We start from the raw sequence: 55930 nt of genomic DNA on the forward strand, positions 1-55930 counted from the left end.
CGACCACGTCGTTGTAGATGTAGACGGCGCCGCCTTGGGCGCTGGTCATGAAGTCGGTGGTGCCGTTGAACGAGCCGGTGATGAAGCCGGCCAGCGCCAGGTGTTGCGGCGCCAGCAGGTATTCGCTGATCTGGCCGTCGCCGTTGCCGTTGCCGGTGGCGCCGGGCGCGTGGGTAGTGCCTTGCACGTCGTCGCCGGGCAGGGCGCGGAATTTGTCCTGGTAGGCGTTGACGGCGGCTTGCAGCGAGGTGGTCTGCTGGATGATGTTCTTGACGCGGGCGCTGTCGATCAGGCCCTGGCCCTTGAGCACGCCGCCAAGCAGCAGGCCGATGATGACCAGTACGATGGCGATTTCCACCAGGGTAAAGCCGTGTTGGCGCGCGGTGTGTCGGGGCATGGGATTCCTTTCGTTCTTGTGGTTCACAGTATAGCAAGCGCTAGGGCTTGTGCGTGGCGTTCAGTTGTTCCAGGCGGGCGGCGAGGAAGGCGAGTTGGTTGGGGTCGGTGATCTGGCCGCTGTGCAGCAGGCCGCCGATGAGGGCGCGGGCGGCATCGCCTTCGTTCATGTCTTCGAGGATGAAGATTTCCATCTGCCTGGCCCACGCCGGGACGCTGGCGGCGGTGGCGTGCAGGCGGATGGCCTCGGCGTAGCGGCGCGCCAGCGGCAGGTCGTGCAGGCGGTGCTTGGCCACCAGCGCGGCGTGGGCCAGCCACGGCCAGCGGCGGTTCGGGTCCTCGCTGAAGCGCTGGTAGACGAAGTCCAGCATCAGCCGGGCGCGCGCCGGGTCGGTGACGGCGCCGTAGACTTCGCTGGCGGCCAGCAGCGGATACTGGCTGCGCGGGTCGAGGTCGAGCACGCGTTGCAGCCAGTCGCGCAGTTTGACGTAATCGAGGTCGCGCCAGGCGATGCTGACGCCGGCCTGTTCGTCGAAACCCTGTACGTACAGCATGGTCGCCTTCGACAGCGCGACCGGATCGCCCATCGCGGCCAGCTGCAAGGTCGCCGGCGAAGGGGCCGGCGGCAAATCTTGCGCCCGCGCGCGCGCCGGTGGACGGCCGGCTTGCCACAGCAGCTGCACGCTCAACGCGGTCAGCACAGCCAGCAGCACAGCGCGCGGCGCCGGGCGCCGGGCCGCGGCGGCGGTGCCGCGCGGCTCTTGCGGCGGTGGTGAAGCGGAAGAAGCGAGGGCGCGGAACACGGCTGGCCTCAGATGTTTTTGCGATGCAGGTCGAACAGCGCGGCCGCCGACAGCAGGGCGACGTAGATGGCCGTCTGCGCGGCGATTGCGCCCAGCTCCGCGCCAGTGCCGCTGTGGTACACCAGCCAGTCGCTGCGCGTGAACTGGTCGAGATGCGGCAGCAGCAGCGCCAGGCCGTCGATGCCGGCATTGAGCGCCTGCTGGCTGCCGCTTTGCACCGTGGCCGCGCCGTGTCCCAGCAACTGCAAGGCGCCGATCACGCGCGCCAGCAGGTAAAACGACAACGCCGCCGCCAGCGCCGGCAGCACCTGGCTCAGGGTCAGCATGCACAACACCCCGAACGCCGCCATAATCCAGCACTCGCACAACAGCGAAAATCCCCATAACGCCGCTTGCGCCGGCGGCGCGAAGAACAGTCCCAGGCCGCCAAACAACACGGCCGGCAGCAGCGCCAGCGCCGCGAAGCCGGCCAGCTTGCCGGACAAGTACACCGCGCGCGGCATCGGCAGCGCCATCAATAGTTCCAGCCCCTTGTCATTGGCCTCGCGCGCCATGCTGGTGATGACGAAGGTCGCCACCAGAAACACCGCCGCCAGGCGCAATACCGCCGCCAGCAAGGCCGCCTGCAACTGCCGGCTCTCGGTCAGCGCCAGCTCGTTGAGAAAGCCGCTGACTGCCACCGCGCCGGCCATCATGATGAGCACGAGCCACAGCAGCCGGTTGCGCAGGGCTTCCAGCAGCGTGTAGCGGGCGATGGTGAGGGCGGGACGCATCATGGCAACCGCTGCGCGCCAACCATGCGGTTATACAGAATGTTCGGCGATACCCACACCACCATGTCGTCGAACGTGCCGCCCGGTGCGCGCGTATCGTCGCTGGCGTCGCGCGCGACCAGCGCGTTGCCGCCGCTTTGCAGGTTGGCTTTCTCGTCGATGTTGCCAATGCCGACATCGGCGATGACGGTATTCTGGTCGCTGGTGGCGCCGTAACCGTTGCGGCCAAAGGAGATGATCGCCGCCGGAATATCATTCACGCCGGTGGCTGCGACCAGCTGGCCGTTGACGTCGCGGGTGGCGATGGTGATGTCGCGCGGCGTGGCCAGCGTGAACAACACGCCGGCGTTGGTGAACGCCGGCGTCACCGTATAGCCCATCAAGCGGTTCCAGCCATCCAGCTTGCCGACGCCCAGCGTGGCCCATGGCAGATAGCCGTAACGCCGGTTGCATACCGCGCCGTTGCGGTCTTCCAGCCCGTTGCTGGACGAGATGGCGGGGCAGGGCAGATAGCCGTTGTGCAGCGCGAAGCCAATCAGCGCCTCGCGCGCTTCGTCCATCACGCGCCGGGTGTCGGACACGCGACGCTGTTCGAGCTGCGACGCCAGCGGCGCGACCAGGCCGCCGATCATCAAGCCGACGATGAGCAGCACGATGGAGACTTCGACCAGCGTGAAGCCGGATCGGCGGCTGGGAAGGCGCTTATGGTTCATTGATGTCCTTGACCCGGCCTTCATTCAGGTCGTAGCGCTGGCCGGGTTTCAGCGTGACGCGCTTGCCGGACGGCAGCGTAACCGTCAGGTTGGGCGTCGCCGCGCCTTTGCGCTGCGACAGGTTCCCTTGCGCGCCGTATTGCGGCTCGCCGTTCAGCCACACCGTCGTATCGCGGCTGCCGCTGCGACGCAGCACGCCGCTCATCACCAGCGACGGTGGTGGCGGTGGCGGCGCCGAAGTGGCGGCCGCCTCCTGCCCGGCGGGATCGGCTGGCATGCCGGGCGGCGGCTGCATGCCGTCCGGGTTTTGCGCCGGCGCGGCGGCCGCGCCACGATTGGCTTCCATCGCCGCGCGTTCGGCCGGCGTGGCGAACAGGCGGCCCAGCGCAACCTGGGCCTGCGCCGGCGCGGCGGCGAGCATCAACAACGCGGCGGCCAGCAAGGAAGCCGCGGTTAGGGACGGGCGGCGCATCATGGCGTACCTTTCGGCGACATGGCCGCGGCAAGCGGCGGCGCGCTGCCGGAACCGCCCGGCGTTACGGTTGGCGCGGCGCCCAGCGTGATCCAGTCCAGCGTGCAGTCGGCGCCGAGCGTGGAGGCGCCGGGTGTTTCGACGGCTACGCCGAGGCGGCGGATCGCGCAGTCCTGCACCGCAAAGTAGCCGCGCTCGCGCAGGCTCTGGAAGAAGTTGAACAAATCCAGTTCATGCAGCAGTTCCATGTGCAGGCGCATGCGGCTGCCGTGCAGTTGAAAGTCGCCCAGGTCCAGCGGCGCATCGAGCTGCACCACCTGCTGCGGCTCGATCTCGTAACTCAATGGCGGCAGCTTTAGTTGATCCTGCGTCTGGCGGATGGCGTCCAGCCATTCCAGGCGGCGCTCCTCGCCGACCAGGCCGCGCTGGCGCAGTTCGACGAAGCGCTGCTGGAAGTTGCGGATATCGCGCTTTTCGCTGTCCGCCTGCGCATAGCGCGAAGCGGCGGCATCGCGCGCGCGCTGGGCATTTTCCAGGCGCGCGTCAGCTTCCCGCAATGTTAGTTCGCTTAACAGCACGCCGGTCAGCGACACCGTTACCGCCGCAATCAGCGTCAGCACGGCGGTGCGTATCAGGCCGAATTCATTGATCCAGTAAGGCAGCGCGATGGTGCGCGCGGCTTTCTTTTTGTTGGTGACGGGATTGGTACTCATGGCTTCCACACCAGGTTCAGGGTGAACTTCGCGCGCGCCGGCTCGGCGGCGGCCTGCGCGCCCGCCTTGCCGGACAGCTTGACCGAGGAGCGCGTGTCCACCGGCGGCTTTTCCACTTCCACCGTCAGGCGCGGATGCTGCGCCAGTGCGCGGGCGAATTCGTTCATGCTGTCGACCGCGTTGCGATAGTCATCCTGCTCGGCCATGATTTCGGCTTCCAGCACCAGAATTTGCGGCGCGCGGTGCGGAATGCCGGCCACCAGCGACGAAATCGGCGTGGCCTGGGCGGCATCCGTGCCCGGCGCCGGCGCGGCGGCCGGCACGCTCACTTTCCAGTCCAGTTGCAGCAGGCGGATTTGCGGCGAGGTTTCCAGCGCCGCACTCACCAGGGTCGCCATGCCGAGCGGCGTGGCCGACTGGGTGGCCAGCATGCGCTCGACGTTGACCGCCGCCCGCATGTTGGCGGTGCTGGTCACGCGCGGCGGCAGTTCCGCCATCGCGGCGCGGTAACGCTGATCCAGTTGCGCCGCTTCGATGTTGAGCCGGGCGCTGTCGCTGTCGGCCTGGTGCTGCTGCCACAGGTTGATGCCGGTCCAGATGGCGCATAAGCTCACCATGGCCATGCTGGAGACATACAGCGCGACCCGGGCGCGCCACAAGCGGTAATAACGCTGCCATGCGCCCAGCGTGTAATGGCTGGGCTGCTTGCGCCGGGCCAGCAGCGCGAGCAGCATCGGCTCCGCCAGATGCGCGGCCGATTCGGCCACTTTGCCGCCGGCGGTTTTCAGCCCGGCGCGCTGCGCCAGCGATTCCAGCGTCACGAAATGGAATTCGGTTTCCGCGCCGTCCTCGCATTGGGCGTCCAGCGCGGCGCTGTCGGCGGACGGCGTCACCACCGTGGCGTGCAGCACGTTCCCGCGCGCCATCAGGCGCTGGCTGGTGAGGAACTGCTGCGTCTTCGCCGTTTCCACGCCGATGTCGATCGGGTGGCCGTCGCGGTCAATGGCCGGCGTCAGGCGCGAGAATTTTAGCTGGCCGTGCTGGAAATAACTCTGGCGCCAGCCTGCCGATTGCTGCGTCACCAGCAGCGCATGCTCATCGCGCAGCGCCAGCATGCGTGCCAGTTCGCCGCTGAGCAGCGTGGTGGAATACAGGCCGGCCAGCGGGATTTGCATCTGTTCCAGCGCCTCCACCCACGGCTGCACCGACGCTGGATTGGTCAGCGCCGACAGCAGCACGATATCGTCGCGGCGGCCGGCGGCGTCGCGGCCTTGCAGTTCGTGGTGGCGGAACGGGGTTTCGCGGTACTGCTGCAACAGGCGGCGCTGCAACAGCGCGCGGCCGGCCCGGCCGCCGACGTGCGGCACGCTGGCGCGATGGAAGTCTTCCTCGATCAGGTCGGCCAGCAAATATACGGGCGAGGCGCGGTGATGGTCTTCAATGTAGTCCATGAAGTCATCGATGCCGCCACGGTTGTTGACGAAACAAACGCCGCCCGACAGCCGGCCGCCGGTCCATTCGTAGGCGCACAACTGCTCGCTGGTGAGGTAGAAGAGGTGGGTGGTGAACATGTCAGGTCCTGATCTTGCTGATCGTGTCGTAGATCGGCCCCATCACCGACAGCATGATCCAGCCCACCATCACACCCAGGACCACGGTGATGGCCGGTTCGATCATGGCCTGCACCTTCTCGATCATCTCCCTCACTTCGCGGTTGTAGAAGTAGCTGACGTTATGCAGCGCGCCATCCAGCGCGCCGGTCGATTCGCCCACCTTCAGCATGCGGATCACCAGCGGCGGGAAGATGCCGGTGTTCTGGAACGCGGTGGTGATGCCCTGGCCCTCGGAAATCTGCTGCGCCGCGCGGCGCAGTCCCGCCGCCACCACGCGGTTGCCGACAATGCCCTCGGACAGGCGTATGCATTCGAGGATGGTGATGCCCGAACCATACATCATGGCGAAGAAGGTGGCGAAGCGGGCCAGGATGATCTTGTGCAGCACCGGCCCCACCAGCCACACGCGCAGCTTGAAGGCGTCCGCCGCGTAGCGCGCCTGTTCGCTGCGCGCCAGCCGCGCGCGCAGCACGAAGAAGCTGGCCACCGGCACCGCCAGCATCACGTACCAGTAATCGATGAAGATGTTGGAGACGAAGATCAGCGCCCTGGTGTGCACCGGCAGCGTGTTGCCCATGTTTTTGACGAAGGACGTCAGCTGCGGCACCAGGTAGATCATCAGGAAGAACATGACGCCGGTGACGAACAGGCCGACGGCGGCCGGGTACATGACGATTTTCTTGGTCTGCGACGCCAGCTCGTCCTGCCACTTCAGCGTTTCGGACAGGTTCTTGAAGACCTCCGCCAGCTTGCCGCTTTGCTCGCCGGCGGTAATCAGGCTGGTAAAGGTCAGGTCGAACACTTCCGGATACTCGGCCAGCGCTGCGGACAACTGCTTGCCGCCTTCGATATTCTCAATCAGGCCGGTGATCATTTCGCGGAAGCGTGGATGGTCGATGCTGTCGCGCAGATCGTTCAGGCCTTCCAGTATCGGCACGCCGGCGCCGGTCATCTGCTCCATGTGGAAGCAGAAGTTGATCAGGTCCTTGCGGGTGATGACGCGCTTGATGGCGATGACCCTGGCGCGCGAGACGCGGCAGTCGATCAGGTCCAGCCCCATGCGGCCCAGGCGCAGCTCCAGATCCGGTTCGTTGGCGGCGTCCATATTCCCCGGCAAAATGTGGCCGGTGGCGTCCATCGCACGGTAGAAGTATTGCGGCATCAGCCCAGCCTTTCGGTGAGGTCCACCACGCGGCCGACTTCCTCCAGCGTGGTCACGCCTTCGCGCACGCGGCGCAGGCCGTCGTCGATCAGGCTGTGGAAGCCGCCCGCCGCCGCAGCGGTTTTCAGTTCGCGCGTGGAGACGCGGCGCGCCACCAGTTCATCGAGCGCCGGCGTCATTTTCAGCAGCTCGATGATGGCGATGCGGCCCTTGTAGCCCTGGTGCGCGCATTTGGCGCAGCCGACCGCGTGGTACAGCGTCTGCGGCCCGGCCTCGGCGGCAATGCCGAGCAGGCGCCGTTCGATATCGTCCGCCACGTGCGCTGCGCGGCAGCTGGTGCACAGCTTGCGCACCAGGCGTTGCGCGATGATGCCGATGATATTGCCGGCCATGATATCGGCCAGCACGCCGATGTCGAGCAGGCGCGGGATGGCGCCGATGGCGGAGTTGGTGTGCAGCGTCGAGTAGACCTGGTGGCCGGTCATGGCGGCCGAGAAGGCCATTTCGGCGGTTTCCTTGTCGCGGATCTCGCCAACCAGGATCACGTCCGGGTCTTGCCGCATCATCGAGCGGATGCCTTCGGCGAAGCCCATCTTGGCCGATTCGTTGACCGACGTCTGGCGGATCATGTTCATCGGGTATTCGACCGGGTCCTCCAGCGTCATGATGTTGACGCTTTCGGTGTTGATGTGGTTCAGGATCGAATACAGCGTGGTGGTCTTGCCGGAGCCGGTCGGGCCGGTGACGAGGATCACGCCGTCCGGCCGCGCGATCATCAGCTTGAGCAGATGCAGTTCGTTCTCGCCCAGGCCCAGGCCATCGAGCGGCACGATGCCTTTTTGCCGGTCCAGCACGCGCAGCACGACGTTTTCGCCGTGCGTGGTCGGTTGCGCGGACGCGCGGAAGTCGATCTGCCGGCCGGAGAACTTGATCGAGATGCGGCCGTCCTGCGGCGCGCGCGTCTCGGCGATGTTCATGTTGGACATGACCTTGAGCCGCACCGCCATCGCCGGCCAGTACGATTTGTGCAGGCTGCGGATCTGCCGCAGGATGCCGTCGATGCGGTAGCGGATGCGCAGGAACGATTGCTCCGGCTCGAAGTGCAGGTCGGAGGCGCCGTTCTGCACCGCGTCGGCGAGGATGGCGTCGATCAGGCGCACCATCGGCTGGCTGTATTCGTCGGAGGTGGTGCCCAGGCTGGCGTAATTGACTTCGCCGGTTTCGATTTCGTGCAGGATGCCGTCGATCGACAGCTCGAAGCCGTAGTACTGGTCGATGGCGCGCTGGATGTCCGATTCGTTGACCAGCAGCGGCGTAATGGTGATGCCCTTGACCAGCATGGCGCTGATCTGGTCCAGCGCGACGATGTTGCTGGTGTCGGACATGGCCAGGATCAGGTTGTCCGTGGCGCGCTCGTAGACGATCGGGAACACCCGATAGCGCTTGGCCACGTCCTTCGGGATCAGTTTGAGCGCGATGGCGTCCACCACCAGGCTGTTGAGGTCCGCGCTTTGCGTGTTGAGGTTTTCCGACAGCGCTTCGCGCACCGTGGCTTCGGTGACGAAGCCGAGCGTGATGAGCAGTTTGCCCAGCGGTTCGTTGCTGCTTTTTTGCTCGATCAGCGCGATGCGCAGCTGGTCTTCGCTGATGATGCCTTTTTGTATCAGCAGTTTGCCGAGCGGGAGTTTGGGTTGTTCTGCCATGTGTTTCAGTGCGTGGCGACGCTCAGTTCATGCATGCGCACGCGCAGTGCGCTGCGGTCGAAACCGACGGTTTTGTCCTGCGCCAGCGCCAGCGCGCGCTGGTAGTAGCCGAGGGCCAGCTTGCCCTGGTTCAGTCGGTCGAGGCCGATGGCGAGGTTGTAGGCGTATTCCGGGTTGTCCGGCACGGCGCCGAACGCGCGGAAGTAGGCTTGCTGGGCGTCGGGCCAGCGGCCTTGCTGCGCGTACAGGTTGCCGAGGGCGAACAGCACCGGGCCGGCGTCCGGGTTGTTGGCGAGGATGGCTTTGAGGCGCGCCTCGCTTTGGCTGATGTTGCCCTGGCGGAGGCCGATCAGGCCGGCCGTGGCGTCGGCGTCGTTGGGCGATAGTTCGAGCAGGCGCAGGTAGTAGCCGGCGGCCCTGTCTTTCTGGTTCTGGCGGGCGGCAACGTGGGCGGCGCCGAGCAGGGCGTCGCGGTTATTGGCGTCCTGGGCAAGGGCGGCGTCGTATTGCTGCTGGGCGCCGGCGAGGTCGCCGTTGTTAAAAGCGCGGTAGGCGCCGTCCAGCGTGGGCGACACCGGCGCCGGCTGAACGATGCGGGTGACGCGGATGTCGTTGTTGGCGGGCGCGGCCAGGACCGGCATCTGCTCGGCGCGCGGCTGTGCGGCGGCTTGCAGGGCTTGCTGGGCGGCGGCCAGCTCTTGTTCGGTTTTGGCGATGCGGCGTTCCAGTTCCTGTTGCGTGCGGCTGCTGCCGGCGGACGGCGCCATCAGGGCGTCGGCTTCGAGGTCGCTGGCGGCGCCGGCGCTGGCCGCGCCCGCCGGGTCCGCGCTGTTGGGCGCGGGCGAGCCGTTGGCGATGATGATCTGGCCGGATCCGGAGCCGGGCGTGGCGCCGGTGGCGCCGGCAGGCGGCATCGGCACCGGGGGCAGGCCGGCGCCGGCGCCGGGGCCGGTGATGGCGCGCCAATAGTAGATGCCGAAGCCGCCCACGAGCAGGAGCAGGATGGCGAGCAGGACGATCAGGCGCAGGCGTTCGGGATCGAAGCCGGTCGGCCCGGCCGCCGCAGCGGTCCGCGCGCGGGCACGCGCCGCAGCGCCGCCACGGGTGCCGCCATTGCCGCCGCCCTGCGCGCCGTTGCCACTGCCAGCCGCGCGCTTGCCGCCCGCCGCAGCACTGCCGCCCGCCGCTGCGCCGTGGCCGGGGATCGGGGCGGTTCGGTCGGTAGCCGTGCCGTGGCCAGCGTCCGGTGCGTTGCGGTAGGGCGCTGCGCCGTGGCCGACGATTGCGGCGTTGTGGTCGGCAGCTGTGCCGTAGCCTTCGAGCGGCGCGTTGCGGTCGGTAGCGGTACCGTATCCGCCCGTCGGGGTGCTGGCCGCGGCAGCCGCGTTGCCGCCGGCGGCGGTTGCGGCGCGCGTGCTGTGCCCCGAGCCTGCGCTGGCGGCAGGACTTGCCGTGGCGTGCGCGGTGGTCTGCGCTCCGGCCGCGAAGCCGGCAGCGGCCGCGCTTGTGGCGGCGGCCGCGACCGGGCCGGGAGCGACGCCGGCGGACGCGATTTGGGCGGACGGCGCGGCGGAAGCGGAACGCGGGCTCGCGGCTGCCGCGCGCCCGTCGGCTGGCGCCGGGGCGACAACGGGATCGAGCGCCAGGTCCATGGTGAGGCCGGGTTCTTGATGATCGCTAGGCGGTGGCAGCGGGCTAGGAGACGGCCGTGGCACGCCGCTGGCGGCGACCAGCGGCGCCAGCGGCTCCAGGCTCAGTCCCTCCATCGGCTCCAGGCTGAACTCCACCGGCGCGCGCGAAGTGGACGTCGCCGGCAAGGATCCGCCCCCCGCGCGGCACCCGGCGCAGGAACCGGCGCCGGCTCGGGCGTCAGCGCCAGCACCTCGTCGAACGCCTCCGACGGCTTATCGAGCTCCTCTTCGGCAAGCGCGTTTTGTTTTGCGCGCTCGGCCTTCTTGAGCGCCTGCATGAGCAGACTCATAAGCCACCCGCCTTCGGCACCGGATACGGTTCATTATCGGGCTTCTGCCCCGGCAGCATATAGCGATAATCCTTGTAATCGCCGTTGATGCTGGCATCCTTCACCACCACCGGCCGCATGAAAATCACCAGCTCAGTCTTGGTGCTGTTTTCATTGCGATACGAGAACAGATTACCCACCACCGGCAGCGTACTCAGCAGCGGAACGCCATCCTTGGCGTTATCGACCGAATCCTGCATCAAACCGCCCATCACCGCGATCTGGCCGCTATTGACCTTCATGATCGACTCCAGCTCGCGCGCCTGAATCACCGGCACATTGCTGATTACATTGCCCAGCGCGGGATTCGGATCCCGCACGTAATTGACCACGCGCGTAATGGTCGGGCGCACGTTCAGCGTCACCTCGTCGGACTCGGAAATCTGCGGCGTCACGCTCATGACAAAACCAACCGGCACCGTCTCCAGCTTGGACTCGTAAATGGCCGGCGTGCTGATGCCGCCGCTGGAATTGAGCACCGCCGGCGTCACCTTAATCGAGAAGAACACATTGTTATCGACCACCTTCAGCAGCGCTGTCTGATTATTCAGCACGCTGATTTTCGGGCTGGACAGCACCTTCACCTTGCCGAACGACTCCAGCAACTGAATCGTCGCCGCGATATTGCCAAGCCGGCTGGTCGGATTCAGGTAATCGATGACGAACACGCCCGGCGAGGAATTCGGCAGCACGCTGCTCGGCAAGCCGGCGGTGCCAACCTGTTTCTGCGTCATCGTCAGACCGCCACGACCGATCGATTGCCAGTTGATGCCCTGCTGGTACGAATCGCTGAGCTTCACTTCAATAATGGTCGCCTCGATCAGCACCTGGCGCTTGGCCGCGCCGACCACCACATCGAGGAACTGCTGAATCTTTTCGTGCTGGCGCGCCGTCGCGCGCACGGCGATCAGGCCGCCCTCGGGATTGACGATCACCGAGCTGCGCAAATTGGCGGCGCCGGCGTCCTGCAAGGAAGCAAACGTCGGCGCCGGCAAGCCGGTTTGCTGGCCGCCCAGCGGATTGGCCGGGTTGTCGTTGAGATTGGACGCGCGCAGCATATCGCGGATATTCTTCTCCAGGTTGTACCAGAAATTATTATCCGAACGATTGCTGACCGAAGTGGTCGAATTATTGCTGCCGCTGCCTTGCTGCTCGTTGGCGCCGGCCTGGCGCTGCTGCTGTTGCGGCAAGCCGTTGGCGCCAAGCGCCTGCTGCTGGGTATTATTCTGCGACGCCTGCACCACCGGATTCAGGCTGCTGTCGCTGCTGCCGGCGCCGGTGGTGGAAATCTGCGTGGCGATATTCACGCTGCTGCTGGTGCTGCGCGCGATGTTGACGTAGTCGACCTTGTAATTGCGCCACTCCGGCGTATCCGGCAGCACCGTCAGCGTGCTGCCGTTGATTTCATAGCGCATGTCGACCTGGCGCTGGATGCGGGTCAGCAGCTGCGGCAAGGTCTGGTCCAGCGCGTTCAGCGTGACCGTGCCTTCCACGCCCGGATGCACGTCGACATTCATGCCAGCGTCGCGCGCCAGCGCGAACAGCAGCGACTGCACCGGCACCTTGTGCACGGTCACGCTATACGTTTCGACCTTGGCGGCCGGCTTCGGCGGCGGCAGCGCCACGCTTTGCTGCACCGGTTCCGGAATCGCGCCGGCCGGCACTGGCGCCTCGGTCAGGTGGCCTGGAGACTGGGGGATGGTATGGCTGGCGCAAGCGCTCAGCAATACGCTGCAAACCACGGGGACGAGAGGAGTGCTCAGTTTTTTCATCGTGTGTTTCCGGCCCAGGGATGATGCAGGAAGGTATTTTGTTGTGCTTTTGCAATTATGTATAGCATGATCTTATAAATTTGCGCCCGCCGCAAGGATGCTCCAATAAATTCCGGCAATTAGCAGCGCCAGCGCGGCGCTCAGCGCCACAACGCGCCAGCGCCTGCGGCCTTGCAAGCCGCGCCGGCGGCCGAACGGCGACTCGGCGATGGCCTGGCGCGCGTGACGCGCCTCCACCACATCGGCGTCGGCCGCGAACGCGGCCAGCAGCGACTTCTCGGCCAGGATGTTGATGCGGCGGACGATGCCTTCCGACGCCTCCGCGATCAGCCGCGCGGCCGCCGGCGTGAACAGCGCGCCATCCTCATGGCCGGCCGCGCGCAGCCGGTGGGCGAGGAAGTCGCCGGTCAGGGCCGGCGCCATGGCCGGCACCGCGAAGCTGTGGGTTATGCGTTCCTTCAACTGGCGCATGCTCGACAGGTTGAGGTTGTCGTCCAGTTCCGGCTGGCCGAACAGCACGATTTGCAGCAGCTTGCTGCGCGCCGTCTCCAGGTTGCTCAGCAGGCGGATCGCTTCGAGCGTATCCAGCGGCATGGCCTGCGCTTCCTCGACCAGCAGCACCACCTGTCGGCCGGCGCTGTGCCGTGCGATCAGCTCGGCATGCAGCGCGCGCTGCACCTCGTCGGCGCGCAGGCCGTGGGTGGACAGCCCCAGTTCGGCGGCGATGGCATGCTGCACTTCCAGCGGATCGAGGTTGGGATGGACCAGGTAAATCATGTCGATGTGCGGCGGCATGCGGCTTTCCAGCATGCGGCACAGCATGGTCTTGCCGGCGCCGACCTCGCCGGTGACCTTGATGATGCCCTCGCCGTGGCCGATGGCGTACAGCATCGCCTCAAGGATGTCGCCGCGCTCGTTCCCGGCGTAAAAGAAGGCCGGGTTGGGCGTGATATGAAAAGGCGACTCGCGCAGGCCGAAGTGGGCGTGGTACATGGGCGGCTCGTTCAGGCGATGCAAGCCAGGAAGGCTTGCTCCAGCGTTTCAGCGTGATAGTGCGCGCGGCACTCGGCCGGCGTGCCGGTAAAACGGATGCGGCCGTCGTGCAGGATGGCCATGCGGTCGCACAGCTCGTCCACATCGGCCAGCGCATGCGAGGTCAGCAACAGTGTGCTGCCAGCGCGGTGCAGCGCGCGCAGTTGGTCTTTCAGCAGCGCGCGCGCTTTCGGGTCCAGCCCGCTCATCGGCTCGTCCAGCACGTACAGCGGCTTGCGCGCCAGCAGACATGCGGCCAGGCCGAGCTTCTGGGTCATGCCCTTGGAATAGCTGCGCACTGTCTTTTTGAGGGCCGCGGCGTCCAGGTCCAGCGCCGCCAGCATGGCGGTCACGGCCTGCTGATCGTAGCGCAGGCCCTGCAAGGTCAACAGATAGCGGATGAAGTCGGCGCCGGTCAGGTAGTAGGGCGGCGTGAAGCGTTCTGGCAGGAAGCCGAGCGGCGCGCGCGCGACCGGCTGGTGGTGCGGCTGGCCGAAGATGTCGATGCTGCCGCCGTCAAGTGCACAAAAATCGAGCAGGCATTTGATCAGGCTGGTTTTGCCGGCGCCGTTGACGCCGACCAGGCCGAAACACTCGCCGCCATGCAGTTCCAGGTCCACGCCGTGCAGCACGCTGGCCGCGCCATAGCGTTTGGCGACTTGCTGGAAGCGCAGGGCGGGCACGGTCATGGATGGGCGAGGCTGTTGAAACGAACCACACTGTAGCGCATCCGTCCGCAGAAAGCGACACCTTCGCTATCTCTGTGCGCCCATCTGTCATAGAATGGCCGCAAGTTTTAGTGACAACAGACAAGGAGTGCGGGTATGTCCAGGCCAGAAAAGGTGCGGCTGGGGGAGATTCTGGTGCAGCAGAAGCTGCTCTCGGAGGAGCAACTGGGACTGGCGTTGGCCGATCAAAAACGCAGCGGACGCAAGCTGGGCCGCGTGTTTGTCGAAAACGGCTATGTTACTGAGGAACAGATCGCCAGCGCGCTGGCGCGCCAGCTCAACATCCCGTACCTGAACCTGAAGTTCTTCAACATCAACCCGGAAATCGTGCGCCTGCTGCCGGAAACGCAGGCGCGCCGCTTCCGCGCGCTGGTGCTGGAGGACCGGCGCGGCTCGCTGCTGGTCGGCATGTCCGACCCGACCGACCTGTTCGCGTATGACGAGATCGCCCGCATCGTCAGGCAGCCGATCGAGCTGGCGGTGGTCAACGAAACCGAGGTGATGGCGGCAATCGACCGCATCTATCGCCGCACCGAGGACATTTCCGACCTCGCGCGCGAGCTGGAGCAGGACCTCGGCGACGCCTCGGTCGACTTCGGCGCGCTGGCGGCGGCCAGCCCGAATCTGGAAGAGGCGCCGGTGGTCAAGCTGCTGCAATCGGTGTTCGACGACGCGGCGCAGGTGCGCGCCTCCGACATCCACATCGAACCGCAGGAAGGCCGCTTGCAGATCCGCTTCCGCATCGACGGCGTGCTGCACCTGCAAACCGAGGCCGATATCAAGATCGCGCCATCGCTGGCGCTGCGCCTGAAACTGATGTCCGACCTCGATATTTCCGAAAAGCGGCTGCCGCAGGACGGCCGTTTCGCCGTGCGCGTGAAGAACCAGCGCATCGACGTGCGTATTTCCACCATGCCGACCCAGCACGGCGAATCGGTGGTCATGCGCCTGCTGAACCAGGGCGGCACGCAGCTGAAGCTGGATGCGATCGGCATGCCGCGCGGCTTGCTGGAGAAATTCCGCGCCATCATCCAGCGGCCGAACGGGCTGGTGCTGGTGACCGGCCCGACCGGCTCCGGCAAGACCACCACCTTGTATTGCGCGCTGTCGGAACTGAATTCGGTCGAGAAAAAGCTGATCACCGTTGAAGACCCGGTCGAATACCGGCTGGCCGGCATCAACCAGGTGCAGGTCAACGACAAGATCGACCTGAACTTCGCCCGCGTGCTGCGCTCGGCGCTGCGGCAAGACCCGGACATCGTGCTGGTCGGCGAGATGCGCGACCAGGAAACCGCCGCCATCGGCCTGCGCGCCGCGATGACCGGTCACCTGGTGCTGTCGACGCTGCACACCAACGACGCTGTCAGCACGCCGCTGCGCCTGATGGACATGGGCGTGCCGCGCTACATGGTCGGCTCGTCGCTGCAGGCGGTGCTGGCGCAGCGCCTGGTGCGGGTGATTTGCGAAAGCTGCACCACGCCGTACGAGCCGACGCCGACCGAGCGCGAATGGCTCAGCCTGGAATTGAACGACAAGGTCGACAAGGGCCGCTATTTCCACGGCAAGGGCTGCTCGCACTGCAACGGCATGGGCTATCGCGGCCGTACCGGCGTGTACGAGCTGCTGGAAATGACGCGCGCGGTGGTGGATGCTGCCAACCACCCCGATCCGGCCCACTTCCTCAAGGTGGCGGGCCAGCAGATGGCCGGCGAAACGCTGCGCCGCCACGCGGTGATGCTGGTGGTGCAGGGCCGGACGACGATTTCGGAAGCAATGCGCATCAGCAATCAGGTAGAGGACTAAGACCGTGCCTTTCTTCGCCTACAAGGGCCGCAACGCGCGCGGCGAGTTGATGCAGGGCGTGCTGGAGGCGGCCGACAGCGGCGCCGTGGCCGACCAGCTGTTCAACACCGGCGTCACGCCGATCGAGATTGTCGTCACGCGCAAAACGGTGGCGGACGGCGAGACATGGTGGGCCAGGCTGCTGGAAAAGAAGGTCACGTCGATGGACGTGCAACTGTTCAGCCGTCAAATGTATACGCTGCTCAAGTCGGGCGTGCCCATCATGCGCGGGCTGGCGGGCTTGCAGGAATCGGCGGTCAGCAAGTCGTTCGGCAAGGTCATCAAGGACTTGCGCGAATCGCTGGATTCGGGCCGCGAGCTGTCGGCGGCGATGCGGCGGCATCCGGCGGTGTTTACGCCGTTTTATTTATCGATGGTGCGGGTAGGGGAGATGACCGGCCGGCTGGAGGAAGTGTTCCTGCGCCTGTTCGACCATCTGGAATTCGACCGCGACATGCGGGAGCGCGTCAAGGCGGCGATCCGCTATCCGACGTTTGTGGTGGTGGCGATGGTGGTTGCCATGATTGTGGTGAACGTGTTCGTGATACCGGCGTTCGTCGGCGTGTTCGCCAAGTTCAACACCGAACTGCCGCTGATGACGCGGATACTGATCGGCACCTCGAACTTCACCGTGAAATACGGCTCGGCGATCGCGGGCGCGGCCGGTTTCGGCCTGTGGGCGTTTCTGCGCTGGACGCGCACCCCTAAAGGCCAGTATCAATGGGATAAGTTCAAGCTGAAAATCCCGGTGGCCGGCAAGATCGTGCTGAAGGCAACCATGGCCCGCTTCGCGCGCAGTTTCGCGCTGTCCAGCCGCAGCGGCGTGCCGATCGTGCAGGCGCTGTCGGTGGTGTCGCAGACTGTCGATAACGCCTACCTGTCGGCGCGCGTGGAGCAGATGCGCGACGGCGTCGAGCGCGGCGAGAGCATTCTGCGCACGGCGGCCGCCACCAATGTATTCACGCCGGTGGTGCTGCAAATGATCGCGGTGGGCGAGGAAAGCGGTTCCATCGATGATCTGATGGACGAGATCGCGCAGATGTACGAGCGCGAGGTCGATTATGAGCTGAAGACCTTGTCGGCGCAGATCGAGCCGATCCTGATTGTCTTCCTCGGCATCATGGTGCTGATCCTGGCGCTCGGCATCTTCCTGCCGATCTGGGACCTGGGCAAGGCGGCGCTCCACCACTAAATGAACTATCGGGCAACATTTGTGTCTACGAAACAACGCGGGGCAAGCTTGCTTGAGTTCGTCGTTTGTTTCACTGTGGTGGCGATTCTGGGCGGTTTGCTACTGCAGCGCCTATGGCATTATCGGGCGGAAGCGGAGCGGGCGGCTGTTCAGATGGTTATCGCCAATATCCGTTCGGCCTTAGAAATTAAGGTGGCGCAAGCAAATTTGCCGGACGGCAGCTTGGATTTTACGTTTTTAACCGAAGAAAATCCGTTAAATTTACTAAAAGTTAAGCCCGTCAATTACGCCGGCGAGTGGTATCGCCCGAGTGGCGCCGACATCGGCGCGGGCAATTGGTGCTTCGATCGCGCCGACAAGACTTTGTTGTATTTGTTAAATAATGTAAATTCTTTCGAAGATTCCCAAACGAAACTTTTGAAATTCAAGGTAAAATTGACGCGCTTGCCCCATAGCCCCGCCAAGCCGTCAGGCGCACCAGAAACCCTCGGTGTGGCCTTTGAGCAAGTGAAGGACTAGCGCCATCCCGCGCAGATTTTTCGACGATTTGGAGAAAGTAATGAACAAGCAAGCACGCACCGCAATCCCTCAACGCGCCGCCCAAGCCGGCTTCACGCTGATCGAACTGATTGTGGTCATCGTCATCCTCGGCATCCTGGCTGCCACCGCGCTGCCACGTTTCTCGAATCTGGGCGCTGACGCCCGTGCTGCGTCGATGAACGCCGCAGCGGGCGCAGTACGCTCAGCAGCCGCGATGGCGCATGGTCAGGCGCTGGCAAACGGCACTGCGGCTAATCCAAATGCTCCGGTCATCATGGAAGGTGCCAACGTGGACATGGCGTTTGGCTATCCTTCACTGGCAGGTATCGTCGCAGCTTCGGGCTTGGGCAACGATTACGTTGTGGTCAATAGTCCTGGCGGTGGCGCCAATCAGCCTGCTGTTGTGGCTGGTTCGATTGCAATTCAGCCTGCAACCGGCGCATCGGCAACTTGCTTCGTCACCTACACTGCCGCGACCGCAGCAAACGTTCCGGCAACCGTGGTTTCCAACGCAACCGCAGCGAACTGCCCGTAATCCTCGACTGAAAGCGAGTGGGTGATCGTGAATCCCGGCTTTTCGAAGAGACGGCAAGCCGGCTTCACGATGGTGGAGCTGATCACAGTCATTATCTTGATGGGTATATTGGGCGCTATCGGCGCCTCCCGGTTTTTCGATGACACCGCTTTCGAGAACCGGGCCTATGCCGATCAGGCCAAGGCGATCATCCGCTACGCGCAAAAGCTGGCCGTCACCGAGAACAGGTTTATTTTTGTTCGCACCGACGGCAATAGTTTTGCCATCTGCGCCACGCTCGCATGTGGCGGCGGCAGCCTTGTCAACGCGCCCGGCGGCAGCAATAGCGGCAGCCGCGCCACCCGCGCCAACTGCTTGCAAGCTGGTGTTTATCGTGCCGCATGGATGTGCGAAGGCCGTCCGGCCAGCGTCAATGTTAATGGCCTGCCAGGCAACGCTATCTATTTTGACGCGCTCGGTCGCCCCTACAACGGCACCGACGCTATCGGCAATCCGTCCACCTTTGTCGCAGCGCAAGTCATCAGATTCACCAGCGGCGCCAATGCCAGCCAGATCACCATCTGGCCAGAGACCGGTTATGTACAATAAGCGCCGCCAGCGAGGCGTCACCATCATCGAACTGGTGATGTTCATCGTTATCGTCGGTGTGGCGGCGGCCGGCATCCTGCAGGTCATGGACATGACCAGCCGCACCAACACAGACCCCATCCGGCGCAAGCAGGCGATGCTGATCGCGGAAGCGTACATGGAGGAAATCCAGCAGGCGCAGTTCACCGCCTGCGATCCTGCTGACGCTAACGCCTTAGTCACGTTGCGCTCCTCGGATTGCGCCTCACTGCCCGAGCGATATGGCAATGAGCAGAATACGCCAAGGCCTTTCGATAATATCAATGACTATGTGCCAGCCAACTACGTTGAAGGCACGCCGGTGCGCGCTTTCGCCGTGCCCGGTCCAAACGGAACACTGGTCGATACCGACGTCGCCGGCAACCCTCTGGGCGCTGGATTGGGCAGCGTGTCGCTGGCAAATTACGTGACCACGCTTGCACTCAATTCCAGTGTCAATCTGGGCAACATCACCGGCAGTCAGCCGCAGGAAATGACCGTCCTGCAAATCACCATCACAGTCACCTACGGCGCCAACGAATCCGTCGTGCTGCAAGGCTATCGCACGCGCTACGATCCGAGGGCCCTATGATGCGCGCTCCTTGCTCGATGCAGCGCGCTCGTGGCTTCACGCTGGTCGAAGCGGTTGTCGTCATGGTGGTCACGTCCATCCTGGCCGGCACGATGGTGCTGTTTATCCGCCGGCCGGTGCAAAGTTACGTTGATACCGCCGCCCGCGCCGATATGGCCGATGTGAGCGAGATCGCGCTGCGCCGCATGTCACGCGAAATACATGGCGCCGTGCCGAACAGCATTCGTTTGTCTGTGGTGAACGGCGTCTCCCTGCTGGAGTTCATTCCCAGTGTCGCTGGGGGGCGCTATCTCGATAGCAGTGATGGCACCAACCCGGCCAACGCAGCCTGGCCGCCGCTGAGTTTTGATAATGCTGCCCTGAGGCAGTTTTATGTGGTTACACCGATGCCCGTGGCGCCGTATGCCATTGCACCGGGTGACTTCATCATCGTCTACAACCTCGGCAACGGCATGCCCAATTCGGATGCTTACGAGGCCAACGCCGTCAATCGCGCGACAGTGGCGCCGGGGGCGTGAATGGAAAGATCGTCACGCTGGTCGCCAATACCTTTGCCAATGGCGCGACATCCTCTCCCGGTAAGCGTTTCATCGTGGCGCGGCAGCCGGTGACTTTTGCATGCGTCAACAATGCCAACGGCAACGGTACGCTGACCCGGTTCTGGAATTATGGTTTCAGGCCGGCCCAGCCGGATCTGGCGGCGCTGGCTGGTGCGCCTAACGCCCTCATGGCCAGCAATGTATTGAGTTGTAATTTCACCGTTCAGCAACTGGCCGGCCGCAACACTGGCCTGGTTGGATTGGGGATTGCGCTAGCGCGTCCGAATCCGGGCGGTGGCAATGGTCTGGAGACGGCCACGCTGGCGCTACAAATTCAAGTGAATAACACGCCATGACAACATCAACGTTTATGCGCCTGCGGGCGCGCCGTAAATCGGCCGGTGTAGCGATCGTTACCGCGATATTCCTGCTGATTGTTGTCGCAGGGCTGGCGGTTGCTGTGGTGTCGTTGAGCAGTTCGCAGCAGACAGCATCGGCACAGGACGTACAGGCGCAGCGCGCTTATCATGCGGCCAAGGCCGGCATAGAGTGGGCGGTATATACCGGCATGACGACGCGCGACCCGCCAACACCGGCAGCGTCATTGAACTGCACAGCACAGCAGAATCAAGTCACTTCCACTGTGGGACTCAATAACGGAACCTTCCCTGGTGGCTTCACCGTGACAGTGATTGTCAGCTGTGACGCCGACGTCGGCGGGATCGCCCAGGGGGCGCGGACGATCCAACCGCGAACCATGTCTCCATCACCTCCACCGCCTGCAACCAGCCGGTCAACAACGCTTGTCCGAATCCGGCGCCGGGACCGGATTATGTCCAGCGCCAGTTGCGCGCGCAGCTATAAAGCCGCAATGATGTGGAAATGTATGTGTTTTGTGGTGGAAGTTGAATATAATCAAGTATATAGCGCGTAAAACCTCGTGTATTGAGATATGGGTTTTTTTAAAAGAGCTAAAAAATCGGACGGTTGGCTGACGGTCACCTTTTTGCGTGACGGCATTTGCGCCGGCCGGGTGCAGCGCGTGCGCGACGCCAAGGCGATCGTCGAGGTGTCGACGTTTTATCCGTCCGACGCCGGCTTCTCGCCCGAGGCGCTGGAACGCGTGAACAAGGATCTCAAGGCCGGCAACTACCAGTGCGGCACCATGCTCAACGGCGGCGAGTATCAGTTGCTGATGGTCGACGCCCCCAACGTGCCGCAGGACGAGCTGAAAACCGCCGTGCGCTGGCGCTTGAAGGATATGCTTGATTTCCATATCGACGACGCCACCATCGATGTGCTCGATATTCCGGTCGATAGCAGCGCCGCCGCGCGCGGCCATTCGATGTTCGCCATTGCCGCGCGCAACGCGCTGATCCAGTCGCGCCAGGCGCTGTTTGCCGAGGCCAGGCTGGACCTGAACGTCATCGATATTCCCGAAATGGCGCAGCGGAATATTTCCGCGCTGCTGGAAAGCGAGGGCCGCGGCCTGGCCATGCTGTCGTTCGACGCCGACGGCGGCCTGCTGACCATTACTTATAAGGCCGAGCTGTATTTGTCGCGCCGCATCGACGTGACGCTGGCGCAACTGCTGGAGCGCGACTCCGACCGCCAGCAGGCGCAGTTCGACAAGATCACGCTGGAGCTGCAACGCTCGCTCGATCACTTCGACCGCCAGTTCCATTATGTGAATGTGCTGAAGCTGATGCTGGCGCCAACCGGCGCCGAAGGCCTGCACGAACATCTGGCCGCCAACCTGTACATGCCGGTCGAGGCGATGACGCTGGATGATGTATTCGATCTGCGCAAGGCGCCCGAATTGCAGGATGTCGCCCAGCAGCAGCGCTTCTTCCTGACCCTGGGCGCGGCCCTGCGGCATGAGGAGGTGACGCTGTGAGCCAGCAGATTAACCTGTTCAACCCGATCTTCCTCAAGCAGAAGAAGATTTTCACGGCCTTGCCGATGGCGGAGGCGCTCGGTGTGATCGTCGCCGGCGCGCTGCTGTTGAACTGGTATGCGGCCAGCCGCGTCGACGATCTGGAGCAGGCGGCCAGCGATGGCAAGGTGGTGCTGGCCAAGCGCGAGCAGCAGTTGGTCAAGGCCAATGCGCAGTTCAAGGCGCGTGCCAAGGATCCGCTGCTGGAGGCCGACCTGGCCGACGCCGAGGCCGAGATGAAGGCGCTGCGTGACGTGTCGGCGGTGCTGCAAGGCGGCGCGCTGGGCAATACCGATGGTTATGCGGAATATTTCCGCGCCTTTTCGCGGCAGAGCGTCCACGGGCTGTGGCTGACTGGCGTGACGATTAGCGGCGCAGGCGTGGATATCGGTTTGCAGGGCAGGCCTTGCAGGCGACGCTGATTCCTAACTATATCGCCCGCCTTACTGGTGAGCCTGTCATGCGGGGCAAGAGTTTTGCCAGCCTCGATATCGCGCGGCCCGAGGCAATGCCGGCAGCGCCGGCGGCGCTGGTTCCGGTCGCCGCGCCGGCGGCGGGGGCGGCGCTGGCTGCGGCTGCACCGGCGCCAGCCGCGACGCCGGCCATGCCTGCGGTACCGCTGGCGCCGCCCTACGTGGAATTCAGCCTGCAGTCGACGCCAGCGCAGGAGGCCGGCAAATGAAGCAGCAGTGGATCAAGCTCAGCACCAGGCTGGACGCGATGACGCTGCGCGAGCGGGCGATGGTGTTCGCCGCCGTGCTGGCCGCGATTCTGTTCCTGATTTACACGGTGTCGGTGCAGCCGCTGCTGGAGCGCCAGAAAGCCCTTAACCTGCAGATCAAGACGCAACAGAACCAGATCGCCGGCATTGACCTGGAAATCGCCGCCAAGGCGCAGGGCTTCGTCGTCGACCCCGACGCCGAAACGCGCGCGCGCCTGGCCGCCGTGCGCAAAGAGATCGATACCACCAGCGCCGGCCTGATGGCCGTGCAAAAGGCCTGGTAGCGCCGCACAAGATCGCGCCGCTGCTGGAGCATCTGCTGCGCGGCAACGGCAAGCTGAAGCTGATGTCGATGAAGACCTTGCCGGCGGCCGGCCTGAACGAGACTGCACAGCCGGAGCGTGCCGAAACGGCGGCGACCGTGACCAACGCCGCCGCCGGCCTGGTCGGCGCAGGCAAGCCGGCGCCGCGCAAGCCGCGCGAGCTGCTGTACCGTTACGGCGTCGAGATCGTGCTGCAAGGCGGCTACGTCGATATGGTCAATTACATGGCAGCGCTGGAATCGCTGCCGGTGCAGCTGTTCTGGGGCAAGGCGCAGCTGGATGCCCAGCAGTTTCCGAACTCGCGCCTGACGCTGACTTTGTACACGCTGAGCCTCGATCAGAAATGGATGAAGCTATGAACCGCGCACTGTGCGTTTGCCTGTTGATCGCGTGCGGCGTCGCCGGCGCGCAAACGCTGACCGATCCAACCCAGCCGCCGCCGGAGTCGCGCCTGCTGCCGGCCGGCGAGGCGGAGATTGTGGTGTCGCGCGGCCCGGTGCTGCAATCGGTGCTGATCGGCTCGAACGGTCGCCAGGTTGCGGTGATTGACGGCCAGACCGTGCGCAAGGGTGAGAAATTCAAGGGCGCCACGCTGGTGCAAGTCAGCAAGAACCAGGTGGTGCTGCAAAACGGTAAGAACAAGCAGGTCCTGACGCTGTTCCCCGACGCGGCCAAGAAGACCGCACATTAATCGCGAAGAACGCCATGCAAAAATCCTGACCCTCGCTCTCGTGACGACGACGCTGCTGCTCGGCGGCTGCAAGACCGCGTCCACCCGCGATACCTACGACAAGATCAGCAACGAGGTGAATGCGGCCGCCGCCAAGCCCTCGACCGTGACGCAGAACGAAGCCGTCGCCAGCGCCTTGCTGCCGCCTGTGTCGCAGATGAATATGCAGTTGCCGAAGGCGCGCGCGGTGCTGGAAGAGCGCTTCAACGTCTCGTTCAACAATGTGCCGGTGCAGCAGTTCTACAATTCCATCGTGGCGGGCACGCGCTACAACATGCTGATCAATCCTGAAGTGACCGGCAATATTACCGCCAACCTGAAGGACGTGACGCTGTTCGAGGCGCTGGACGCCATCCGCGAACTGTACGGCTACGATTACAAGGTGGAAGGCACGCGCATCTACATCCGTCCGCTGACCATGCAGACCAAGATGTTCAAGGTTAACTACCTGACGGCGGTGCGCAAGGGTGTGTCGAGCCTGCGGGTGTCGTCGACGTCGGTGGCCAACGCCGGTACCAGCAATAGCGGCAACCAGTCCAACAACGGCACTAACAACAGCGGCAATAATAACAACAATAACAATAACAATAACAACAACGACCCGAATAATCCGAACGGCAGCCAGTTGCAGCGCGACTCTGCCAATGTGTCGACCACCTCGGACAGCGACTTCTGGCTGGAACTGAAGACCTCGCTGGAAGCCATTGTCGCCACCGGCAAGGATGGCCGCAGCGTGACCATCAGCCCGCAGTCGGGCGTGATCGTGATCCGCGCCATGCCGGACGAGCTGCGCAATGTGGACGCCTACCTCAAGGCCACGCAGCTGTCGGTGGACCGCCAGGTGATCCTGGAGGCCAAGATTCTGGAGGTTGAGCTGAACAGCAACTTCCAGAGTGGCGTCAACTGGTCGGCCTTCGGTAAATTCGCCTCCGGCGGCAACAACCGCTTCTCGCTCGGGACCTTGCAGCCGGACACCACGCTGCGTCCGCTCGGGTCGGCGCTGAGCAGCACCGGCTCGACCGGCATTACCGCCACGCCGGGCAGCTCGCTGGGAGCGTCGAGCGACGCGGTGGGGGCGCTGTTCGGCTTCGCTTTCCAGACCAGCAATTTCGCCGCGCTGATTTCCTTCCTCGAAGGGCAGGGCACGGTGCACGTGTTGTCCAGCCCGCGCATCGCCACGCTGAACAATCAGAAGGCGCTGTTGAAGATCGGCACCGACGAGTTCTATGTCACCGGCGTCAGCACCACCACCACCACCAACGGCAACGGCAGCGGCGTGACTTCGCCGACCCTGACCTTGCAACCGTTTTTCTCCGGCGTGGTGCTGGACGTGACGCCGCAGATTGACGACGACGGCAACATCATCCTGCACGTGCACCCGTCGGTAAGCCAGGTGTCCACGGTCAACAAGGGCTTGAATCTGGGGTCGCTGGGCAACTTCAACCTGCCGCTGGCGGCGTCGTCGACGTCGGAGATGGACAGCATGGTGCGCGGCCAGAATGGCCAGGTGGTGGCGATCGGCGGCCTGATGCGTCAGGCGACCACCACCGATAATTCCGGCCTGCCGGGCGTGGCCAAGGTGCCGGTCATCGGCGCGCTGTTCGGCAGCAAGAGCGAGGTAGTGCAAAAGCGCGAGCTGGTGGTGCTGATTAAGCCGACCATCGTGGAAACCTCGTCCGACTGGAACCGCGACCTGCTCGATAGCGGCGGCCGCCTGAAGGACCTCGATCCGAACCGCGCCCGGGGGCGCAACTGACCATGTACAGCAAACACTTCGGCCTGCGTGAGGCGCCGTTCAGCATTACGCCGGATACCAGCTATTTCTTCACCAGCCCGCATTCGCAGGAGGCCTTGAATACTTTGCTGGTGGCGGCCAAGAGCGGCGAGGGCCTCATCAAGATTACCGGCGAGGTCGGCACCGGCAAGACGCTGTTGTGCCGCAAGTTCATCGCCACCATCGGGCCGGACTTTGTCACCGCGTATATTCCGAATCCGTATCTGGAGCCGCGCACGCTGATGCTGGCGCTGGCCGATGAGCTGGAAGTGCAGCTGGAGAAGGACGTCGATCAGCATCAGTTGCTGAAGTCGATCACCAACCGGCTGCTGGAGCTGGCGCGCGACGGCAAGCAGGTGCTGTTGCTGCTGGATGAGGCGCAGGCGATTCCCACCGAAAGCCTGGAGGCGCTGCGGCTGCTGACCAACCTGGAAACCGAGAAGCGCAAGCTGTTGCAGATCGTCCTGTTCGGCCAGCCTGAGCTGAACCAGCACTTGCAGGCCAATTCGATCCGCCAGCTGGCGCAGCGCATCACCTTTCATTATCACCTGGGGCCGTTGTCGCGGGATGATATCGAGTATTACGTCGCGCACCGCCTGCGGGTGGCTGGCTATACCGGCAGCCGCCTGTTCAACCGCGCGGCAATTTCGCGGCTGTATCGCGCCAGTGGCGGCATTCCGCGGCTGGTCAACATCATGGCCAACAAGTCGCTGATGCTGTGCTTTGGCGAGGGCAAGCAGCAAGTCACCGGCCGGCATGTGAGCATGGCGGCTCGCGATACGGTATCGGCCGCGCGGCGTTTGCGCTGGCCTTGGATGGCGGCGGGTGTAAGCTTGCTGATCGCCGCTTGCGGCCTGACCTGGGCGCTGAACAAATGAGCCTGATAAATAAAATGCTGCAAGACCTGGATGCGCGTGGCGGCGGCGGGGAGTCTGCTGTGCAGCAGCAGGAAGTCAAGGCTGTGCCGCCGGTGGAGCGGGATCGCCGTCCGTTGATAATTGCCGGCGTCGCGGTAGCGGCGCTGGTGCTGGCCGCAGGTGGCTGGTATGGCTGGCACACGTGGCAGGGGCGTCATGCGCCGCCTGCCGGACCGGCGCCGAAGATTGTGGACAACCGTGCGCCGGACAAGGCGCGCTTGCAGGAACTGGCTGTCGCCGCCAGGCGGACGGGCAACGCCAGCGCCACGCCGGCCGACGTAGCGGCAGCCGGCACGGTGGCCGCTGGCCCCGCAGCCACGTCGCCGGACGCCGCCATGACCGGCACGGCGCAAGCGGCGACGTCCGCGCCGGCGGGGGCTGCGCAGCCCGGCCGCGAGGGCGCGGCCCCAACCACGCCATCAGCCACCCGATCGGGCGCTGCTTCGGCCGGAGCAGCCCCAGCGGGGCGGCCAGCGATCTCCGGCGTTGCGCCAGGCGAGGTGGTGCGGGAGGCGGCGCATGCCTCGGCCAGCGACAAACCGGCGCGTGCCGCCGCGACGGCGCGCAACAGCGGCGGGCGGGCGGAGGCGCCGGCTGCGCGCAAGACCCCTGGCACTGCACCTGACGGCGTTGTGGTGCGCGACCTGACGCCGAAGCAGATCTCGGAAAACAGCTACCGCCGCGCGCTGGCCGCGCTGCAAGAGGGCCGCGTCAGCGCTGCGCTGGCCGATCTGGACAAAGCGGTCGAAGTTGACCCGCGCAACGACGCCGCGCGCCAGACTTACGTCAGCCTGTTACTGGAAGCCCGCCGCACCGACGACGCCATCCGCCAGTTGCGCCTGGCATTGGGCATCGATCCGCGTCAGCCGGGGCTGGCGATGGTGCTGGCCCGACTGCAACTGGAGAAGGGCGGCCCGGCGCTGGAAACGCTACTGAAGTCGCTGCCCTACGCGGGCAACAACGCCGCCTATCTCGGCTTCCTGGCCGGTGTGCTGCAACGCGAACAACGTCATGCCGAAGCCGCCGAGCAATACCGCGCCGCGCTGGCGATGGCGCCGGACAACGCGGTGTGGTGGATGGGGCTGGGGATTTCGCTGCAAGCCGACCAGCATTTGCCGGAAGCGCGCGAGGCGTTCCAGCACGCCCGCGGCGGAAGCGGCCTGACGCCGGAACTGAAGTCCTTCATCGACCGCAAGCTGGACCAGTTGTCGCGGTAATCGCGTTAATCGCGTTTACCGCCAGCAGCATGGCTGGTTACGGCATCAGCTATGCTATCGCGGCGGTGCCGGAGCCGGTCGAATGGACGATGTTGCTGGCGGGCTGTCCTTGATAATGTCGGTTAAACGGCGCCCGAAGCGGGACTGATGGCAAGGCCTCACAGGCTGGCCTGCGCGCCCCAGATCTGCTTCATGCTGAAGCGCGTGGCGGCCTGGTCCTCGCTGAGGCCTGCGCTGATGCCGCCCAGGCCGGTGTTGCAGCAGCGCGGCTCGGCCGGCGTAATCATCGCGCCGCCGGCGTCACGCAGGTAGTGCACCTGCAAGCCGCTGCTACAGCCCTGGCGGCGGCTGACCACGCCGATCTCGCCGCCGTCCAGCCGCACCAGGCAGCCGGGCGGGTAATCGCCGAGCTCGCGCTGGAAGCAAGCGGCCAGTTGCGGATCGACCGGCGCCACGCGGTCCTCGATCAGATTGCGCAGCGCCAGTGCTGGGCAGGATCGATTTACGGTAGTTGCGGGCCGACACCTGCGCGCAATAGCGGTCGGCAAAACTCAGCAGCTTGGCGTTCAGCGTCACCTCGGGACTGGCGATGCCGGCCGGATAGCCGCTGCCCTCGTCGTTCTCGTGGTGCATCAGCACGCAGGATATCCAGTCGTCGTCCTCCACGCCCACGCAGCGCAGCATGTCCGCGCTTTCCTCCGGATGGCGATGGACAATGGCCATCTCTTCCTTGCTCAGCGGCGTGTTCTTGTTCTGAAAAGTTTCGTGATGGCGCAGCATGCCGACGTTCATGGTCAGCGCGGCGGCGGTCACGGTCAGCATGCTGGCGGCGTTCATCTGCATGCTGCGGGCAATCACCACCGTCACCACCGCCGTCTCAATACAGTGCCGCACCGCATAAGTGCCGTTGATCTGGCTGAGGAAAATGCAGGCCAGCGCCACGTCCGGGTTGATCTCGACCGCGCGGATCACGTCGGCGGCGATGTCGCGCACCTCGGCCTCGGCGTTGTGCTCGTTGCGCAGGTTGTGCAACAGGCGTTCCAGCCGGCGGTTGCACAGGTTTAGCTGGTGCAGCGCCGACGGCGCGGCTGCCGCAAACACCGGCGGCGGCAGTTGGTAGGTCTCGGCCATGCTCTGTCCCGATCTTAAACTTTGGCCAGGCGCTCCAGGGCGAGCGCCAGGGTGTCGTCCTTTTTGGCAAAGCAGAAGCGCACGATGCCCGACTCCTTGCCCTGCTGATAAAACGCCGATACCGGAATGACCGCCACCTTGATCTCGGTGGTCAGCCACTCGGCGAACCCGGCTTCCGTCTGAGTAGAGATTTTATCGTAGCGGACGCATTGGAAGTAGGTACCGTCGGCTGGCAACAACTCAAATCGCGTTTTTTTCAGGCCGTCGCGGAACAGGTCGCGCTTGCGCTGGTAAAACGTTGGCAGTTCGAGATACGGTGCCGGATCGGCCATATGGCTGGCGATGCCATGTTGCATCGGCGTGTTGACGCTGAATACATTGTACTGGTGCACCTTGCGGAATTCGGCGGTCAGCGCGGCCGGCGCCGCCACGTAGCCGATCTTCCAGCCAGTGACGTGGTAGGTCTTGCCGAAGCTCGATACCACGAAGGCGCGCTCGGCCAGCTCCGGATAGCGGCTGACCGACTCGTGCCGCTGGCCGTCGTAGACCATGTGTTCGTAGACTTCATCGGAAAGGATCAGCACGTCGGTGCCGCGCACGATGTCGCTCAGTGCCTGCATATCGGCGGCGCGCAGCACGGTGCTGGTGGGGTTGTGCGGCGTGTTGATGATAATCAGCCGCGTCTTGCTGTTGACGGCGGCCGCCACCTTGGCCCACGGCACGGCGTAACCGGCGGCGGTCACTTCCATTTCGACCGCCACCGGCACGCCGCCGGCCAGCGTAATGGCCGGCACGTAGCTGTCATACACCGGCTCGATGACGATGACCTCGTCGCCCGGATGGACGCAGCACAGGATCGCCGTGGTCAGCCCTTGGGTGGCGCCGGCGGTCACGGTGATCTCGCTATCGACGTTGTAGGCGTGGCCGTACAGCGCGCCGATCTTGGCGGCGATGGCCTGGCGCAGCACCGGCGCGCCGTGCATCATCGGGTACTGGTTGAAATCGGCCAGCATGGCCTGGTGGACGGCGTCGATCAGGCCGCGCTCGCAGCCGAAGTCCGGAAAGCCCTGGCCCAGATTGACAGCGCCGGCCTGCGCGGCCAGCTGGGACATGCGGGTGAAAACGGTGGTACCGACCGCCGGCAGGCGCGTCGTCAATGGTGGCGTCATCGGAGGGTGCGTGGTGGTGGACAGATGACCTATTCTAGCGCAATCCACTTTTCCGGCAACATCACCTTGAACATGCCTTCGCGGGCCAGGCGGCGGGCCAGTTTCAGCAGCGCCTTGTCCTTGGTGATCAACACCTCGGCCTGGGCGTCGCGGGCGATTTCGAGGAATTTCTGGTCGGCCTTGTCGCTGCACACCGGCAGCTTGATGCCGGACTCGGGCGGCGCGACCACCTTGATCAGCTGGTCGAAGCGGGCGGCGGCCAGCGGGCGGCTGTCGTCGTCGAGCGGCAGGTGCTTGTAATGCAGCACGATGCGGTACTCGTCGCGGCAGTCCGAGCGCGTCACCGCCTCGATCGCGCCGCTCTCGATGGCGGCCACCAGCCTGGCCCAGCGCGGGTCGTTAAACACGAACAGGTCGAGGCAAACGTTGGTGTCGATAACGACTTTCTTTGGAACAGGTATCATGTAGGCTAGTTACGTAAAAATGTATTTTGGAATCTTATGCTGATAGTGCTTTCCCCGGCAAAAAGTCTCGACCTGGAGACGCCGCCCACCACCAAGCTGCACACCGAACCGTCGTTTCTCGATCACTCCGAACAACTGATCCAGCGCATGCGCGAATTCTCGCCGGCCGAGCTGGGCCAGCTGATGGACTTGTCCGACAATCTCTCCGCGCTCAATGTCGCGCGCTACGCCAGCTGGACCAGGGACACCAGCGAGGCGCGCCAGGCGGTCATGACCTTCAACGGCGACGTCTATGACGGCCTTGACGCGCGCACGCTCAAGCCCAAGCAGCTGGACTACGCGCAGGCGCGCATCCGCATCCTGTCCGGCCTGTACGGCCTGTTGCGGCCGCTGGACCTGATCCATCCGCACCGGCTGGAAATGGGCACCCGCCTCAGTACGCAGCGCGGCAAGAACCTGTACGACTTCTGGGGCGACACCATCGCCAACGCGCTGAACGAGGCGGCGGCCGGGCAGGGCGCCGGCACGCTGGTCAACCTGGCGTCGGAAGAATACTTCAAATCGGTCAAGCCCAAGGCGCTCGGCCTGCCGGTGATCACGCCGCTGTTCGAGGACTGGAAGAACGGCAAATACAAAATCATCTCGTTCTACGCCAAGCGCGCGCGCGGCCTGATGGCGCGCTACGCCGCGGTCCACGGCATCACCGACCCGCAGCAGCTGAAAAACTTCGACGTCGACGGCTACCACTACGTGCCGGACGCATCGAACGACAAAACCTGGCTCTTCCGCCGCAAAATCGCCGAATAAACTCCGGGGTCAGGTCTGACATTCGCACACGAACTCGTGTGCGAATGTCAGACCTGACCCCGGATTTGGCGTGTGGCTTCGCCTGCTGTTACATGGAGGCGTTGGAGCTCCAGAAGCGCCACCATTTGCGCTCCTGCTTCTTGCCTTCGTCCAGGAACTTGGAGTTGGGGTAGTTCAGCTTGAAGACGCGCTCGGTGTCGTTCTTCAGCTCGGTCATGCCCAGCTTGTCGTAGCTGCGGATCATGATGAACAGCGCCTCTTCGATCACCGGCGTGTCGCGGAAGTCGTTCATGATGCCCATCGCGCGGTTGGCAGCGGCCAGGTAGGCGCCACGGCGGTAGTAGTAGCGCGCCACGTGCACTTCATACGACGCCATCGCATTCAGCAGATAACGCATGCGGTCCAGCGAATCCGGCGTATACTTGCTGTTTGGGAACTTGGTCACCAGTTCCTTGAACGCGGCGTATGCCTCGCGCGTGGCTTTCGGGTCGCGCTCGGTGGCATCCTGCTCATAGACGAAGTTCAGGAAGCTGATCTGGTCGTTGAAGTTGATCAGGCCGCGCAGATAGTACATGTAGTCGACGTTGGCGTGATTCGGGTGCAGCTTGATGAAGCGCTCGACGGCCGCCAGCGCCTGTGCCTGGTCCTGCGATTTGTAGTAGGCATAGGCGATGTTCATCTGCGCCTGCTGGGCGTAGGTGCCGAACGGATAGCTCGATTCCAGGCGTTCATACAACTGAATTGCGCGCTCGTAGTGCTGGCCTTCCAGTTCTTCGTTCGCCTCCGAGTATAATTTCGCTGCGCTCCAACCTTTTGTTTCGTCGATCTTTTCAGAGAAAAGGCCGCAACCGGACAAACCAAGCAGAACTACTGTTGCTGCGACTACCGATAATTTTTTTTGCATATCTTTTGCAAGAAACTGTTTAACCAAAGTTTTACGAGGCTAATTATAGCCGATGGGATTACCGTGATATTAAACGCAAAGCCGAATTTGGCCGAATCTTCCTCCGAACATGATGCCGAAACCGACCTGACCGTCACCGACGGCGATTTTGGCGACGACGAGGACGGCCTGGCGCCGATCGAACTGCAGCTGGCGCCGGAACACTGCGGCCAGCGCCTCGATAAAGTCATTTCCGGCCTGGTGCCGCAATTTTCCCGTGGCCGCCTGCAGACCTGGATCACCGACGGCTTCGTCACGGTCGACGGCAAACCGGCCAAAAGCACCAAGGATACCGTCTACGGTGACGAGAAGGTCATCATTCTGCCCCAACCGGAGCCGGAAGACGAGGCTTTTAAGCCGGAACCGATCGAACTTAACATAGTTTTTGAGGACGACCACCTGATTGTGGTCAACAAGCCGGCCGGCCTGGTGGTCCACCCGGGCGCCGGCAACTGGTCCGGCACCCTGCTGAACGGCCTGCTGCACCATTGCCCGCAGCTGGCCGGCGTGCCGCGCGCCGGCATCGTCCACCGCCTCGACAAGGATACCAGCGGCCTGATGGTGGTGGGCAAGACGCTGGCCGCCCAGACCGATCTGGTGCGCCAGCTGGCCGCGCGCACCGTCAAGCGCGAGTATTTCGCAGTCGTGTGGGGCACGCCGCGCATTAGCGGTACTATTGACGCGGCGATGGGCCGCCACCCGCGCGACCGCGTCAAGATGGCGGTGTCGACCGGCATGGGCTCGAAGCCGGCCATCACCCATTATCAGCTGCTGGGCAGCGGCAAGCTGGGCGAGGGCCGTCCGGTCAGCCTGGTGCAGTGCCGCCTGGAAACGGGACGTACGCACCAGATCCGCGTGCACATGCAGTCGATCGGCTTCCCGCTGGTGGGCGACACGGTGTACGGCAAGCAGCACCTGGCCGATTACTTCCCACGCCAGGCGCTGCAGGCGCGCCGCCTGGGGCTGGTGCACCCGGCCACAGGCGAGCAGCGCGAATGGACGGTGCCGCTGGCCCATGATTTTGCCGAACTGCTGACGCGGGCCGGCATCGAGGAACCGGAACAGATTTGATGTCTACCCAATGGTTGTATCCGCACTGGCCGGGTTTGCCAGACAATGTCGGCGTGCTGTCGACCACGCGGCGCGGCGGCGTCAGCCCGGCGCCGTATGACGATGGCATGGGTCAAGGCGGCCTCAACCTGGGCACCCATGTCGGCGACCAGCCGCTTAATGTGGCCGCCAACCGCGCCATTTTGCGCGCCGTGCTGCCGGATGATCCGGTCTGGCTGGCGCAGGTGCACGGCACGGCGGTGGCCAACGTGGCCGGGGTCGGCCCGCAGCAGGTGCCGGAGGCGGACGCCAGCGTGTCGACGGTGGCCGGCAAGGTGTGCGTCATCATGACCGCCGATTGCCTGCCGGTGCTGTTTGCCGACCGGCAGGGCAAGGCCGTCGCTGCCGCCCACGCGGGCTGGCGCGGCCTGGCGTCCGGCGTGCTGGAAAATACGGTGGAGGCGATGCGCGCGGCCGGCGCCGGCGAGCTGACCGCGTGGATGGGACCGGCCATCGGCCAGTACCAGTTCGAGGTCGGGCCCGATGTCAGGCAGGCCTTCCTGAATGGTGCGCTCGACGCCTCCGGCATTCGCCATGTCGAGGCCGCCTTCAGCACGGTCGACGGCAAGCCGGGCAAGTATCTGGCCGATATCTACGGCCTGGCGCGTTACCTGCTGCACCGGGCCGGCGTGCAGCAGGTGCATGGCGGCGAATTCTGCACCGTGTCCAATTCCGGCCGTTTCTATTCCTACCGCCGCGATGGCGTCACCGGCCGGCAGGCCACTTTGATCTGGATCAAATGAACTTATTGCGGGCTGGCCGGGTCTTTTTGCATGGCGGCCCGCGCTTCCTGCTCGGCGGCGCGGCGCCGGGCCTTGCGCTTCCCGGTCCCGGCGATGTACATCACGGTCCCCAGCGGCAGCACACAATAGAACAAAAACGTTACAATTCCCGCAACCACGGAAGTTTCGGTCAGCGCCATCAGGCCGACGACGTAAATCCAAGCAATAGCAACAATCAGCATCGTGTTTAACTCACTACTTTTAGGGAACCACACATGAATTTGCCCGATCCGCACGCTTTCAACGCCTGGATGCAGTCCAATCCGATGGCCGCCATGATGCAGGATGTCGGCGCCCGCATCAAGCCGGAGGCGATGGAGCAGCTGAAGAATGACTACCTGCGGGATTTCGGCGCCTTGTGGCAGGATTTTATCTCCGGCAAAACGCCGCCGGTCAGCGACCGCCGCTTCAGCTCGTCGGCGTGGCAGGGCAATCCGATGTCGGCCTTCAACGCCGCCGCGTATCTGCTCAACGCCAGATTCCTGATGGCCATGGTGGACACCGTGGAAGCGACGCCGCAGCAAAAACAGAAAATCCGCTTCGGCGTGCAGCAGTTGGTGGATGCGATGTCGCCGGCCAACTTCCTGGCCACCAACCCGGAAGCGCAGCAGAAGCTGATCGAAACCAAGGGCGAGAGCCTGACCCGCGGCCTGGCCAATATGCTGGGCGACATGAACAAGGGCCATATTTCGCTGTCGGACGAGTCGGCGTTCGAGGTCGGCCGCAACCTGGCGATCACCGAAGGCACGGTGGTGTACGAAACCCCGCTGTTCCAGCTGATCCAGTACACGCCGAAAACCGCCGCCGTCAGCCAGACGCCGCTGCTGATGGTGCCGCCGTGCATCAATAAGTTCTACATCCTCGACCTGCAGCCGGACAACTCGCTGGTGCGCTACGCGGTGGAGCAGGGCAACACCGTGTTCCTGATCTCGTGGAGCAATCCCGATAAATCGCTGGCGCGCACCACCTGGGACGATTACGTCGAGCAAGGCGTGATCGAGGCGATCCGCGTGGTGCAGGACATCAGCGGCGAAGCCAAGCTCAACATGTTCGGCTTCTGCGTCGGCGGCACCATTGTGGCGACCGCGCTGGCGGTGCTGGCCGCGCGCGGCGAACAGGCCGCCAACAGCCTGACCCTGCTGACCACCTTCCTCGACTTCAACGACACCGGCGTGCTGGACGTGTTTGTCGACGAAACCCAGGTGGCGATCCGCGAGCAGCAGCTCAAGGACGGCGGCCTGATGCCGGGCCGCGACTTGGCCAGCACCTTCTCCAGCCTGCGCCCGAACGACCTGGTGTGGAATTATGTGCAGTCCAACTACCTGAAGGGCAACGACCCGGCCGCCTTCGACCTGCTGTACTGGAATTCGGACAGCACCAATTTGCCGGGGCCGATGTTCTGCTGGTATCTGCGCAATACCTATCTGGAGAACAGGCTCAAGACCGGCGAGCTGGTGGTGGCCGGCGAAACCGTGGACCTGACCAGCATCGAGGCCCCGGCCTTCGTCTATGGCTCGCGCGAGGACCACATCGTGCCATGGCCGTCGGCGTTTGATTCGCTGGCCATCCTCAGCGGGCCGACCCGCTTCGTGCTGGGTGCCTCCGGCCACATCGCCGGCGTGATCAACTCGCCGGCCAAGAACAAGCGCAGCTACTGGACCAACGACAGCGGCCAGTGCCGCCAGCGCCGACGCCTGGTTCCAGGGCGCGGCCGAAACGGCGGGCAGCTGGTGGCCGGAATGGGCAAAGTTCCTTGAACAGCACGGCGGCAAGAAAATCAAGCCGAAGGCCAAGCCGGGCAACGCCAAGTACCAGGCCATCGAGCCGGCGCCGGGCCGCTACGTCAAAGTAAAGGCCGATTAAGTTAGTTGCGTTGCAATAAAAGCTGAATACTTATATCAGATTGTGCAAGTTATTTGGTTTCACCTCTATAATAAGTAAAGTAGGCACGCGGGAAAGGGGACCACCAGTCCGCTTTCTTTCCGATTTTTAAGAGACATGCGCTGCGGCGCAATAAACGGACTTGTGATGAGTAGTGCGAAAAAAATGCTGACCGCCTGATCAAAAAATATCCGAATCGTCGACTGTACGACACGCAGACCAGTTCCTACATCACGTTGACCGACGTGAAACAGCTGGTGCTGGACAACGAGGAGTTCACCGTTGTCGATGCCAAGACCAACGAAGACCTGAGCCGCAGCATCCTGCTGCAAATCATCCTGGAAGAGGAAGCCAGCGGCGCGCCGATGTTCTCCAGCGATGTGCTGGCGCAGATCATCCGCTTCTACGGCCACGCGATGCAGGGCATGATGGGTTCCTACCTGGAAAAGAACGTCCAGGCGTTCACCGATATCCAGCGCAAGTTCACCAGCAGCGCGGTCGGCGGCCAGCCGTTCAGCCCGGAAATGTGGACCCAGTTCATGAACGTGCAGGGCCCGATGATGCAGGGCATGATGAACAACTACATCGACCAGAGCAAGAGCCTGTTCGTGCAGATGCAGGAGCAGATGCAGAACCAGAGCAAGAATTTGTTCGGCAGCTTCCCGTTCGCACCGGTGCCGCCGACCGACAAAAAGTAATTTCGCTACGTCTTCTCGCAGCGCCAGACGGCACAGCACACGCAAGTGGCTGTGCCGTTTTTGTAACTTGATTACAATTCGATTGACACCCGAAATTCTTCGGTAGTACGATTGACAACGTTGCGTGGAACCGCTTCCACTTACCGTTGCGGAAACTGCTTATACCATAAATAAGCGATACGAATAGAATGGGCGCTCGACGCCCACAGGGAGACACACTGTTATGCATCAGGCCACAAAACTGGGCTGCGCCATCGCGCTGGCCTTGTCCGTTGGCGCCGCCGCGCACGCGCAGGCGCCGTTGAAAGCCACCGTCACGCACTGGTGGACCTCGGGCGGGGAGTCGGCCGCCGTCAAGCAGTTTGCCGATGCATACAACCAGGCCGGCGGCCAGTGGGTCGACCAGGCAATCGCCGGCGCCGACCAGGCGCGCGCCACCACCATCAACCGCATCGTCGGCGGCAACGCGCCGGTGGCGGCGCAGTTCAACACCTCGCAGCAGTTCCGCGACTTCGTCGAGCAGGGCTTGCTGAACAATGTCGACGACGTGGCCATCGCCGGCAAGTGGGACCAGATCATGCCGCCGTCGATTCTGCAAGCGATCAAGATCAACGGCCATTTCTACGCCGCGCCGGTGGACATCCACATGCCCGCGTGGTTCTTCTATTCCAAGGCGGCGTATAAGAAGGCCGGCATCACGGCGGAGCCGCAGACCTGGGAGGAGTTCCTGGCGCAGCTGGCCAAACTGAAAGCGGCCGGCGTGGTGCCGCTGGCTTTCGGCGGCCAGGTGTGGCAGGAGAAGATTACCTTCGACGCCATCTTCGCCATGGTCGGCGGCGCCGATTTGTACCTGAAGGTGTACCGCGACCGCGACCAGAAGGCCGTGATGTCGCCGGCCTTCAGGCAGGTGCTGGTCGAATTCAAAAAGCTGAAAGGCTTTGTCGATGCCGGCGCGCCGGGCCGCAACTGGAACGACGCCACCGCCATGGTGGTGCAGGGCAAGGCCGGCGTGCAGATCATGGGCGACTGGGCCAAGGGCGAGTTCTCCGCCGCCAGGCAGGTGGCCGGCAAGGACTATGGCTGCTTCGCCGGCTTCGGCCCGAAGGCGCCTTACATTGTGGCCGGCGATGCCTTCGTGTTCCCGAAAACCAGCGAGGCCAACGCCGTCAAGGCGCAAAAGCTGCTGGCCCGGGTGGTGACGGCGCCGGCCACGCAGGTGGCCTTCGCCGCGCGCAAGGGCGCGATTCCGATCCGCGGCGATGTCGACGAGTCGCAGCTCGATATCTGCGCGCGCCAGGGCCTGGCCATCATGAAGGACAAGTCGCGCCAGCTGCCCAACACCGAGATGCTGGCCTCGCCCGACACCACCGGCGCGCTGCAGGATGTGCTGACCAGCTACTGGAACAAGAACCAGTCCGCCGATGATGCGCAAAAGGCGTTCGCCCGCGCCATCAAGGGCGAGTAAGCGATGGGGAAAAAACGTCAGCGCATTTCCCTTGCCGCCTACATCGCCATGCTGCCGATGGCGCTGACCGTGCTGCTGGCCTACCTGGGCACCATGCTGTGGACCGCGCGCGTTTCGGTCAGCAGCTCGCGCACCTTCCCGGCTAGCGACTTTGTCGGCGCGTCGCAGTACGTCCGCCTGTTTAACAATGAGCGCTGGCTGCTGTCGCTGCAAAACGTGGCGATGTACGGCGTGCTGTTTATCGCCCTGTGCCTGGCGATCGGCTTCCTGCTGGCGGTGTTCATTGACCAGAAAGTGATGGCCGAGGGCGCGCTGCGCACCATCTTCCTGTATCCGTATGCGATGTCCTTTGTCGCCACCGGCCTGGTATGGCAATGGATGCTGAACCCGGAACTGGGCATTCAGGAAGTGCTGCGCAAGCTGGGATGGAGCGAGGCGCGATTCGACTGGATCGTCGATCAGGACATGGCCATCTACACCATCGTGATCGCCACCGTGTGGCAGGCCTCCGGCCTGGTGATGGCGCTGGTGCTGTCCGGCCTGCGCGGCGTGGATGAGGAAATCTGGAAGGCCGCCCGCATCGATGGCATTCCGCGCTGGCGCGTCTACATCAGCATTGTGCTGCCGATGCTGAAGCCATCGCTATCGACGGCGTTCGTGCTGCTGTTCGTGATGGTGGTGAAGGTGTTCGATGCGGTGGTGGCGATGACCCAGGGCGGCCCCGGCACGGCCAGCGAAGTGCCGGCCAAGTTCATCATGGACTATCTGTTTGGCCGCGCCAATATCGGGCTCGCTTCGGCCGCCTCCATCGTGCTGCTGCTGACGGTGCTGGCCATCGTCGCACCGCTGTACTTTGTGCGCAGCCGCCGTGCCGCGTTGGGGGCATGATGGGGCAGCGCAGACTTTCGTGGACGCCAGCGCGCATCGGCGTGTATGGCTTTCTCATCGTGGCGGCGCTGTTCTTCCTGCTGCCGCTGTATGTGATGCTGGTGACGTCGGTGAAGCCGATGGAGGAAATCCGTCTCGGCACGCTGTTCGCGTTACCGCACAAGATGACGCTGGAGCCGTGGGCTCAGGCCTGGTCGTCGGCCTGCACTGGCTTGGAGTGCAACGGCATTCGCGGCGGCTTCTGGAATTCGGTGGCCATTGTTGTGCCGAGCACCGTGCTGTCGATCGCCATCGGCGCGGTCAACGGCTATGCGCTGTCGTTCTGGCGTCCGCGCGGCGCCGGCGTGTTGTTCGCGGTACTGATGATGGGCGCCTTCATCCCCGTGCAGGTGATGATTTATCCGCTGGTGCGCGTGCTGGCGTCAGTGAATTTATTCAGCTCCCTGCCGGGCATTATCATCGTCCACACCATTTTCGGCATGCCGGTGATGACGCTATTGTTCCGCAACTACTATGCGGCGCTGCCGATGGAGCTGTTCAAGGCGGCGCGCATCGACGGCGGCGGTTTCTGGCGCATCTTCCTGCAGTTGATGCTGCCGATGTCGACGCCGGTGATCGTGGTCGCCGCCATCATGCAGGTGACGGGCATCTGGAACGACTTCCTGCTTGGGCTGGTGTTCGCGGGTTCCGAGCATTTGCCGATGACGGTCCAGCTGAATAACATCATCAACACCACCACCGGCGAGCGGCTGTATAACGTCAACATGGCGGCGACGATACTGACATCGATTGTGCCGCTGGCGCTCTACTTTATTTCCGGCCGCTGGTTCGTGCGCGGCATCGCCTCCGGCGCTGTGAAGGGTTAACCATGTCTAACGTAGCAATTCGTAATTTGCAGATCCAGTTGGGCGGCAACACCGTAATTGAATCGCTGAACCTTGATGTAAAAGCAGGGGAGTTTGTGGTGCTGCTCGGCCCCTCGGGCTGCGGCAAGTCGACGCTGCTGCACAGTATCGCCGGGTTGATCGACACCAGCGGCGGCCAGATCGAAATCGGCGGCAAGGACATGACCTGGGCCGATCCCAAGGACCGCGGCATCGCGCTGGTGTTCCAGTCTTATGCGCTGTACCCGACCATGAATGTGGAAGCGAATATGTCGTTCGGCTTGCGCATCAGCGGCACGCCGAAAGCGGAAATCGCCCGCCGCGTGGCGCGCGCTTCGGAGATGCTGCAACTCGGACCGCTGTTGAAGCGCAAGCCGGCCAACCTGTCGGGTGGCCAGCGTCAGCGCGTGGCGATCGGCCGCGCCATCGTGCGCGAGGCGGACGTGATGCTGTTTGACGAGCCGCTGTCCAATCTGGACGCCAAGCTGCGCACCGAGTTGCGGCGCGAGCTGAAACAGCTGCACAAGCAATTGGGCGCCACCATGATCTATGTCACCCACGACCAGGTGGAGGCGATGACGCTGGCGCAGCGCATGGCGGTGATGAAGGGCGGCGTGGTGCAGCAGTTCGATACGCCCGACGTGATCTACAACACGCCCGCCAACCTGTTCGTGGCCACCTTCCTTGGCTCGCCGGGCATGAATCTGTTCAAGGGGAGGTGGAGCAGCGCGACGGCCGCACCATCTTCAGTAATCCGCATCTGTCGGTGGACGTCAGCGGCTACGCGTTTCGGCAGCCGCTGGCCGGCAGGCGCGCCTGCGTGCTGGGTGTGCGGCCGGAGGATGTAGATATCGGCGCGGCCGAAGGCGCGCGGGCATCGGTGTCGCTGGTGGAGGCCATGGGCGCGCATCGCATCGTCTGGCTGGATTTTCATGGCACGCCGGTGGCAGGCGTCGTGCAGGACCAGCGGCATATCGGCCCGGAAGCTACTTTCGCCATTCGCGCCGGCCGCGTGTCCCTGTTCGACGCGGCAAGCGAGCAGCGTCTTTAACCGCTAGCGATGACGCAGTTGCTCCGTTGTACCTTGCCCGTCGCGATGCTCATTGCGCGCCACGCGGCGCGGCGGTTTCGAAAGCGATGGGTGCAGGTGGCAGATAAAGCGTGAACAGCGCGCCGCCACCGCGTTGATTGGCCACTTCTATCCGGCCCCCATGCGCCTGCATGATGGCCTGCGATAGCGCCAGCCCCAGGCCAAAGCCTTCAACCTCGCCGGCGCGCATGCGCGCACCGCGGAAGAAGCGATCAAATACGTAGGGTAGTTCCGCCTTGTCCAGCCCCGGCCCCTGATCTGCGATGCTGAGAACAGCCTGGCCATTCTCTGTATTTACCCTTAGCGTGACCCGGCTGTTTTGCGGCGAAAACTTGATGGCGTTGTCCAGCAGGTTGCGCAGCACCAGTCCGACCGGGCCGGGATCAACCATCGCCGGCTGTGTCATCTCATCGGCCACCATCACATCGATATCGCGTTCGCTGGCCTGCGCATGCAGACGCATGACAATCTCGGACACCAGTTCCGGCAGCGGCGCCAGTTCGGCCGGCGCGCGTTCGTGACCGGCATCCAGGCGGGCCAGCATCAGCAGCTCTTCGACCAGCATGGTCAGGCGCTCGACTTCCTCAAGGCATGAGCGCAGGGCCACCACATAGTCGCCGCTGTCACGCGGGCGGCGCAGCGTGATTTCTATTTCCGCCCGCAGGCGGGACAAGGGCGAGCGCAGTTCGTGCGAGGCATCGGCGGTAAAGCGGCGCTGCGCTTCCACGCCGTTTTCTATGCGCGCCAGCATGGCGTTGAGCGTATCGACCAGATGGCCGATCTCGTCGCCGCCGCCGGGATGGGGCAGGCGCTGATGCAGATTGCTTTCCTCGATTTCGCGCGCACGATCCACGATATTGTCGATGGCGCCAAACAGCTTGCTGGACAGGCGCGCCCCCGCCCAGCCAACTGCCGCAAGCAGCGCCACCGCCATGGCGGCAAACAGAATGGCGGCGGACTGCAAAATATTATCAGCGTCGTCGAGCGAGCCGGCCACCTGCACCGCGTAATGCTGCCCGCGTACCTGAGTGGGCACGGACACCATGCGCAGCGGCTCCTCGCGCGTGTCGGGCAGCGTCTCGAACACGGTGGCGCCGGCGGCCAGCTGCGACATTTGCTGTGCGTGCACGGGCAGCTTGTCGGCGCCGAGGTTGGCGCTGCGCGCGAGGATGCGGCCCTGGCCATCGATAATCTGCACCAGCCGGTCAATGCGGGCCAGCGACGGCGGCGCATTGCCAGCGGGGGCTTCATGGACGTGCACCTTGGCGCCATTGTTGTCGTTCAGGGTTGCCACCTCGGTTTCCGCCAGCGCGAGCAGGGCGGCATCGAGCTGGCGGTTGACCGACTGCGATAGCACCCACCATCCGGCGGCGGCGGTGGCGCCGATGGCGGTCAGAATGACCAGCAAGTGCATCAGCACCAGTCGGCGACGCAGGCTAAGCATCGTCGCTCTCCGGCAGCATCAGGCAGAAACCGCGTCCACGCACGGTGGTAATCAGGGCGGGGAGGCCGTGCACATCCACCTTGCGCCGCAAATTCTTGATATGCACGTCCATCAGGTTGTCGATGGCGATCAGGTCGGCTTGCCACACATGCTCGGCGAGTTGCTGGCGGCTGACTACCTTGCCGGTATGGCGCATGAAGAATTCGAGAATCGCGTATTCCTTGGGTGTGAGGTCCAGCAGCACCCCGGCGCGGACGACGTTGCGGGTGGGCGGATCGAGCGTCAGGTCGCCCACTTGCAGCACTGCGGGCTGCGCGCGTTCCGCCCGCCGCAGCAGGGCGCGGACCCGCGCAAGCAGTTCATCAAACACAAAGGGCTTGGTCAGGTAGTCATCCGCGCCGGTGTTCAAGCCGGTGATGCGATCGGCAACGGCGTCGCGTGCGGTGAGCATCAGCACCGGCAATCGGTGACCGGCCTGTCGCCATTCGGCGCAGAGGGTGACGCCATCCTTCCCCGGCATCATCCAGTCCAGGATCGCCATGTCGAATTGCGCGATGGGCAGTCGCGCGGCTTCTTCGGCCGAATGGGCGACCGTGATCCGGAAGCCTTCTTCTTCCAGTCCGCGCGCCAGCAAGCGTGCTGCTTTGTGATCGTCTTCTACCAGGAGGATGTGCATGAAGCCAGTATAACAGCCGGCGAAGGCTGCTTTTCTGAAGAAGAATTCAGAATGCGGCGCTGCGAAATTCTTTACCATGCCGCCACTCTTATATTGTCCGCTCAGAGGACCGCCATGAAAAAACAGATACTGCATAACTACTATCTGCCTTGCCTGTTGGGCATCGCCGCATTTGGCCTGATCGGCTGGAACATCGCCAGCCTGCACGCAAAGAAAGCGCCGCTGGAGCAGCCGGTGGTGTCACTGGTGCGCGAGGGCGATGTGTTGCGCATACCGGAAAAGTCGCCTTTGCGGCAATCACTGGTGATGGCGACGTTAAGCGAGCAGGCCGTGCAAGCGCGATTCATGCTGCCGGCGGTCGTGGAAGCCGATCCTGCGCGCCTGGCCAAGGTGCTGCCGCCGATGGCGGGCCGCATCGTGCGGCTCAACAAGCGCCTGGGTGATGAGGTGAAGGCGGGCGAAGTGCTGTTTGTGATCGATGCGCCGGATTTTGCGCAGGCCGGCGCAGATGCGGGCAAGGCCCAAGCGGCGCTGACGCTGGCGCGTCGCAACCTCGAACGCCAGCGCGAATTGACGCGTTCCGAAATTGCCGCCGGCCGTGACCTGGAGCAGGCGCAAAGCGACTACGAGCAGGCCGCCAGCGAAGCCGCACGCGCCGGAATGCGCTTGCGCCAGCTCGGCGCCGGCGGCACCAACGGCGCTGGCAGCGCGGCCATCGCGGGCGACTGGGCGGCCCAAGGCGGCCGCCTCGCAGTCCGCGCGCCGCTCTCCGGCCGCGTGGTGGCGTTGGCAGCGGCAGAAGGGGCCTACTGGAACGACGCCACCGCGCCGCTGATGACGGTGGCCGACTTGTCGAAGGTCTTCATCAGCGCCAGCGCGCAGGAAAAAGACCTGGCGCAGCTGTACGTCGGCCAGCAAGCCGAGGTGCGCATCGACGCCTACGCCGAGCCGGTGCAGGGAAAAGTCGGCCATATCGGCGAGATGCTGGACGCCGATACGCGCACGGTCAAGGTCCGCCTGGCGTTCGATAACCGCGATGGCCGGCTCAAGCCCGGCATGTTCGCGCAGGCCACATTGCATGGGCGTGCGCACCAGGGCATCGTGGTGCCAATGACGGCCGTGATTCAGACCGGCTTTACCAGCCGCGCCTTTGTCGAGGTCAAGCCGGGGCAGTTCGCCGCACGCGACCTCACGCTGGGCGCGCAGATCGGCGAGCAGGTGGAAGTGCTGTCCGGCCTGAAGGCGGACGAGCGGGTCGTCGTCAAGGGCGGAGTGCTGCTCAATGATTGAACGTCTCGTCACGCTGTGCTTCGGCCGTCGCGGCATTGTGGCGCTGGTCTTCCTGCTGGTGGCGCTGTATGGCGCCTACTGCTGGAGCCAGCTGCCGCTGGAGGCCTATCCGGATATCGCCGACACCACCTCGCAAGTGGTCACGCAGGTCAACGGCCTCGCCGCCGAGGAAGTGGAACAGCAGATCACCATTCCGCTTGAACGCGAAATCATGGGCACGCCCGGCATGCACGTCATGCGCTCGAAGTCCACCTTCGGCCTGTCGTTGATTACCGTGGTGTTCCGCGATGGCGCCGAGGACTACTGGTCGCGCCAGCGTTTGCAGGAACGTATCTCCGGCATCAGCCTGCCGTATGGCGCCCAGCCGGCACTGGATCCATTGACTTCGCCGATCGGCGAAATTTACCGCTACACGCTGGAGTCGAAGACGCGCAGCCTGCGCGAGCTGTCGGAGCTGCAGCGCTGGAAGGTGATCCCGCGCCTCAAGCAGGCGGCGGGCGTGGTCGATGTCAGCAACTTCGGCGGCCTGACCACGCAGTTTTTACTGGAGTTCGATCCGGTCCGGCTATCCAAGTACAAGCTGTCGCTGGCGCAGATCACCCAGGCCATCGCCGCCAACAACGCCAACGCTGGCGGCAGCGTGCTGACGCGCGGCGAGCAAGGGCTGGTGGTGCGCGGCGTGGGGCTGATTCATAGCCTGGACGACCTGGCTAACGTGGTTGTCGCGCAAAAGGATGGTGTGCCGGTGCTGGTCAGGGATCTGGGCAATGTCACGCTGGGGCACCAGGAGCGTCACGGAGTGCTGGGCAAGGATCACGTTTCGGATACGGTGTCCGGCATTGTGCTGCTGCTGAAGAACGAGAATCCGTCCAGCGTCATCGCTGGCGTGCATGAGGCAGTGCGGGACCTGAACGAACACCTGCTGCCCAAGGATGTCAAAGTAGTTCCCTATATGGACCGCAGCACGCTGGTGGACGCCACCGTGCACACGGTCGGCAAGACGCTGGTGGAAGGCGTGGTGCTGGTGACGCTGGTGTTGGTGCTGTTCCTGGGCAGCGCGCGCGGCGCTGATTGCCGCGGCGGCGATTCCGGTGTCGCTGATGGCCGCCTTCATCCTGATGCACCACTTTAAAATTCCGGCCAACCTGCTGTCGCTGGGCGCCATCGACTTCGGCATCATTGTCGATGGAGCGATCTTTGTGCTGGAAGCCATACTGCGCAAGCGTGAAGAACAACCGGAAGGCCTGATGTCTGACCAGGCTGCGATGCAGGCGACCTTGCAGGTAATGCGGCCGACAATCTTCGGCATGCTGGTCATCATGGTTGCCTACCTGCCGCTGTTCGCGTTCCAGCGCATCGAGTACAAGCTGTTTTCACCGATGGCCTTCGCCGTGGGCTTCGCCTTGCTCGGCGCGTTGCTGATGACGATGATGCTGATCCCCGGCATGGCCTACTGGGCGTTCCGCAAGCCGCGCAAAATATTCCACAATCCGCTGCTGGAATGGCTGATGCCGCGCTACGAGGCGATCCTGCAACGGCTGGTAGGCAAGTCGCGGCTGGTGCTGGCTATTGCCGGCGCCACGCTGGCAGGGGTGATCCTGATCGGTGGCGCCATCGGCCGCGATTTCCTGCCGGCGCTGGACGAAGGCTCGATCTGGCTACAGGTAACGCTGCCGCCGGGGATTTCGCTGGCCAAGGCCACGCAGATGGCGGACGCCTTGAGGGAAGCCACGCTGCAAGAGCCGCAGGTGGCGCACGTGGTCACGCAGCTGGGCCGCAACGATGAAGGCACCGATCCGTTCACGCCATCGCATATCGAATGCGCGGTTACGCTGCATCCGTACAGCGAATGGCCGTCCGGCATGAGCAAGCAGGATCTGATCGAAAAGCTTGCGGCGCGCTACCGCGAACTGCCGCGTACCGATGTCGGCTTCTCACAGCCGATGATCGATGGCGTGTTGGATAAGCTGGCCGGTGCACACAGCGACCTCGTAGTCAAAGTGTATGGAGAAGACTTTCATGAAACGCGCAAGCTGGCGCGCGCCGTTGAGCAGTTGCTGCGCGGCGTGCCCGGCGCGCAGGACGTGATTATCGATCAGGAGCCGCCGCTGCCGCAGGTCCGCATCGACGTGGACCGCGCTGCCGCCGCGCGCCTGGGCGTCAACGTGGCGGACGTGATGGCGCTGATCCAGACCGGCATCGGCGGCAGCCCGGTGACGCAGGTATTTGTCGATGATCGAAGCTACGACGTGGCGGCGCGTTTCAGCGCCAATACCCGCGATAACCCGCAAGCCATCGGTGACCTGGTGCTGACCGCAGCCAATGGCGCGCAGGTGGCGCTGGCGCGGGTCGCGCACATACGGCTGGCGGAAGGGGAAACCACCATCACGCGCGAGATGAGCCGTCGCCACCTGACCGTGCGCACCAATCTGCGAGGCCGCGACCTATCGTCCTTCCTGGCCGAGGCGCAATCGCGCATCGAGCGCGAAGTGCCGTATGACCACGCGCGATATCAGATCACCTGGGGCGGCCAGTTCGAGAACCAGCAGCGCGCGCAGGCGCGTCTGGCCGTGATTATCCCAGCGGTGCTGGTGCTGATGCTTGTGATGCTGTTCTCCGAATTCGGCAATTTGCGTCAGCCGGGATTGATACTGCTGACGGTGCCGCTATCCCTGCTTGGCGGACTGATAGCCCTGCAACTGCGCGGCATGACACTGAACGTGTCATCCGCCGTCGGTTTCATCGCCCTGTTCGGCGTCTCGGTGCTGAACGCAGTGGTCATGCTGGCAAACCTGAACCGCTGGCGCGCGCTGCTGCCGGAAGATTTGCGCACTGCCGTCATAAATGGTGCGCGCGAGCGCGTGCGGCCGGTGCTGACCACCGCCACCGTCGCTGCGCTGGGCCTGGTGCCGGCGGCGCTGGCGCATGGCCTGGGCAGCGACGTGCAGCGGCCATTGGCTACGGTGGTGGTTGGCGGCCTGCTTAGCTCCACGGTGCTGACGCTGGTGCTGCTGCCGGCGTTGTATTACCTGGTCGAGGAACGTGCGGCGCGCAGGCAGCGTGCGCAAGGAGAGCACCCATGAAGAAAACCATGTTCGCGGCTTGGGCCGCGCTGTTGGCCGGCTGCGCCGCAGGCCCGGACTTCTCGCGTCCGGAGATCGCGCTTCCGCAACGATACACGGCTGCGCCGCTCCCTGGAGACACCGCCGCCGGTCAGCGGCTGGAAGCGGGAATGGAGGTGCCGTCGAGGTGGTGGACCATGTTCGGTTCGGACGAATTGAATGCTTTGGTGGATGCGGCGCTGGCGGCCAATCCCGATTTGCAGGCGGCGGAAGCGGGCCTGCGCGCCGCGCTTGAGACGGCAGCGGCACAACGCGGCGCATTTTCGCCATCGCTTGATCTGCACCTGACGCCAACGCGGCAGCGGATTGCCGATCCGCTGTCCAGCCCGACCGCCTCCGGGGCCAGCCTGTACACGCTGCACACGGCGCAACTCAATATCGCCTATGTGCCCGATGTTTTCGGCGGCGCGCGGCATGCAGTGGAAGCGGCCGACGCGCAGGCTGACGTGGCCCGTTTCCAGCGCGACGCGGCGCGGCAGACATTGATATCGAATCTGGTGCTGGCCGCGATTACGCAAGCTTCGCTGCGCGCGCAGCTGGACGCGACGCGTGCGCTGGAACACAGTGCGCGGCGCCAGCTCGACGAGGTACGCAAGCAGCTGCAGGCTGGCCAAGTCGGCGCCGCCGACGTCGCGGCGCAGGAAGCGGCGCTGGCGCAGATCGAGGCAGGCGTGCCGGCGCTGGAAAAGCAGGCGGCGCAACAGCGCGACCTGCTGGCGGTGCTGGCCGGCCGCATGCCGGCGGAGAACGGCGCGCAGGGCCTGATGTTCGACACGCTGCGCTTGCCCGGACAACTGCCGCTTGGTGTACCTGCGCGGCTGCTGGAGCAGCGTCCGGACATCCGCGCGGCGGAAGCGCAACTGCGTGCGGCCAGCGCCCGGATCGGCGTCGCCACGGCCGCGCGCCTGCCGGATATCACATTGACCGCGTCGTCAGGCAGCTCCGCGCTGACTGCCGGCACACTGTTCAAGGCTGGCGGCGGCTTCTGGAGCATCGGTGCGGATCTGGTGCAGCCGCTTTTCCATGGCGGCGCCTTGCTGCACCAGCAGCGCGCCGCGCAGGCAAGCTACGAACAGGCGGCAGCGCAGTATCGCGCCGTGGTGCTGGCCGCGTTCCAGAATGTGGCGGATACCCTGCACGCCGTCGATGCCGATGCGCGCACCTTGCGCGCGGCTGCGGCGGCCGGGCAGGCGGCGCGCCGTAGCCGGGACATCGCGCAGAGGCAGTGGGAGCTGGGGGCGCTGAATCATCCCGCCGTGCTGGCGGCGCAACAGGCTTACCAGCAATCGGCGGTGGCGTTGTTGCAGGCGCGCGCCGCCTGTTATGCCGACACGGTAGCGCTGTTCCAGGCCTTGGGCGGCGGCTGGGACACCGAACCGCGACGCGTCACCGTCACCGGGAACTCGCGCGAAATGTCGTACCGCGAGCCATAACAGATATTGAGCAGCCAGCGCACGGCATTCTGCGTCAGCTGCTGCGTGGGAATGTGAACGGAGGTCAGGCCGGGCGACGAGAATTCGGCCGAGTAATCGTCGTCGTAGCCGACGATGGATACCTGCTCCGGCACAGGGATGCCGGCGCGGTGGAAGCAGGACATGGCGCCGACCGCCATCTCGTCATTGGCGCAAAACAGTCCGCTGAAACGCAGGCCTTCGTCAATCAGCTGCTGCGTGGCCGCGAAGCCGCCTTCGCGCGAGAAGTCCGATGAAATCAGGCGCACCTCATCGCGCGCGACGCCGTGCCGCGCCAGTTCGTCGAAAAAGCCGCGCAGCCGTTCCTCGTTGTCCCACGTGCCAACCGGACCGGCCACCACCGCCAGCTTGCGGTGGCCCGCGTCAAACAGGGTGCGCGCGGCCAGTTCGCCGCCGTGATAATGATCGGGACAAAACGATTGCGGCTCCAGCTCCGCGCTGCGGCGGTTCAGGAACGCCATCTTGGGATGCATTTTATGCAGCATCAGCATGTCCTCGTCCAGCAGGTCGTGACCCAGCACCACGATGCCGTCGCAATCGCGGCCGATCAGGAACTTCACTGCCGCAATCGCTTCCTCGCGCGGCGTGCCGTCGCCGCAGCCGGTGGCCACCACCACATGGCGGCGCAGCGCGCGCAGTTCAACGTCGGTTTGTTTCAGGATGGTGCCGTAATAGGCGCCGAAGAAGGAGGGGCAGAAGATGCCGATCATGCCGAGCGACTGCGCCGACAGCGAGCGGCCGATGGACGAGGGGCGGAAGTTCAGTTGTTCGATTGCGGCTTGCACTTTTTTCATCGCCTCCGCCGATACCGGCCCGGCGCCTGAAATGGCGCGCGATGCGGTCGACATGCCTACCCCGGCCAGCATTGCGACGTCTTTCAGTGTTGCCACACAATCTCCTATGAACGAAGGGCGTTAAACCACTATCGTAACATGGTATAATCGTCGATTGCTCGTAATTCTTGTGACGTTTTAGCAACCTATATGCAATCGCAACCACTCTCTCGTCTTCCCAAGCCAGCCGCCGGCGCGCCAGCACCGAAAGTGGGCTTCGTTTCGCTCGGCTGCCCCAAGGCGCTGGTGGACTCCGAACAGATTCTGACCCAGCTGCGTGCTGAAGGTTACGAGACCGCCAAGTCGTATGACGGCGCCGATCTGGTGATCGTCAACACCTGCGGCTTCATTGACGCCGCCGTGCAGGAGTCGCTGGACGCCATCGGCGAAGCGCTGGCCGAAAACGGCAAGGTGATTGTGACCGGCTGCCTGGGCGCCAAGAAGGACACCGACGGTTCGGACCTGATCACCAAGGTGCACCCGAAGGTGCTGGCCGTGACCGGCCCGCACGCGCTGGGCGAGGTGATGGACTCGGTGCACCAGCACCTGCCAAAACCGCATGAGCCGTTCATCGACCTGATTCCGCCGCAAGGCATCAAGCTGACGCCGAAGCACTATGCCTACCTGAAAATTTCGGAAGGCTGCAACCACCGCTGCTCGTTCTGCATCATCCCGTCGATGCGCGGCGACCTGGTGTCGCGGCCTATCGGCGAGCTGCTGCTGGAGGCGGAAAACCTGTTCAAGTCGGGCGTCAAGGAACTGCTGGTGATTTCGCAGGACACCTCGGCCTATGGCGTGGACGTCAAGTTCCGCACCGGCTTCTGGAACGGCCGTCCGGTCAAGACCCACATGACGCAGCTGATGGAGGCGCTGGGCGAACTGGCCAAGTCCTACGGCGCCTGGGTGCGCATGCACTACGTCTACCCGTACCCGCACGTCGATCAGGTGATTCCACTGATGGGCGAGCATGTCCTGCCTTATCTGGACATCCCGATGCAGCACGCGCATCCGGATGTGTTGAAGCGCATGAAGCGCCCGGCCAGCGGCGAGAAAAACCTCGACCGCATCCTGGCCTGGCGCAAAATGAACCCGGACCTGACCATCCGTTCGACCTTCATCGCTGGCTTCCCCGGCGAAACCGAGGCGGAATTCGAGTACCTGCTGGACTTCCTGAAGGAAGCGCAGATCGATCGCCTTGGTTGCTTCGCCTACTCGCCGGTCGAAGGCGCCACCGCCAACGAGCTGGCCAATCCGGTGCCGGAAGAGGTGCGCGAGGAGCGCCGCGGCCGCGTCATGCTGCTGCAGGAGGAAATCTCGAAAGCGCGCCTGAAGGCCAAGGTCGGCAAAACCATGCGGGTGCTGATCGATGAGGTCAATCGCACCGGCGGCGTGGGCCGCTCGGCCGCCGACGCGCCGGAAATCGACGGCGTGGTGTACGTCAAGCCGCCGTTCGAGCCGCACAAGAAACTGGTGGTCGGCCAGTTCGTCGACGTGCAGATTACAACGTCCGACGCACACGATCTGTGGGGCGCTGCGCTTTAAGAGCACTTCCAGCCATTCGTCTACTATAATAAAGGCGGGCCTGCGTTTTACGCGGTTCGCCTTTTTTACGACTGAAGCTTATGCGTGATTTGAAATTCCCGGTGGCTCTCGCTGTTTGCTTGCTGGTTGGCGCGCTGGCGCGCCCGTGGCTGCGGCGGAGGTCCCGGTCATGCTGGAAGAAATGACCAGCACTGAACTGCGCGCCCGGATTGACGCCGGCGCCACCACCGCCATTATCCCGATCGGCGGCACCGAGCAAAGCGGCCCGTATATCGCCTTAGGCAAGCACAATGTCCGCGCCAATGTGCTGGCGCGCATGATCGCGCAAAAGCTGGGCAACGCCGTCGTCGCGCCGGTGGTGACTTATGTCCCGGAAGGCAGCATCACGCCGCCGGCCGGCCACATGAAGTTTGCCGGCACGCTGTCCATTCCCGAATCCACGTTTGAAGATTTGCTGGCCGGCGCCGCGCAGAGCCTGCGCCAGCACGGCTTCCGCCACATCGTCTTCATCGGCGACCATGGCGGCTACCAGAAGAGCGAAACCCGCGTCGCTGAACGGCTGAACAAGGCCTGGGCCAAGGATGGCAAGGCGCGCGCACTGGCGCTGCTGGCGTATTACGACGTGACGCAGGAACCGTTCATCGCCGATCTTCAAAAGCGCGGCTACAGCAAGGCCGAAATCGGCCTGCATGCCGGGCTGGCCGACGCCGCGCTGATGCTGGCTACCGATAAATCCCTGGTGCGCAGCGAAGCGCTGGCCCAAGGCCCGTCGCCGACGGCGGCGCAGGGCGTGCGCGGCGACGCGCGCCGCGCCACGGCGGAACTGGGCCGGCTTGGCGTGCAGCGCATCGTCGACACCTCGGTCGCGGCGATTTCCGATTTTGCGGCGCATGGCGCGCCATCCACCACTAGTAAAGCACCCAAATGAAAACTAATCGTATCGTCTACGCGGCGCTGGCCGCCGTTGGTCTGATTGGCGCCGGCAGCCTGCTGGCTGTAACGAATATGCGGCCGGCGCAAGCCGCCGCGCCGGCCGCCGCCGCCCCGGTCAACGTCTACGCCGGCATCGGTCCCGCACATCTCAGCCCTGTCACCAAGGACCACCTGCCGCGCGTGTATGTGCCCAACCTGCGCTCCAACGATGTCTACGTGATCGATCCGGACACGCTCAAAGTGGTGGACAAGTTCAAGGTCGGCGTCGGCCCGCAGCACGTGGTGCCGGGATACGACCTGCAGTCGCTGTGGGTGGCGAACAACGCCGAGCGCACCAACAAGGGCAGCCTGACGCCGATCGATCCGCGCACCGGCAAGCCGGGCGTCCAGATTCCGGTCGACGATCCATACAATATGTACTATTCGCCGGACGGCAAGTCCGCCATCGTGGTGGCCGAAGCCTTGCACCGCCTGGACTTCCGCGATCCGAAGACCATGCAGCTGCAATATGCGATCGACGTGCCGGAGTGCGGCGGGATCAATCACGCCGACTTTTCGCCTGACGGCCGCTACGCCATGTTCACCTGCGAATTCGCCGGCTCGGTGGCGCGCATCAACCTGGCCACGCGCAAGGTCGAGGGCTACCTGAAGCTGTCGATGCCGACCACGCGCTTCTCGGAGAAAGATCCGATCGACCAGTTGCTTGCCAATGAGGTGTGCAGCAAGAAGAAGGGCATGCCGCAGGATATCCGCGTTTCGCCGGACGGCAAGCGTTACTACATCGCCGACATGGACGCCGACGGCGTGCACGTGGTCGACGCGGCCTCGTTCACCAAGGTCGGCTTCATTCCGACCGGCGTCGGAGCGCACGGCCTGTATCCTAGCCGCGACGGCACCAAGCTGTATGTCGCCAACCGCGGCACGCACAATATTCACGGCAAGCGCAAAGGCAAGGGCCGCGTCACGGTGATCGACTTCGCCACCGAAAAAGTGGTGTCGCAGTGGCCTATCCCTGGCGGCGGCAGCCCGGACATGGGCAACGTCAGCGCGGACGGCAAGTACCTGTGGCTGTCCGGCCGCTTCGACGATGTGGTGTACCGCATCGACACCGCCAACGGCGATGTCAAACAGGTCAAGGTCGGCCAGGAGCCGCACGGCCTGACCGTGTGGCCGCAGCCGGGCCGCTACTCGCTGGGCCACACCGGCAATATGCGCTGATCATGGCCGTGCAAAAATCTCCGCAGACGGCGCTGATCCACTCGGATTACAAGGCGCCGGAGGGATTCGACGCTTTTCCCGGCGCGATCCATCATGCATCCACGGTGCTGTTCAAGAACGTGGCGGCCATGCGCTCGGGCGACTGGAAAGACAAGAGCGCCTATACCTACGGGCTGCATGGAACGCCGACCACGTTCACGCTGGAGGCGCGGCTGGCGGAGATTGAAGACGGCAGGCATTGCCTGCTGGCGCCAAGCGGCCTGGCGGCCATCGCCATGGTCGATTTCGCGCTGCTGAAATCCGGCGACGATGTGCTGTTGCCGGATAACGTCTACACGCCGAACCGTGAACTGGGACGCTGGCTGAACGCCGATTTCGGCATCACCGCGCGCTACTACGATCCCTCGCTTGGCGAGGGCATCGCTGCACTGATCCAGCCGAATACGAAGCTGATCTGGGTTGAGTCGCCGGGGTCGGTGTCGATGGAGGTGCCGGACCTGCCGGCCATTTGCAAGGCGGCACACGAACGCGGCGTGCTGGTGGCGCTGGACAACACCTGGTCGGCCGGCATGGCGCTGCGCGGCTTCGATCTGGGGGCGGACATCATCATGCAGGCGCTGACCAAGTATCAGTCCGGCGGCTCCGATGTGCTGATGGGCGCCGTGATTACGCGCGACCGCGCGCTGTACGAGCGTCTCAGCCTGGCGCATATGCGGCTGGGCATGGGCGTGGGCGCGGACGATGCCTATCTGGTGTCGCGCGGCCTGCCGACGATGCGCTTGCGCTTCGATGCGCACGACGCGGCGGCGCGCCAGCTGGCGGCATGGCTGCAAGCGCGCCCCGAGATCAGCCGCGTGCTGCACCCGGCGTTCGCCGATTGCCCCGGCCATGACATCTGGAAGCGCGACTTTACCGGCGCCGGCGGCCTGTTCTCGGTGATTTTCGATGAACGCTATACGGAGGCGCAGACCGACCGCTTTGTCGATGCGCTCAAGCTGTTCAAGATCGGCTATAGCTGGGGCGGGGCGCACAGCCTGGTCATGCCGTACCGCATACAGCACATGCGCCAGAGCTGGCAGGAGAAGGGCATACTGGTGCGCTTCAACGTCGGCCTGGAAGACGTGCAGGATTTAATCGCCGATATCGAGCGAGCATTTGGGGAAATGTAATGAGCAAGTTCTGGAGCAAAGTCGTACATGGCCTCACGCCGTACACGCCGGGCGAACAGGTGCAGATGCCTGGCCTGGTCAAGCTGAATACCAACGAAAACCCCTACGGTCCGTCGCCCAGGGCGATCGCCGCGATGCATGAAGCAGCCGGCGATGGCCTGCGCAAGTATTCCGATCCGTCCAATGCGGCGCTGAAGGACGCGGTGGCGCGCCGCTTCGGCCTGACGCGCGGGCAGGTCTTTGTCGGCAACAGCTCGGATGAGGTGCTGGCGCATACCTTCCACGCTTTGCTGAAGCATGATTTGCCGCTGCTGGCGCCGGACATCAGCTACAGCTTCTATCCAACGTATTGCAGCCTGTATGGCATCGACTGCGTGCAAGTGCCGCTGAACGAGCGCTTCGAGATCGACATCGCCGGCTACGAGCAGCCGTGCGGTGCGATCATCCTCGCCAATCCGAACGCGCCGACCGGCATCGCCTTGACGCTGGCGCAGATCGAGGCGCTGGTAAAAGCGCATCCGCAGCAGGTGGTGGTGATTGACGAGGCCTACGTGGACTTCGGCGCGCAAAGCGCTGCGGCGTTGCTGGACCGTTACGACAATCTGCTGGTGATCCAGACGCTGTCCAAATCGCGCTCGCTGGCTGGCCTGCGGGTCGGCTTTGCGGTCGGCCATCCAGACCTGATCGCGGGCCTTGAGCGTGTGAAGAACAGCTTCAATTGCTATCCGCTCGGCCAGGTGCAGCAGGCCGGCGCCGTGGCGGCGCTGGACGACGTGGCTTACACCGAGCAGACCTCGCAAGCCATCATCGCCAGCCGGGCGTGGCTGTCGGCGCAGATGCAGGCGCTGGGCTTCGAGGTGCTGCCGTCGCATGCCAACTTCATTTTCACCCGTCATCCGCAGCGCGACGGCGCGCAGCTGGCGAAGGCGCTGCGCGAGCGGGCCATCCTGGTTCGTCATTTCACCGCGCCGCGTATCGACCAGTTCCTGCGCATCTCGATCGGCACCGATCAGGAATGCAGCAAGCTGGTTGACGCACTAAAAGCGATCCTGTCCTGAACAAACTCTGATATACTGTATGTGCATACAGTATATCGGGGCTTGCGATGGAATTAACGGATAAGCTGGAAATCCTGGCCGACGCGGCCAAATATGACGCCTCCTGCGCCAGCAGCAGGGCGCCCAAGCGCCACTCCATCGGCAAGGATGGATTCGGCGCCACCACCGGCATGGGCATCTGCCATAGCTATACGCCGGATGGCCGCTGCGTATCGCTGCTGAAGATCCTGCTGACCAATTACTGCCTGTACGATTGCCAGTATTGCGTGAACCGGCGCACATCGAACGTGCCGCGCGCGCGCTTCGCGGTAGAGGAGGTGGTCAAGCTGACCACCGATTTTTACCTCCGCAATTACATCGACGGGCTGTTTCTTAGCTCGGGCATCATCCAGTCCGCCGATTACACGATGGAGCAGCTGGTGCAGGTGGCGCGACAACTGCGCGAGGTGCACCAGTTCCGCGGCTATATCCATCTGAAGACCATCCCCGATGCCGAT

General features: G+C 64.1%; 55 protein-coding genes and 3 pseudogenes (2 of these 58 only partly in view). 36 read left to right on the forward strand and 22 right to left on the reverse strand.

What is annotated here, in order from left to right:
- The 13 genes from ACRQ5J_RS13425 to ACRQ5J_RS13485 all read right to left on the reverse strand — a co-directional run.
- Positions 1-397, reverse strand: the 5' portion of a protein-coding gene (locus ACRQ5J_RS13425; RefSeq protein ID WP_432377420.1) for a prepilin-type N-terminal cleavage/methylation domain-containing protein. The gene continues 167 nt to the left of window position 1, outside the view; the window shows 397 of its 564 coding nt (coding positions 1-397); the start codon lies at positions 395-397; its stop codon lies off the left edge, out of view.
- 40 nt (positions 398-437) lie between these two features.
- The gene (locus ACRQ5J_RS13430; RefSeq protein WP_432377421.1) at positions 438-1199 is read right to left on the reverse strand and encodes a hypothetical protein; all 762 of its coding nucleotides are present in this window, start codon (positions 1197-1199) and stop codon (positions 438-440) included.
- Positions 1200-1207: 8 nt separating this feature from the next.
- Positions 1208-1975: an ABC transporter permease gene (locus ACRQ5J_RS13435; protein ID WP_432377422.1), complete on the reverse strand. Its 768-nt coding sequence runs from the start codon at positions 1973-1975 to the stop codon at positions 1208-1210.
- Complete coding sequence (locus ACRQ5J_RS13440) at positions 1972-2685, reverse strand: type II secretion system protein (protein ID WP_432377423.1); 714 nt, start codon at positions 2683-2685, stop codon at positions 1972-1974. Before ACRQ5J_RS13440 ends, ACRQ5J_RS13435 begins: the two co-directional genes overlap by 4 nt.
- Positions 2675-3160 (reverse strand): hypothetical protein, encoded by a 486-nt coding sequence (locus tag ACRQ5J_RS13445; RefSeq protein ID WP_432377424.1) that lies wholly within the window; start codon positions 3158-3160, stop codon positions 2675-2677. The genes ACRQ5J_RS13440 and ACRQ5J_RS13445 overlap by 11 nt, the downstream gene beginning before the upstream one ends.
- Complete coding sequence (locus tag ACRQ5J_RS13450; protein ID WP_432377425.1) at positions 3157-3870, reverse strand: hypothetical protein; 714 nt, start codon at positions 3868-3870, stop codon at positions 3157-3159. Before ACRQ5J_RS13450 ends, ACRQ5J_RS13445 begins: the two co-directional genes overlap by 4 nt.
- Entirely contained in the window at positions 3867-5441 is a 1575-nt protein-coding gene (locus ACRQ5J_RS13455; protein WP_432377426.1) for a hypothetical protein, read from the reverse strand. The genes ACRQ5J_RS13450 and ACRQ5J_RS13455 overlap by 4 nt, the downstream gene beginning before the upstream one ends.
- Before the next feature lies 1 nt (position 5442).
- The gene (locus ACRQ5J_RS13460; RefSeq protein ID WP_432377427.1) at positions 5443-6645 is read right to left on the reverse strand and encodes a type II secretion system F family protein; all 1203 of its coding nucleotides are present in this window, start codon (positions 6643-6645) and stop codon (positions 5443-5445) included.
- Complete coding sequence (locus ACRQ5J_RS13465) at positions 6645-8348, reverse strand: GspE/PulE family protein (RefSeq protein WP_432377428.1); 1704 nt, start codon at positions 8346-8348, stop codon at positions 6645-6647. Before ACRQ5J_RS13465 ends, ACRQ5J_RS13460 begins: the two co-directional genes overlap by 1 nt.
- A 5-nt stretch (positions 8349-8353) precedes the next feature.
- On the reverse strand, positions 8354-10165 hold the full coding sequence (locus ACRQ5J_RS13470; RefSeq protein WP_432377429.1) for a tetratricopeptide repeat protein: 1812 nt from the start codon (positions 10163-10165) through the stop codon (positions 8354-8356).
- A 160-nt stretch (positions 10166-10325) separates the two neighbouring features.
- Positions 10326-12140: a pilus (MSHA type) biogenesis protein MshL gene (gene mshL, locus ACRQ5J_RS13475; RefSeq protein WP_432377430.1), complete on the reverse strand. Its 1815-nt coding sequence runs from the start codon at positions 12138-12140 to the stop codon at positions 10326-10328.
- 72 nt (positions 12141-12212) lie between these two features.
- Entirely contained in the window at positions 12213-13133 is a 921-nt protein-coding gene (locus ACRQ5J_RS13480) for an ExeA family protein (RefSeq protein WP_432377431.1), read from the reverse strand.
- Positions 13134-13144: 11 nt separating this feature from the next.
- Positions 13145-13861: an ABC transporter ATP-binding protein gene (locus ACRQ5J_RS13485; RefSeq protein WP_432377432.1), complete on the reverse strand. Its 717-nt coding sequence runs from the start codon at positions 13859-13861 to the stop codon at positions 13145-13147.
- Positions 13862-13996: 135 nt separating this feature from the next.
- Here ACRQ5J_RS13485 and ACRQ5J_RS13490 point away from each other — a divergent pair, with 135 nt between their 5' ends.
- From ACRQ5J_RS13490 to ACRQ5J_RS13575, 18 genes are all read left to right on the forward strand, one after another.
- The gene (locus ACRQ5J_RS13490; RefSeq protein WP_432377433.1) at positions 13997-15703 is read left to right on the forward strand and encodes a GspE/PulE family protein; all 1707 of its coding nucleotides are present in this window, start codon (positions 13997-13999) and stop codon (positions 15701-15703) included.
- 4 nt (positions 15704-15707) lie between these two features.
- A complete protein-coding gene (locus tag ACRQ5J_RS13495; protein ID WP_432377434.1) occupies positions 15708-16934 on the forward strand; it encodes a type II secretion system F family protein in 1227 nt (408 codons plus the stop codon).
- Between the two features lie 48 nt (positions 16935-16982).
- Complete coding sequence (locus ACRQ5J_RS13500; RefSeq protein WP_432377435.1) at positions 16983-17453, forward strand: hypothetical protein; 471 nt, start codon at positions 16983-16985, stop codon at positions 17451-17453.
- A 40-nt stretch (positions 17454-17493) separates the two neighbouring features.
- Positions 17494-18009, forward strand: coding sequence for a type II secretion system protein (locus ACRQ5J_RS13505; protein ID WP_432377436.1), 516 nt, complete (start codon positions 17494-17496; stop codon positions 18007-18009).
- A 27-nt stretch (positions 18010-18036) separates the two neighbouring features.
- Positions 18037-18597, forward strand: coding sequence for a pilus assembly FimT family protein (locus ACRQ5J_RS13510; protein WP_432383647.1), 561 nt, complete (start codon positions 18037-18039; stop codon positions 18595-18597).
- Complete coding sequence (locus ACRQ5J_RS13515; protein ID WP_432377437.1) at positions 18587-19207, forward strand: type IV pilus modification PilV family protein; 621 nt, start codon at positions 18587-18589, stop codon at positions 19205-19207. The genes ACRQ5J_RS13510 and ACRQ5J_RS13515 overlap by 11 nt, the downstream gene beginning before the upstream one ends.
- Positions 19204-19725: a prepilin-type N-terminal cleavage/methylation domain-containing protein gene (locus ACRQ5J_RS13520; protein ID WP_432377438.1), complete on the forward strand. Its 522-nt coding sequence runs from the start codon at positions 19204-19206 to the stop codon at positions 19723-19725. The genes ACRQ5J_RS13515 and ACRQ5J_RS13520 overlap by 4 nt, the downstream gene beginning before the upstream one ends.
- A complete protein-coding gene (locus ACRQ5J_RS13525) occupies positions 19722-20102 on the forward strand; it encodes a hypothetical protein (protein ID WP_432377439.1) in 381 nt (126 codons plus the stop codon). The genes ACRQ5J_RS13520 and ACRQ5J_RS13525 overlap by 4 nt, the downstream gene beginning before the upstream one ends.
- Positions 20099-20680 carry a hypothetical protein gene (locus ACRQ5J_RS13530; protein WP_432377440.1) on the forward strand — a complete coding sequence of 194 codons (582 nt, stop codon included), beginning with the start codon at positions 20099-20101 and terminating at the stop codon, positions 20678-20680. Before ACRQ5J_RS13525 ends, ACRQ5J_RS13530 begins: the two co-directional genes overlap by 4 nt.
- A gap of 72 nt (positions 20681-20752) precedes the next feature.
- Positions 20753-21643: a type IV pilus biogenesis protein PilM gene (gene pilM, locus ACRQ5J_RS13535; protein ID WP_432377441.1), complete on the forward strand. Its 891-nt coding sequence runs from the start codon at positions 20753-20755 to the stop codon at positions 21641-21643.
- The gene (locus ACRQ5J_RS13540) at positions 21640-22104 is read left to right on the forward strand and encodes a hypothetical protein (RefSeq protein ID WP_432377442.1); all 465 of its coding nucleotides are present in this window, start codon (positions 21640-21642) and stop codon (positions 22102-22104) included. Before pilM ends, ACRQ5J_RS13540 begins: the two co-directional genes overlap by 4 nt.
- A 38-nt stretch (positions 22105-22142) precedes the next feature.
- Positions 22143-22364, forward strand: a complete 222-nt coding sequence (locus ACRQ5J_RS13545) for a hypothetical protein (protein WP_432377443.1) — start codon at positions 22143-22145, stop codon at positions 22362-22364.
- Entirely contained in the window at positions 22361-22687 is a 327-nt protein-coding gene (gene gspM, locus ACRQ5J_RS13550; RefSeq protein WP_432377444.1) for a type II secretion system protein GspM, read from the forward strand. Before ACRQ5J_RS13545 ends, gspM begins: the two co-directional genes overlap by 4 nt.
- Before the next feature lie 62 nt (positions 22688-22749).
- Positions 22750-23085 carry a hypothetical protein gene (locus ACRQ5J_RS13555; RefSeq protein ID WP_432377445.1) on the forward strand — a complete coding sequence of 112 codons (336 nt, stop codon included), beginning with the start codon at positions 22750-22752 and terminating at the stop codon, positions 23083-23085.
- The gene (locus tag ACRQ5J_RS13560; protein ID WP_432377446.1) at positions 23082-23417 is read left to right on the forward strand and encodes an MSHA biogenesis protein MshK; all 336 of its coding nucleotides are present in this window, start codon (positions 23082-23084) and stop codon (positions 23415-23417) included. Before ACRQ5J_RS13555 ends, ACRQ5J_RS13560 begins: the two co-directional genes overlap by 4 nt.
- Before the next feature lie 40 nt (positions 23418-23457).
- A complete protein-coding gene (gene mshL, locus ACRQ5J_RS13565) occupies positions 23458-25212 on the forward strand; it encodes a pilus (MSHA type) biogenesis protein MshL (protein WP_432377447.1) in 1755 nt (584 codons plus the stop codon).
- 2 nt (positions 25213-25214) lie between these two features.
- Entirely contained in the window at positions 25215-26108 is an 894-nt protein-coding gene (locus ACRQ5J_RS13570) for an ExeA family protein (RefSeq protein ID WP_432377448.1), read from the forward strand.
- Positions 26105-27364 carry a tetratricopeptide repeat protein gene (locus ACRQ5J_RS13575; RefSeq protein WP_432377449.1) on the forward strand — a complete coding sequence of 420 codons (1260 nt, stop codon included), beginning with the start codon at positions 26105-26107 and terminating at the stop codon, positions 27362-27364. The genes ACRQ5J_RS13570 and ACRQ5J_RS13575 overlap by 4 nt, the downstream gene beginning before the upstream one ends.
- 158 nt (positions 27365-27522) lie before the next feature.
- On the opposite strand, the gene ACRQ5J_RS13580 is transcribed toward ACRQ5J_RS13575, so the two are convergent.
- The 4 genes from ACRQ5J_RS13580 to ACRQ5J_RS13595 are packed head-to-tail and all read right to left on the reverse strand — an operon-like array spanning position 27523 to position 30128.
- Positions 27523-27747: a hypothetical protein gene (locus tag ACRQ5J_RS13580; protein ID WP_432377450.1), complete on the reverse strand. Its 225-nt coding sequence runs from the start codon at positions 27745-27747 to the stop codon at positions 27523-27525.
- Complete coding sequence (locus tag ACRQ5J_RS13585; RefSeq protein WP_432377451.1) at positions 27695-28495, reverse strand: HD-GYP domain-containing protein; 801 nt, start codon at positions 28493-28495, stop codon at positions 27695-27697. Before ACRQ5J_RS13585 ends, ACRQ5J_RS13580 begins: the two co-directional genes overlap by 53 nt.
- A 14-nt stretch (positions 28496-28509) precedes the next feature.
- On the reverse strand, positions 28510-29664 hold the full coding sequence (locus ACRQ5J_RS13590; protein ID WP_432377452.1) for a pyridoxal phosphate-dependent aminotransferase: 1155 nt from the start codon (positions 29662-29664) through the stop codon (positions 28510-28512).
- Positions 29665-29693: 29 nt separating this feature from the next.
- Positions 29694-30128, reverse strand: a complete 435-nt coding sequence (locus tag ACRQ5J_RS13595) for a putative toxin-antitoxin system toxin component, PIN family (RefSeq protein WP_432377453.1) — start codon at positions 30126-30128, stop codon at positions 29694-29696.
- Between the two features lie 36 nt (positions 30129-30164).
- Here ACRQ5J_RS13595 and yaaA point away from each other — a divergent pair, with 36 nt between their 5' ends.
- The gene (gene yaaA / locus ACRQ5J_RS13600) at positions 30165-30935 is read left to right on the forward strand and encodes a peroxide stress protein YaaA (protein WP_432377454.1); all 771 of its coding nucleotides are present in this window, start codon (positions 30165-30167) and stop codon (positions 30933-30935) included.
- 88 nt (positions 30936-31023) lie between these two features.
- Here yaaA and ACRQ5J_RS13605 read toward each other — a convergent pair whose 3' ends face one another.
- Positions 31024-31839: an outer membrane protein assembly factor BamD gene (locus ACRQ5J_RS13605; protein ID WP_432377455.1), complete on the reverse strand. Its 816-nt coding sequence runs from the start codon at positions 31837-31839 to the stop codon at positions 31024-31026.
- An 87-nt stretch (positions 31840-31926) separates the two neighbouring features.
- Here ACRQ5J_RS13605 and ACRQ5J_RS13610 point away from each other — a divergent pair, with 87 nt between their 5' ends.
- On the forward strand, positions 31927-32949 hold the full coding sequence (locus ACRQ5J_RS13610) for an RluA family pseudouridine synthase (protein ID WP_432377456.1): 1023 nt from the start codon (positions 31927-31929) through the stop codon (positions 32947-32949).
- Positions 32949-33731, forward strand: coding sequence for a peptidoglycan editing factor PgeF (gene pgeF, locus ACRQ5J_RS13615; protein ID WP_432377457.1), 783 nt, complete (start codon positions 32949-32951; stop codon positions 33729-33731). The genes ACRQ5J_RS13610 and pgeF overlap by 1 nt, the downstream gene beginning before the upstream one ends.
- A gap of 2 nt (positions 33732-33733) precedes the next feature.
- On the opposite strand, the gene ACRQ5J_RS13620 is transcribed toward pgeF, so the two are convergent.
- Positions 33734-33952: a hypothetical protein gene (locus ACRQ5J_RS13620; protein WP_432377458.1), complete on the reverse strand. Its 219-nt coding sequence runs from the start codon at positions 33950-33952 to the stop codon at positions 33734-33736.
- A gap of 33 nt (positions 33953-33985) precedes the next feature.
- Here ACRQ5J_RS13620 and phaC point away from each other — a divergent pair.
- From phaC to ACRQ5J_RS13650, 6 genes and pseudogenes are all read left to right on the forward strand, one after another.
- Positions 33986-35633 (forward strand): annotated as a pseudogene (gene phaC, locus ACRQ5J_RS13625) (class I poly(R)-hydroxyalkanoic acid synthase).
- Between the two features lie 194 nt (positions 35634-35827).
- Entirely contained in the window at positions 35828-36349 is a 522-nt protein-coding gene (gene phaR / locus ACRQ5J_RS13630) for a polyhydroxyalkanoate synthesis repressor PhaR (RefSeq protein WP_432383648.1), read from the forward strand.
- Positions 36350-36572: 223 nt separating this feature from the next.
- On the forward strand, positions 36573-37814 hold the full coding sequence (locus ACRQ5J_RS13635) for an ABC transporter substrate-binding protein (RefSeq protein WP_432377459.1): 1242 nt from the start codon (positions 36573-36575) through the stop codon (positions 37812-37814).
- A 3-nt stretch (positions 37815-37817) separates the two neighbouring features.
- The gene (locus ACRQ5J_RS13640) at positions 37818-38702 is read left to right on the forward strand and encodes a carbohydrate ABC transporter permease (protein ID WP_432377460.1); all 885 of its coding nucleotides are present in this window, start codon (positions 37818-37820) and stop codon (positions 38700-38702) included.
- Positions 38702-39568 carry a carbohydrate ABC transporter permease gene (locus ACRQ5J_RS13645; protein WP_432377461.1) on the forward strand — a complete coding sequence of 289 codons (867 nt, stop codon included), beginning with the start codon at positions 38702-38704 and terminating at the stop codon, positions 39566-39568. Before ACRQ5J_RS13640 ends, ACRQ5J_RS13645 begins: the two co-directional genes overlap by 1 nt.
- Before the next feature lie 2 nt (positions 39569-39570).
- A pseudogene (locus ACRQ5J_RS13650) lies at positions 39571-40637 on the forward strand (ABC transporter ATP-binding protein).
- Between the two features lie 49 nt (positions 40638-40686).
- On the opposite strand, the gene ACRQ5J_RS13655 reads toward ACRQ5J_RS13650, so the two are convergent.
- Positions 40687-42120 (reverse strand): sensor histidine kinase, encoded by a 1434-nt coding sequence (locus tag ACRQ5J_RS13655; RefSeq protein WP_432377462.1) that lies wholly within the window; start codon positions 42118-42120, stop codon positions 40687-40689.
- Positions 42113-42796 carry a response regulator transcription factor gene (locus ACRQ5J_RS13660; protein ID WP_432383649.1) on the reverse strand — a complete coding sequence of 228 codons (684 nt, stop codon included), beginning with the start codon at positions 42794-42796 and terminating at the stop codon, positions 42113-42115. The genes ACRQ5J_RS13655 and ACRQ5J_RS13660 overlap by 8 nt, the downstream gene beginning before the upstream one ends.
- Positions 42797-42910: 114 nt before the next feature.
- Between ACRQ5J_RS13660 and ACRQ5J_RS13665 the strand changes: the two genes are divergently transcribed.
- The 3 genes and pseudogenes from ACRQ5J_RS13665 to ACRQ5J_RS13675 all read left to right on the forward strand — a co-directional run bounded on the left by ACRQ5J_RS13665 (position 42911) and on the right by ACRQ5J_RS13675 (position 48641).
- Positions 42911-44086 (forward strand): efflux RND transporter periplasmic adaptor subunit, encoded by a 1176-nt coding sequence (locus ACRQ5J_RS13665; RefSeq protein WP_432377463.1) that lies wholly within the window; start codon positions 42911-42913, stop codon positions 44084-44086.
- Positions 44079-47169, forward strand: a pseudogene (locus tag ACRQ5J_RS13670) (efflux RND transporter permease subunit). The gene ACRQ5J_RS13665 and the pseudogene ACRQ5J_RS13670 overlap by 8 nt, the downstream one beginning before the upstream one ends.
- Positions 47166-48641, forward strand: a complete 1476-nt coding sequence (locus ACRQ5J_RS13675; RefSeq protein ID WP_432377464.1) for an efflux transporter outer membrane subunit — start codon at positions 47166-47168, stop codon at positions 48639-48641. Before ACRQ5J_RS13670 ends, ACRQ5J_RS13675 begins: the two are co-directional and overlap by 4 nt.
- Here ACRQ5J_RS13675 and ACRQ5J_RS13680 read toward each other — a convergent pair.
- Entirely contained in the window at positions 48530-49570 is a 1041-nt protein-coding gene (locus ACRQ5J_RS13680) for a LacI family DNA-binding transcriptional regulator (protein ID WP_432377465.1), read from the reverse strand. The two genes, ACRQ5J_RS13675 and ACRQ5J_RS13680, sit on opposite strands and share 112 nt — an antisense overlap.
- Positions 49571-49663: 93 nt before the next feature.
- Between ACRQ5J_RS13680 and rimO the strand changes: the two genes are divergently transcribed.
- The 6 genes from rimO to ACRQ5J_RS13710 form a co-directional block, all read left to right on the forward strand.
- Positions 49664-51055 (forward strand): 30S ribosomal protein S12 methylthiotransferase RimO, encoded by a 1392-nt coding sequence (gene rimO / locus ACRQ5J_RS13685; RefSeq protein WP_432377466.1) that lies wholly within the window; start codon positions 49664-49666, stop codon positions 51053-51055.
- 181 nt (positions 51056-51236) lie between these two features.
- Positions 51237-51983, forward strand: a complete 747-nt coding sequence (locus ACRQ5J_RS13690) for a creatininase family protein (RefSeq protein ID WP_432377467.1) — start codon at positions 51237-51239, stop codon at positions 51981-51983.
- Complete coding sequence (locus ACRQ5J_RS13695) at positions 51980-53206, forward strand: YncE family protein (protein ID WP_432377468.1); 1227 nt, start codon at positions 51980-51982, stop codon at positions 53204-53206. Before ACRQ5J_RS13690 ends, ACRQ5J_RS13695 begins: the two co-directional genes overlap by 4 nt.
- Positions 53207-53208: 2 nt before the next feature.
- The gene (locus ACRQ5J_RS13700; protein ID WP_432377469.1) at positions 53209-54375 is read left to right on the forward strand and encodes a cystathionine beta-lyase; all 1167 of its coding nucleotides are present in this window, start codon (positions 53209-53211) and stop codon (positions 54373-54375) included.
- The gene (gene hisC, locus ACRQ5J_RS13705) at positions 54375-55433 is read left to right on the forward strand and encodes a histidinol-phosphate transaminase (protein WP_432377470.1); all 1059 of its coding nucleotides are present in this window, start codon (positions 54375-54377) and stop codon (positions 55431-55433) included. Before ACRQ5J_RS13700 ends, hisC begins: the two co-directional genes overlap by 1 nt.
- Positions 55434-55480: 47 nt before the next feature.
- Positions 55481-55930, forward strand: the start of a protein-coding gene (locus ACRQ5J_RS13710; RefSeq protein WP_432377471.1) for a putative DNA modification/repair radical SAM protein. The gene runs 783 nt beyond the window's last position; 450 of the gene's 1233 nt are visible here — the first part of the coding sequence; its start codon is at positions 55481-55483; the stop codon falls past the right edge of the window.

Source organism: Duganella sp. P38 (assembly GCF_050859475.1).
GTDB lineage: Bacteria > Pseudomonadota > Gammaproteobacteria > Burkholderiales > Burkholderiaceae_D > Rugamonas.

Bases quoted from the DNA above. Each gene is read 5' to 3' on its own strand.
- ACRQ5J_RS13435 (WP_432377422.1), bottom strand. From the start codon at position 1,975: ATGATGCGTCCCGCCCTCACCATCGCCCGCTACACGCTGCTGGAAGCC.
- ACRQ5J_RS13440 (WP_432377423.1), bottom strand. From the start codon at position 2,685: ATGAACCATAAGCGCCTTCCCAGCCGCCGATCCGGCTTCACGCTGGTC.
- ACRQ5J_RS13445 (WP_432377424.1), bottom strand. From the start codon at position 3,160: ATGATGCGCCGCCCGTCCCTAACCGCGGCTTCCTTGCTGGCCGCCGCG.
- ACRQ5J_RS13450 (WP_432377425.1), bottom strand. From the start codon at position 3,870: ATGAGTACCAATCCCGTCACCAACAAAAAGAAAGCCGCGCGCACCATC.
- ACRQ5J_RS13455 (WP_432377426.1), bottom strand. From the start codon at position 5,441: ATGTTCACCACCCACCTCTTCTACCTCACCAGCGAGCAGTTGTGCGCC.
- ACRQ5J_RS13460 (WP_432377427.1), bottom strand. From the start codon at position 6,645: ATGCCGCAATACTTCTACCGTGCGATGGACGCCACCGGCCACATTTTG.
- ACRQ5J_RS13465 (WP_432377428.1), bottom strand. From the start codon at position 8,348: ATGGCAGAACAACCCAAACTCCCGCTCGGCAAACTGCTGATACAAAAA.
- mshL (WP_432377430.1), bottom strand. From the start codon at position 12,140: ATGAAAAAACTGAGCACTCCTCTCGTCCCCGTGGTTTGCAGCGTATTG.
- ACRQ5J_RS13480 (WP_432377431.1), bottom strand. From the start codon at position 13,133: ATGTACCACGCCCACTTCGGCCTGCGCGAGTCGCCTTTTCATATCACG.
- ACRQ5J_RS13485 (WP_432377432.1), bottom strand. From the start codon at position 13,861: ATGACCGTGCCCGCCCTGCGCTTCCAGCAAGTCGCCAAACGCTATGGC.
- ACRQ5J_RS13490 (WP_432377433.1), top strand. From the start codon at position 13,997: ATGTCCAGGCCAGAAAAGGTGCGGCTGGGGGAGATTCTGGTGCAGCAG.
- ACRQ5J_RS13505 (WP_432377436.1), top strand. From the start codon at position 17,494: ATGAACAAGCAAGCACGCACCGCAATCCCTCAACGCGCCGCCCAAGCC.
- ACRQ5J_RS13515 (WP_432377437.1), top strand. From the start codon at position 18,587: ATGTACAATAAGCGCCGCCAGCGAGGCGTCACCATCATCGAACTGGTG.
- ACRQ5J_RS13520 (WP_432377438.1), top strand. From the start codon at position 19,204: ATGATGCGCGCTCCTTGCTCGATGCAGCGCGCTCGTGGCTTCACGCTG.
- ACRQ5J_RS13530 (WP_432377440.1), top strand. From the start codon at position 20,099: ATGACAACATCAACGTTTATGCGCCTGCGGGCGCGCCGTAAATCGGCC.
- ACRQ5J_RS13545 (WP_432377443.1), top strand. From the start codon at position 22,143: ATGCGGGGCAAGAGTTTTGCCAGCCTCGATATCGCGCGGCCCGAGGCA.
- gspM (WP_432377444.1), top strand. From the start codon at position 22,361: ATGAAGCAGCAGTGGATCAAGCTCAGCACCAGGCTGGACGCGATGACG.
- ACRQ5J_RS13555 (WP_432377445.1), top strand. From the start codon at position 22,750: ATGTCGATGAAGACCTTGCCGGCGGCCGGCCTGAACGAGACTGCACAG.
- ACRQ5J_RS13560 (WP_432377446.1), top strand. From the start codon at position 23,082: ATGAACCGCGCACTGTGCGTTTGCCTGTTGATCGCGTGCGGCGTCGCC.
- ACRQ5J_RS13570 (WP_432377448.1), top strand. From the start codon at position 25,215: ATGTACAGCAAACACTTCGGCCTGCGTGAGGCGCCGTTCAGCATTACG.
- ACRQ5J_RS13575 (WP_432377449.1), top strand. From the start codon at position 26,105: ATGAGCCTGATAAATAAAATGCTGCAAGACCTGGATGCGCGTGGCGGC.
- ACRQ5J_RS13585 (WP_432377451.1), bottom strand. From the start codon at position 28,495: ATGGCCGAGACCTACCAACTGCCGCCGCCGGTGTTTGCGGCAGCCGCG.
- ACRQ5J_RS13590 (WP_432377452.1), bottom strand. From the start codon at position 29,664: ATGACGCCACCATTGACGACGCGCCTGCCGGCGGTCGGTACCACCGTT.
- ACRQ5J_RS13595 (WP_432377453.1), bottom strand. From the start codon at position 30,128: ATGATACCTGTTCCAAAGAAAGTCGTTATCGACACCAACGTTTGCCTC.
- yaaA (WP_432377454.1), top strand. From the start codon at position 30,165: ATGCTGATAGTGCTTTCCCCGGCAAAAAGTCTCGACCTGGAGACGCCG.
- ACRQ5J_RS13605 (WP_432377455.1), bottom strand. From the start codon at position 31,839: ATGCAAAAAAAATTATCGGTAGTCGCAGCAACAGTAGTTCTGCTTGGT.
- pgeF (WP_432377457.1), top strand. From the start codon at position 32,949: ATGTCTACCCAATGGTTGTATCCGCACTGGCCGGGTTTGCCAGACAAT.
- ACRQ5J_RS13620 (WP_432377458.1), bottom strand. From the start codon at position 33,952: ATGCTGATTGTTGCTATTGCTTGGATTTACGTCGTCGGCCTGATGGCG.
- ACRQ5J_RS13635 (WP_432377459.1), top strand. From the start codon at position 36,573: ATGCATCAGGCCACAAAACTGGGCTGCGCCATCGCGCTGGCCTTGTCC.
- ACRQ5J_RS13640 (WP_432377460.1), top strand. From the start codon at position 37,818: ATGGGGAAAAAACGTCAGCGCATTTCCCTTGCCGCCTACATCGCCATG.
- ACRQ5J_RS13645 (WP_432377461.1), top strand. From the start codon at position 38,702: ATGGGGCAGCGCAGACTTTCGTGGACGCCAGCGCGCATCGGCGTGTAT.
- ACRQ5J_RS13655 (WP_432377462.1), bottom strand. From the start codon at position 42,120: ATGCTTAGCCTGCGTCGCCGACTGGTGCTGATGCACTTGCTGGTCATT.
- ACRQ5J_RS13660 (WP_432383649.1), bottom strand. From the start codon at position 42,796: ATGCACATCCTCCTGGTAGAAGACGATCACAAAGCAGCACGCTTGCTG.
- ACRQ5J_RS13665 (WP_432377463.1), top strand. From the start codon at position 42,911: ATGAAAAAACAGATACTGCATAACTACTATCTGCCTTGCCTGTTGGGC.
- ACRQ5J_RS13675 (WP_432377464.1), top strand. From the start codon at position 47,166: ATGAAGAAAACCATGTTCGCGGCTTGGGCCGCGCTGTTGGCCGGCTGC.
- rimO (WP_432377466.1), top strand. From the start codon at position 49,664: ATGCAATCGCAACCACTCTCTCGTCTTCCCAAGCCAGCCGCCGGCGCG.
- ACRQ5J_RS13690 (WP_432377467.1), top strand. From the start codon at position 51,237: ATGACCAGCACTGAACTGCGCGCCCGGATTGACGCCGGCGCCACCACC.
- ACRQ5J_RS13695 (WP_432377468.1), top strand. From the start codon at position 51,980: ATGAAAACTAATCGTATCGTCTACGCGGCGCTGGCCGCCGTTGGTCTG.
- ACRQ5J_RS13700 (WP_432377469.1), top strand. From the start codon at position 53,209: ATGGCCGTGCAAAAATCTCCGCAGACGGCGCTGATCCACTCGGATTAC.
- hisC (WP_432377470.1), top strand. From the start codon at position 54,375: ATGAGCAAGTTCTGGAGCAAAGTCGTACATGGCCTCACGCCGTACACG.